Genomic DNA, 54,512 nt, shown 5'->3' on the forward strand with positions numbered 1-54,512 from the left:
GGTACCACTACGACGGCGGCTTCGCCGAGTACACCGTCGTGCCCGCCAAGGTGCTCGCCGTCGGCGGCCTCAACCGGATCCCGGACGGGGTCGGGTTCGCCGAGGCGTCCGTGGCCGAGCCGCTCGCCTGCGTGCTCAACGGCCAGGAGCTCGCGCGGGTCGGGGACGGCGACGACGTCGTGGTGATCGGCGCCGGCCCGATCGGCTGCCTGCACGTCCGGCTGGCGCGCTCGCGCGGCGCGGCGCGCGTGTTCCTCGCCGACATCAACGCCGAGCGCCTGGAGATGTCGGCCGAGCGGGTGCGCCCCGACGCCGCGCTCACCGGCACCGACCTGGTCGACCAGGTGCTGAAGCTGACCGACGGGCGCGGCGCCGACGTCGTCGTGACCGCCGCGGCCTCCGGCGCGGCCCAGGAGCAGGCGCTCGGGATGGCCGCCCGGCAGGGCCGGATCAGCTTCTTCGGCGGGCTGCCGAAGGACGACCCGGTCATCGCCTGCGACTCCAACCTGGTGCACTACCGGGAGCTGACCATCGTGGGCGCCAACGGGTCCAGCCCCGCGCACAACGCCCGCGCCCTGCGGCTGATCGCGAGCGGCGCGGTGCCGGTCGCCGATCTGATCACCCATCGGCTGCCGCTCGCGAGCGTCCTCGACGGCATCGAGACCGTCGCGCGCGGCGCCGCGATCAAGGTCACCATCGAGCCCTGACAGGAGCCGACATGCCCCAGCGAACCGTGACGATCGCCTCCCGCACCGGCCTGCACGCCCGGCCCGCGAACCTGTTCGTGCAGGCCGCCGCCGCGCAGGACGTCCCGGTCCGGATCCGGGCCGGCGGCCGCTCCGCGCCCGCCGACAGCATCCTCGCCGTCCTCGCGCTCGGCGCGGGCCACGGCGCCGAGGTCACGCTGGAGGCCGACGACGGGCCCGGCGCCGACGCGGCGCTGGACGCGCTCGCCGCCCTCCTCGCCCGCGACCTCGACGCGGAGGAGCCGGCCGGCGCCTGAGCCGGAGCCGTTCCCGGCGCGGGGACGGCGCCCGGCGTCCGGGCGGGCTCAGACCCGGACGACCTCGGGGCCGGCCGCGGCCAGTTCCGCGGCCAGCCCCGGGTCCAGGCCGGTGTCGGTGATCAGCACGCTGATGTCGCTCAGGTCGGCGAACCGGGCGAGGTAGTCGTTGCCGATCTTGGTGTGGTCGGTGAGCACCACGCTGCGCCGGGACGCCCGGATCATCGCCGACTTGATCGCGGCCTCGGCGGGGTCGGGCGTCGTCAGCCCCGCCTCCACCGAGCAGCCGTTGGTGGCCATGAACGCCACGTCGACGCGCAGCCGGTCAAGCGGGCGCATCGCCCAGTCGTCGACCGTCGCCAGCGTCCGGCCCCGCACCCGGCCGCCGAGCATGATCACGCTGAGGTTCGACCGGGTGGCCAGCACCGTGGCCAGCGGCGGCGAGTTGACGATGACGGTCAGCTCCCGGTCGCTCGGCAGCACCTGGACGAGCCGCCCGGTCGTGCTGCCCGCGTCGATGACGACGGACCCGTCGGCGGGCAGCTCGGCGAGGGCGGCCTTGGCGATGCGCTCCTTCTCCGCGGTCATCACCGCGTCGCGGGCCGCGAGCGCCGGCTCGAAGCCGAGCCGCTCGACGGGGATCGCGCCGCCGTGCACGCGGCGCAGCGTCCCCGAGCGCTCCAGGGCCGTCAGGTCGCGGCGGATCGTCTCCATCGTGACGCCGAAGTCCTCGGCGAGGGTCATGACGTCCACCCGCCCGGCCTCGCGCGTGCGGCGGAGGATCTCCTGCTGCCGTTCCTCGGCGTACATGTCGGGTTACCACCGAATCCACGTTGTTTTCTCTGTGAATAGCCCCGGATTTGTGACCGCGTCAAGCCGAGGCGGCACCCGCGGGGCGTTCAGCGATCCGCTCGGAGGCCGCTCACGGTGGTGCGGACGAGGCGTTGGACCGCCGCCTCGTCGCGGAGGGCCCCGGCGGCGGCCAGGGCGTGCAGGCAGTAGCCGGCGAGTTCATCGGCGGGCACGTCCCGGCGGACGGCTCCGTCCGCCGCCGCGTCGGCGATCAGTTCCCGGACGAACGCGTGCAGCCGCCGGTGGGCGGCGGCGACGTGCTCGCCGCGATGCAGTTCGGCGGCCGGCTCGGTGTCGTGGTGCGCGCGATGGGACACCGCCGCCGCGTATCCCGCGAGCACGGCCTCCAGCCGCGGCGCGGCCCCTTCGGTGCGGTCCCGGATCTCGTTCAGCCGCTCCAGATGGGCGTCGATCTGGCGCTCATGCCACGCGCGCAGGATCGCGTCGACGTCCGCGAAGTACTTGTAGAGCGTGGCGCGCCCGATGCCGGAGTCCTTGGCGATCTGCGACATCGTCACGCCGGCCGGCCCGCGCGCGGCGACGAGCGCGGCGGCGGCGTCGAGGACGGCCTCGCGCACCGCGTCGCGGTGCGCCGCGACCGTCTCGCTCCAGAGCTTCGGCATGCCGCGATCATACAGCGCGTCCCTACAGAGACATCTGTCTTGACATAGACACTATGTATCGCAAAAACTGGGGCCGGCCGCGCCGCGACCGACGCGGCGCGCCGTCGACAGGGAGCCGCTCATGTCCGATCTGCCTTCGCACCCCGACACCGACCAGCAGGGCGAGCCCGCGATCGGCGGTGGTTCGCGGCGCGGCAGGCTCGTCGCAATCGCCGCCGCCGTCACCGTGGTCGTCCTGGTCGTCGTCCTGCACCTGACCGGCGTGATCAGCATGGGCGGGCACTGATGATCGAGGCCCGCGGGCTGGTCAAGCGCTACGGGAGCGTCACGGCGGTGGACGGCCTGTCGTTCACCGCCCCGCCCGGCTCCGTGACCGGGTTCCTCGGTCCGAACGGGTCGGGCAAGTCCACGACGATGCGGATGGTCCTCGGCCTCGACGCGCCCACCGCGGGGACCGTCACGGTCAACGGCCGCCCCTACACCGGGTACCGGCGCCCGCTCCGGGAGGTCGGGGCCCTCCTGGACGCCGGAGCCGTGGCCGGTGGGCGGTCGGCCCGCGACCACCTGATGTGGCTCGCGCTGAGCAACGGCATCCCGCGCACGCGCGTGGACGAGGTGCTCGAACAGGTCGGCCTCGCGTCGGCGGCCCGGCGGCGCGCCGGCGGGTTCTCGCTCGGCATGGCGCAGCGGCTCGGCATCGCCGCCGCGCTGCTGGGCGACCCGCCGGTCCTGATGTTCGACGAGCCCGTGAACGGCCTCGACCCCGGCGGCGTCGCCTGGGTGCGGACGCTGCTGCGGTCGCTGGCCGGGGAGGGCCGCACCGTGTTCCTGTCCAGCCACCTGATGAGCGAGACGGCGCTGACCGCCGACCGGCTCGTCATCATCGGCCGGGGCCGGCTCCTCGCCGAGACCACCGTCGCCGACCTGCTCGCCGAGGGCGGCGGCGACCGCGTCCGGGTGCGCGCCACCGACCCGGACGAGCTCGCGAGGCTGCTCGCCGGGCGCGGAGCCGCCGTCGCCCGCGACCCCGACGGCGCGCTCCGCGTCACCGGCGCCACCGCCGAGGAGATCGGCGACCTCGCCCGCGGCGGCGGCCTCGGCCTGCTGGAGCTGTCACCGCAGGCGGTGTCGCTGGAGGAGCGCTACATGGAGCTGACCCGCGACGCCGGCGACCACACCTCCGCTCCCCTCCCCGAACCGGCCGCGAGCTGAAGGGCCCGCCGTGACGACCATCACCGCCCCGCCTCGGGGCGACCTCCTCGACGCGGTGCGCGCGGAGTGGTGCAAGCTGCGCACCGTCCGCTCGACGCCGTGGGTCCTGCTGACCGCGTTCGCGTCCAACGTCGGGTTCGCCGTGCTCGCCGCGGCCGTCCTCGCGCCCCGGCTGGGCGCCCATGAGCGCACCCGCGTCGACGCCGTCCAGCTGGCCCTGGCCGGGCTGCACCTGTCGCAGATCGCGTTCGGGGTGCTCGGCGCCCTGGTCATCACCGGCGAGCACGGCAGCGGCATGATCCGCACGACGTTCGCCGCCGTCCCGCGCCGCCGCACCGTCCTCACCGCGAAGGCACTCGTGCTCGCGGGCGTCACGCTGATCGCGTCCACCGCGTCCACGTTCGCCGCCTACCTGGCCTTCCAGGCGGCGCTGCCCGCGCACACACTGACCGGGACGGCGCTGTCGGATCCCGGTGTCGCCCGCGCCGTGGCCGGCGGCGGCCTCTACCTCACCGCGCTCGCCCTGCTCGGTCTCGGCCTCGGCGCCGCCCTGCGGTCCTCCGCCGGTGCCGTCGCGTCCCTGTTCGGCCTGCTGTTCGTCCCGCCGCTGCTGCTCGACCTGCTCCCGCGGTCCTGGAAGGACGCGGTCGGCCCCTACATCCCGATGCAATCGGGCGATCAGATCTACATCGCCTCCCACCGCGAGGCCGTGGCCCTCGGCCCCTGGACCGGGTTCGGCGTCTTCTGCGCCTACGCGGCCGTCGCCCTCGCGGCCGGTTGCGTCCTCACCCGCCGCCGCGACGCCTGAGCCGGAAGGACACCGTCATGTACGCATCGAAGGCCGACGTTCCGACCGACCGCGCGGCCCGGTACCTCACTCAACTCTGCAAGCACAGCGACCACGTGAACGGCCTCGCCGATGGCCACGCGGACCGGAGCGGCCACGGCGGCAACGGAGCAGCGGTCCACCTCCAGCACGTCGAATGGTCCGATACCGAGGGCGTCATTCGGTTCGCCGAAGGACGCTGCGCGCTGCACGCCACGAACACGCGTCTCCTTCTGGACGCGGAGGCCGACAGCCCCGAGCGGCTCCAGCGGATCCAGGCCGCCATCACCGCCCGCCTCGAACGCATCGGCCAGCGCGACCGGCTGACCGTCGTCTGGAGCCCGGTCGAGCCCGGATCAGCGCCCCGCGCCGGCGGTGCCTCCCCCTGAGGGACCCGCCGAGGTGGCGCCGCGGTCGCGGGCCTGGCGTTCCGTCAGGTCCGGGCGTCGGCGGGCACGAGGCGCTGGGCGCTCCCCCGGCGCCCGGCCGGGGCGGGGACGGTGCACTTGGCGAGCCGGTGGCTCCGCACGGCCTCCTCGACGGGCGGTGCCTCCCGCCGCGCCGCGGGCGAATCGCCGGAGGAGCTCACGACATCGGCGGCCAGGAGCTCTTCCAGAGCCCGCACGTTCCCCTCCTGGGCGGCCTCCCGGAAGGCCGACAGCAGGCGCCGGTGCTCACCGGCTCCGATCGACCCGCGCCGCGGCGCGGCCAGCTGCCGGCGGGCGCGGCTCACCAGCTGGCGGACGTTGGCCGGGCTGAGCCGGATGAGCTCGGCGATCCGCGCGTAGGGATAGTCGAAGGCCTCGCGGAGGATGTAGGCGGCCCGCTGGGCGGGCGTCAGCGTCTCGAGCAGGAGCAGCAGGGCCCGCTCGACGGCCTCGGCCCGCTCGGCGCCGGCGGCGGGGTCGGCGCCGGGGTCGACGGGCTCGGGCGTCCGGGGCCCGATGCCGGTCTCGTGGCGGACGCGGGCGGACCGCGCGGCGTTGATGGACAGCCGCGTCGTGATCAGCGCCAGGAACGCCCCGGGGTTGGCGATGACCGCGTGCTCGGCGTCCTGCCAGCGCAGCCAGGTCTCCTGCACGATGTCCTCGGCCTCCGCCGAGCCGCCGAGCATCCGGTAGGCGATGCCGAAGAGGCGCGAACGCGCGTCGCCGAAGACGGCGGCGGCCTGGTCGAGGGAGGTCGGCCGGTCTCGTTCGTCAAGCTGGATGTTCATGGGAACCTTCGATGAGAAGTTGCCTTCACGACATGGCGGCCGCGAGATTCGCCGTGGCCCCTCCGTCCGTTCGGCGGGCGGGAACGCCGCGCCGACCTCCCTCACTGTCGTCGGGGGCGCGCCCGGGTCGCATCAGTGAGGGACCCTGGCCGGGGTCCCTAGGGAGGCCCGGGCCTCCCTAGGGACCCGATGGGACGGCCGCCGCTCCACGGGGGGCGGCCGGCATCCGGACCGGCGGATTCAGCGGGAGCGGCCGGCGTCCAGGCGCTCCCACTCGGCGTCCCAGAGCCGGTCGCGCCGCCGGTCGGCGCGGCGGCGGACCACCAGGTAGGCCACCAGGACCGGTACACCGGCCGTGGTCGCGGCGCCGAGGCCGGCGCCGACGGCCTCACCGACCGTCCGCGCGTGCCGGCGCGGCTCCACGTCCGACACCCCGGCGGCGCCGGCCCACAGCTTGAGGTGCTCGCCCGCGACGGCCCGGTACCAGGTGTCGTACGAGCCGGTCCGCACCCGCCCGCCCGGTTCCCGCCACGTCACGGTGACCCGGTGGCCGGACGCCAGGTCGTCCACTTTCAGCACCGTGGCGTCGACCCGGTGCCGCGTCACGGCCTCGTACCGCTCCGCGCGGACCCCCGCGTCGTACGCGTTCCGGGCGATCTGCCAGCACACGGGCAGGCCGGCGCCCACGAACAGCAGCAGGAGGAGCAGGCCGGCCGGCCGCTGCCGCCGGTCCACGTCGCGGCGCCGTTCGTTGCCGTCGAAGCCGATGCGCCGCCGCAGCCGGCCGAGGCCCGCCCGTGCTCCGGTCGGTCTCATGACCTCCTCCTCAGCGTCCGCCACCACGTCGTTCGGCGGGACGGGCTCAGCTCGCCGAGTGACGGGGCGACGCCACGCGCGGTGCCGGGGACCGCCGCTCGACCCTGGCCAGCATCAGCAGGCTGGAGATCTGGCTCCACCCGACCAGGTCCATCAGCTTGGCCAGGTGCGGGGCGACCGAGCGCAGCACGAGCCGCCGGTCCTGGAGCCCGAGTTCGCAGGCCGTCGCGGCCAGCGCCCGGAGCCCGCCGACGTCGATGAAGTCCAGCCGCTCCACGTCCACCCACACGTCGCCGGAGCTGTGCGCGACCACCCTGGCCAGCGCGTCGCCGAACGCGGGGAGCGTGCTCACGTCGATCTCCCCGTCGACGACCAGGTGCGGCGGCTCGAAGGTGCCGTCCAGGCGCAGCAGCGCGCTGCTCACCCGCACGCCCTCGACGGTCCGTTCGGTCATGTCGTCTCCTCGTGCGCCGCGCGGACCGTCATTCCACGAGCTTGCCGTCGGACGAGACGTGCCGCATGAGCGCGGCGATCTCAGCGGGGATCGGCGGGATCTCCTCGCGCTCGACCTTGCCGGGACCCGACCAGACCAGGTTGACCCGCAGGGACTCGTCGAGTTCCGGGTAGTCGGAGCGGTTGTGGCAGCCGCGGGTCTCGCGCCGTTCGAGGGCCGCGTCGAGGGTGGCCCGGGCGGCCAGGACGGTGGACTTCAGGTCGAAGGCGTGCGCGAGGTCCTGGTAGCCGGCGTTGTCGGGGTGGACGCCGAGGGCGCCGATCCGCGCCTCGACGGCGTCCAGTCCGGCCAGCCCGGCGCGGAGGCCGCCCTCGTCGCGGACGACGCCGCAGTGCTCGGTCATGACGTCGCGGGCCGCGCGCTGCAGGACCCGGACGTTCTCCGGCCCGTCGCAGGCCAGCAGTTCCTCGACCTCCTGGCGGGCCGCGGCGAGCGCGTCCGCGTCCCGGCGCTGCGCCCCCAGGCCCGCGGAGTAGGCGGCGGCCTCCCGGCCCACGATCCGTCCGTAGACCAGCAGCTCGATGAGGGAGTTGCCGCCCAGCCGGTTCGCCCCGTGCAGGCCGCTGGCGGCCTCGCCGATCGCGTACAGCCCGTCGACGTCCGTGCCGTGGTCCTCGGGCCGCACCCACACGCCGCCCATGGAGTAGTGCGCGGTCGGGGCGATCTCGATCGGTTCCTCGGTGATGTCGAGCATCTGCAGGTCGAGGAGGGTCTGGTGGACGCGCGGCAGCCTCGTCATGATCGTCTCGCGGGGCAGGTGCGACACGTCCAGCCAGACCCCGCCGTTCGGGGTGCCGCGCCCCTGCTTGATCTCGGTGTAGGCGGCCAGCGCGACCCGGTCGCGGGTGGACAGCTCCATCCGGTCGGGGTCGTAGCGGGCCATGAACCGCTCGCCGAGCGCGTTCAGCAGCCGGCCGCCCTCCCCCCGCGCCGCCTCCGAGACGAGCGTCCCGGCCGCGTCCTCGGGCGACAGGAGCCCGGACGGGTGGAACTGCACCAGCTCCGGATCGCGGATCCGGGCGCCGGCGAGCACGGCCAAGCGGAACGAGTCGCCGGTGTTCTCGTCCCGGCGCGAGGAGGTCCGCCGCCAGATCCGGGTGTGCCCGCCGGTCGCCAGGATCACCGCGTCGGCGTGGACGACGTAGCGGGTCCCGTCGTTCAGGTCGAACCCGTAGGCGCCGTGGACCGCGTTGTCGCGCACCAGCAGCCGGGTGATGTAGAGGGTGTCCAGGATCGGCACGTTCAGTTCGGTCACCCGGCGTACCAGCGCGCGCTGGATCTCCAGGCCGGTGTAGTCGCCGCTGAACGCGGTGCGGCGCCAGGTATGGGCGCCGAAGAACCGCTGCGAGATCCGCCCGTCGGCCTCCCGCGCGAAGGGCATCCCGTAGCGGACCAGGTCGTCGATGCCGCGGGCCGCGCCTTCGGTCACGATCCGCACCGTGCGCGGATCGGCCAGCAGGTAGCTCTCCTGGAGGGTGTCGGCGGCGTGCTGCCGCCAGGAGTCCTGGGGGTCCATCGTCGCCAGGGCCGCGTTGACGCCTCCCGCCGCGAGCGCGGTGTGGGCGTCGGCCCTGGGGCGCTTGCCCACCGCGAGCACGCCCACCCCCCGCTCGGCGAGCTCGATCGCCGCCCGCAGCCCCGCTCCCCCGGTGCCGATCACCAGGACCGGCGCCGCCAGCCGCCGCTCACAACCGTCCATTAACGCGCTCCTTGCCAGAATGAGATGCGATTCGCGGGACCGGGAAAGAATGACGATTTCACGCCCGTTGCGGATCGAACACCACCACGGTCATGTCCGACTCCCTTGCTCGCGGAATCCCCTGAGAAATGGCCGCTGCCCCCTTTTTTCAGGAGCGTCGATCATCGCCCGGTCGACAGCTAAGACAGGCCGAAGCCGCAGCTTGTGACACTTCGGCCGGATCTCCGGGATCACAGCCGGAAAATGGGCGGGATGTGTCACATCCCGCCCCGGTGCGCTGTCTCAGTGGAAGCGGCGGCCGTCGCCCCCGACGAGGGGCGGCGGGGTCACTCGGCGGCCGGGGCCGTCCTCGCCGCCCACCGGTCGGCCCACGTCTCGAGCCGCATGAGCTCGGCGCAGAGGGTCCGGCCGTCCGGGGTCAGCGTGTAGCCCCGGTCCGCGCGCCGGACAATGGCGGCCTGGTCCAGCTCCGCCAGCCGCTGGGCGAGCACGCTGGAGGAGACGCCGTCGCACCGCTGCTGGAGCTCGCGGAAGGTGGCGGCCGGCTCCTGGGCGAGCTCCCAGATGATACGGAGCGTCCAGCGGCGGCCGAGGAGGTCGAACAGCGCCATGATCGGCCGCCCGGTCGCCGACCCCCGAACGGGCCGGCCCGGCAGCGGCGCGGACGGCGAGGCCGCCGGCCGGTCCGGCTCGTCCGCCATGTCCGCGCTCCCTTCGGGCGCCCGGATGCCCCGGGCCGCATGCTTCTTTTTCCGAAGCAGCGGTGTTAGCGTGGCCGCATGCCTCGATTTTCAAAGCACACGGTAGCGCCGCGCGTCGCCCCCGTCGAGCCGCCTTACGACGCGGAGACGGCCGCGGCGCTGGAGGCGCTGGGGCCGCCGATCGCCCTGTTCAGGGTCTTCGCCCGCCGGCCGGACCGGGCGCACGGCGTCCACGGATGGGGGCGGTACTACCTGTCCCGCCGGGCGGCCCTGAGCCTGCGGCACCGCGAACTGGTGATCGACCGGACCACGCGGCGGTGCGGAGCCGAGTACGAGTGGGGCGTCCACGTCGCGGTCTTCGCCGGCAAGGCCGGGCTCGACGCCGAGCAGATCCGCTCCATCGTCGCCGGCGGCCCGGACGACGATTGCTGGACCGACCCCGCCGACCGGGCCGTGCTCCGCGCGGTGGACGCCCTGTGCTCGGCGAACGACCTGTCCGACGACGAATGGCGGGAGCTGACCGGCGCGGTCGGTGAGGAGGGGGCGGTGGACCTGCTCCTGCTCTGCGGCTGGTACCACGCGATCTCCTTCGCCGCGCGCGTCCTGAGGCTCCGGCCCGAACCCGGCACCCCGGCTTTCGGCGACTACCGGTCGTGAAGGGCGTGCGCACGGCCGCCGGACGGAGGTCCCCCCTCCCCGGCCGCCCGGCTCAGCCTTCGCCCACCGTCTCCTCCAGATAGGCCATGGCCTTCGCGGGCTCCTCGGCGAAGAAGACCAGCTCGGACAGGGGACGCGGCAGGAACCCCTCGTCCTCCATGCGCTTGAACTGCTCCTTCAGCCCGTCGTAGAAGCCGGCGGTGTTCAGGAGCACCAGCGGCATCGCCGTCTGGCCGTGCTTCTTCAGCTCCAGGATCTCGGTGGCCTCGTCGAGGGTCCCGGTCCCGCCGACCATGATCACCACGGCGTCCGCCTTCTCCAGGAGCAGCCTCTTGCGCTCGCCCAGGTTCTCCGCGATCACCATGTCGTCCACGCCGGGCCGGACCTTGTCCGCCAGGAACCGCACCGAGACGCCCATGAGCCGGCCGCCCGACTCGTGCACGCCGTCGGCCACGACCCGCATGAGGCCCGTGTTGGAGCCGCCCCACACCAGGGTGTGCCCGGCCTTGCCGATGAGCTCGGCGAACTCGCGCGCAGGCCGGGTGTAGGTCGCGGACAGATCGGCCGCAGAGAGGAAAACACAGATCTTCATACGGTCACCGTACGCGCGGCGGCCCGGGCCTTCTCCGTACACGCGGCGGGGCGGCCGGCGCCCTCACCTGGGGCGGAGACGGACGGGCATATGCCGGACGCCGGAATGCTTGTTGCTCCGCGTGTATTCGATCGGGCCGGTCGGTTCCGCCGAGTCCGTCCGGTCGAGAAGGGTGTCGAACACGACGTGCATCTCCACGCGGGCCAGCGCGGCGCCCAGGCAGAAATGGCCGCCGCGGCCGAATGCCAGGTGGGGATTCGGGCTGCGCGCGATGTCGAAGCGGTACGCGTCGGGAAAGACCTCGCCGTCGCGGTTCGCCGACGCCCACCACAGGGTGACCTTGTCTCCCGCGCGGATCGGCTGTCCGCCCAGGGTGACGTTCCGGGTGGCGGTACGGCGGTTGTAGGGCGTCGGTGAGGACCACCTCAGCATCTCCTCGACCGCGCCCGGGAGCAGGCTCCTGTCGTCCCGGATCCGCTCCCACGCCTCCGGGTTCTCCATCAGGGCGTGCATGCCTGTGGCGATGGCGTTCCGCGTGGTCTCGCTGCCCGCCGCGATCAGCAGGTTGAAGAGCATCTGCTGTTCGAGATCCGACAGGGGCTGTCCGTCGATGCGGGCGTGCGCGGCGAGAGAGAGCAGGTCGTCTGCCGGCTCGGCCCGTTTGCGCTCCAGCAAGGCAGACCCGTAGGCGAACATCTCCGCCGCGGCCCGCTGGGTGCGCTCGGTGCTCTCCCCCAGGGCCCGGTCTTCGTGGTCGAGCGTGGCATCGGCCCACAGCAGCAACTGGTGCCGGTCCTCCTGCGGGACGCCGAGAAGCTGCGCCACGGCCTGCAACGGCAGTTCGGCCGCCACGTCCGTCAGGAAGTCGCACTCGCCCTTCGCCAGCGCGGCGTCCACGATCCGCTCGGCACGCCGCCGCAGGTCCGCCTCGATCGCCCGCAGCGCGCGCGGGGCCAGGCTCGGTGCCAGCAGGCGCCGGAACCGCTGGTGCCGGGGGTCGTCCATCATGTTCAGCAGGACGCCTGCGGCGAACCCGCCGGGAAGGTCCTCGATGAGCGTGCCCCCGCCCTCGCGTCCCGGCCCGCCCTCCGAGGAGAACGTCCCGCCGTCGGACGCGGCGGCCACGATGTCGGCGTAGCGGCTGATCACCCAGAAGCCCTCGCCACCGGGGGTGTTCGCGGTCGCGGGGTGGAACCAGACCGGCGCGTCGCGCCGGAGCGCGTCGAAGACCTCGTACGGGAACCCGTGCGCGAACCGATCCAGGTCGGTCAGATCAAGGCCGTCCATCGTCCAAGGCTGGCACCGCCACCGGGCGGAAACAACCGCTTGGTTGTCCGCTATCCGACGAGGTGGGTCTCGTAGACGACCGCGTCCGGGAGCCGCCCTCCCACGGTGACGAAGACGCCCTTGTTCAGCCAGTCCAGGTCGGGGGCGGCCGTCTCGATCGAGGTGGAGGCGCGGAAGACGTACTCGCTCGGGTCGACGTCCTCCCCGCGGCCCAGCCGGGCGAGGACCTCCGCGCTGCCGTGGCGCACCGAACGCGACCGGACGGAGAGCAGGTCGCCGCGGTCGGTCCGCAGGGTGTAGCGGATGTCGCCCAGCGCGGTGCCGTCCGGCAGGACGGTCTGCCAGTCGGCGCCGGCCCCGGGCACGAGGACGCCCCGCAGGCCGGGACCGGTGAAGGTGCCGCCGGTCAGAGGCACGATGCGGCGGCGTCCCGCGGCGACCTCCCCCAGGTCCAGCGGCGGGGCGAGGGCTGCCTCCAGCCGGTACACCAGCGTCAGCCGGGGATCGGGCAGGCGGCCGCCGCCGGCCGCGGCCGGGTCGTTGGGGTGGGCGCCGAGCGGCGTGACGGTGACGCGCATCCAGTCGTACAGCGGCAGGCCGCGGAGCAGGGCGTCGAGCCGGGGACGGTCGTCGGCGCGGTACAACCCGAGGATCAGGCGTTCACCCGATTCGCTCTGCGTCGACCAGATCCTGGTGATGTGGCCCTGCGCCGCCAGGTCGGCCGCCGCGGCCGCCTCCGCGTCCTGCCGCCGATTCACCTCGTCCTCGGGCGTCCCGTCGGGGACGGTGACCCGGAACTCGACGAGGAACTCCATGACGATCTCCTCCCATCGGGGAACGCGCCGGTCACGCGCCCGAGGCGAACTGCTGGCCGCCGTCGACGTCGAAGGTCGCGCCGGTCACCGCGGTGTTGGCCATCAGGTGCACCGCGAGCGCCGCGACGTCGTCCGGCTGGACGACGCGCCCGATCGGCAGCGAGCCGCGCAGCTGCTCGCGCCGCTGCTCCAGCTGGTCACCCAGCAGCCGCGCCGACAGCGCCGTGTCCACGAAACCGGCCGCGATCAGGTTGGCCCGGACCGGCGCCAGCTCCAGCGCCAGCACGGCGACGAGCGCGGGCAGCGCCACCGTCAGCGGCGACGACACCACCAGCCCCAGGCCGGGACGCCGCGCACCGGTCCCGCCCATGAACACCAGCGACCCTCCGGCCGGCATCCGCCCCGCCGCCGCCCGCGCGATCCGGATCGGCAGCCACAGATGCTCCTCGACCTGCCGCTGCGCCTGCGCGAAGTCCACGTCGGCCAGGCGCGTGTAGTAGTTGCTCCCGGCCGTCACCATCACATGGTCGATCCGTCCCGGCACGCCTTCGAAGAACCGCTGGAGGCGTTCGGGGTCCGTCGCGTCGAACGCCTCGGTGCTCGCCGCGCCGACGTCCGCCGCCGCCTCCCGCAGCCGCCCGGGATCGCGCCCCACCAGCACGACATCGGCGCCCTCGGCGCGTGCCAGGCGAGCCGTCTCCCGCCCGATGCCCGAGCTTCCGCCGATCACCACGACCGTCCGCCCCTGCAACCGGGCGTCGCCCTCACGAGGAGCACCGGGTTCCGTCATACCGCTTTCCCCTGGTCACGAGATGTCTCCGTCCATCGGCCCCCTTCCCGCGACACTCCCGATGCCTCCGCCGGAACCTTGATCCTGGAACGCGCAGCGCCCACCCTTGACCGCCCCTTGCCCTCACCCCCGACACCCGGATCAGCCGACGAGGCGACGCGGCTTCGTCAGGGCGGGCTCCGGTTTCAGGGGGTGTGGAGGTTCCAGTCGAGTTCCCAGCGTCGCAGGGTTCCGTCCGTGCTCGCGGAGAGCGCGAAGCGGGCGTCGGCGCTGATGGCGACGGCGTTCACCGCCCCGGTGTGGCCTTCGAGGACGCGCAGGCAGCGTCCGCCGCCGAGGTCCCAGATCCGCACGGCGGCGTCGGATCCGCCGGAGACGGCGAACCGGCCGTCCGGGGTGAACCGGACGCGCTTGGACCGGACCTTCGGCACCGAGTCGACGCCCCGGGGGTTGTCGGGCTCGTCGCCGAAGACCCGCAGGCACTCACCGGTCGCGGTGTCCCACAGGCGGATCGTGCGGTCGGTGTACCCGCCGGCGGAGAGGACGCGGCGGCCGTCCGGGCTCACGCAGGCCGACATCACCCAGTTGGTGTGGCCGTGCAGAACGCGCAGGCACTCGCCGGTCTCGGGGTTCCACAGCCGCACCGTCCCGTCCGCTCCGGCGGACGCGATCAGTTCCGGTGCGGTGTGGAGCGCGGTGATCCTCCCGGTGTGGCCCGGCAGTTCCCGCTCGCACGCGCCGGTGTCGAGGTTCCAGATCCGGATCACCGCGTCCGCGCCGGCCACGACGGCGCGCCGCGCGTCCTGGTCGAACCCGGCGGCGCCGGCGCCCAGCGGGCCCAGGCGCTCGATCGTCTCGACGCGCTCGCCAGTCGGCAGCGCCCATGCGGAGACGGTTCCGTCGCGGCTCACGGCCGCGGCCCGCGCGCCGTCGCGGCTCACGGCGACGGCGTTGACGGCGCTCGGGTGCTTCGCGAACGTTCGCAGGCGGGTCCCGTTCTCCACGTCCCAGAGCCGGACGGTGCCGTCCTGCCCTCCGGCCACGGCGGTCCGGCCGTCCGGGTGCGGGTCCACCGAGACGGGCGCGGCGCCGGACTCGAAGACCCCGGCCGGCCATGCGGAGCGGAGCCCGGTCCTTGTCGCGGAGCGGCCCAGGGCCCGCCACGCTTCGAGCAGCCGCGGGTCCCGCTCGTGTCCGGGGACGGACCTGGCCTCGGCGAGCAGGGACAGGGCCGTCCGCGGGTCCGCCTCGCGGGCCCGGTCCATCAGGTCCGCCACCGCGGCGTCGAGCCCGCTCAGCTCGGCGTGCTCCCGCGGCCTGCTCAGCTGGAAGGGCGCGGTGTACCGCGGGGGCACCGTCCACCAGCGCAGGCCGGACCGCCAGGCCGACAGCAGCACTCCCGTGTCCGGGACGAGATGAGCCGCCCGCACCGGGCCGTCGCCCCGGTAGGTGCGCAGGCACTGCCCTCCGTCGAGCGTCCAGAGCCGGACGGTGTCGTCCGCGCCCACGGAGATCAGGAATCCGTCGGACATCGACAGCGAGCGGACGATCCGGGCGTGCCCGGGCAGGGTGCGGACGTCCCCCGTGCGGAGGTCCCAGAGGCGGACCCTCCCGCCCGCGGCGAGCGCCGCGCGGCTCCCGTCGGCGCTGAGGCAGACCTCGTCGACGGCCTTGAAGCCGTCGCGGACGCGGGCGTCCAGGACGCGGACGCAGCGGCCCGTCGCGACGTCCCAGAGCCGCGCCGTGCCGTCCGCGCGGCCGGCGGTGAGGACGAGCCGCCCTTCGGCGTCGAGCGCCGTGACCGCCCTGCCCTGGTGCCCGTCGATCGCGAGCCGGAGCCCGCCGCCGGGGAAGTCCCATACGAGGACGGTCCCGTCGTAGGCGGCCGACGCGGCGGTCCGCCCGTCGGCGGAGAGGCACACCGACGACGACCACAGGGCCCGGTTCCAGCCGTCCGGTGCGCCGATCGCCCGCAGGCGGCGTCCCCCGGCCAGGTCCCAGAAGTGCACGGCGTCCGGACCGGCCGTGATCGCGGAGCGGCCGTCGCCGCTGATGCCGAGGGTGAACTCGACGCCGGGAGCCGTCAGCTCCGTCAGGCAGCGGCCGTCGCCGACGTCCCACACGCGCAGCACGCCGTCGCAGGCGACGACCGCGCGCCGCCCGTCGCCGGTGAACCGGACGCCCATCGTCGGGGGCTGCCTCGGGATCCGCATGCCGTCGAACGTCTCGACGCGCTCCTGGTAGGAGTACCAGGGGATGCGGCGCGTGCCGTTCGACGGCCGGGACCGGGCGGCCCCGTCGCGGCCGAGCATCGCGTCCGCCCGGTCGTGGTCGCCGCGTTCGCGGTGCACCTGCGCCAGCAGGCGGTGGGCGCCGTCCGGGTCGGCGCCACCGGAGACCGTCGAGTCGAGGGCCGAGACGAGGTCCTCGTCGGTGCACTCTCCGCGCCGCCAGCGGAGCAGGCCGGCGTTGTAGGTGGCGTTCAGGTGCTGCGGGTCGGCGGCCAGCGCCGCGGCGAACGCCTCGCCGGCTTCGGCCGGGCGCCCGAGGTCGAGCAGGGACACGCCGCGGTTGCTGAGCTCGTCGGCCCGCAGGTCGGCGACGACCGGGGCGGGACGCGGGCGGGGCGCCCCGGCCGCCCGCCGGTGGATCTCCGCGAGTTCGGCGGCGACCTCGGTCAGGGACGCGGGCCGTTCGGCCGGGTCCGGCTTCAGGCACCCGTCCAGCAGATCGGCCAGCTCCGGCGGCAGTCCGGGGATCCCCGGCGCGGGATCCGCGCGACACGCGGCGAGCGCGGCGCCCGCCGCCGTCCCCGACCTCCAGGCGAGCCCGCCGGTGAACATCTCCAGCACGGACACGGCGAAGCTGTAGATGTCGGTGCGCCGCCCCACGGGCAGCCCCGCCGCCTGCTCCGGCGAGGCATAGGCGGGGGTCAAGCCGCTGGTGGACACCATGATGCTCGCCTCCGGAGGGGTGTCCGAGGCCGTCGGGGCGGCCGCCACCGGTCCGGCCACGGCCCGCGCCTTCGCCAGCCCGAAGTCGGTCACCTTCGCGACGGCCCCGTCCGGGGTGCCGTCCATCAGCACGTTGGCGGGCTTGACGTCCTGGTGCACGACCCCGCGGTCATGGGCGTGCGCCAGTCCCCACGCGAACTGCACCGCCACGTCCAGGATCCGGGCGAGCGCCTCGTCCCGGCCGCCGCCGTACAGGCGGCGGTCATCGATCCAATCGCGCAGGCTGCCGCCGGGCACGTACTCGGCGAACACGCGGGGGACGCCGTCCAGGACGCGCACGTAATGGCAGCCGCACACGTTCGGGTGAAGGCCCAGCGACACCCAGATCTCCGCCTCGGCGACGAACCAGTCCCGCTGCGCCTCCCTCGCGAACAGCTCCGCGCGCGGGCACTTCACCGCCAGGTCGGTGGCCCACTCCAGGTGCCGGACCCGGTACACGACGCCCATCGCGCCGCCCTCGTGCACCTGGAGGACCTCGTAGCGCCCGTCGACGACCTGGCCGACCCGCCACGCGTCGCCCGCCGCCAGTCCCCGGTCCCCCGGTCGCATCGGGCCCACGGCCGGCGCGCCGGCCGGTCAGCGGGCGGAGCCGGGGCCCGGGGCCGCACGGCCGGGCACGAACTCGGGCAGCGCCGCGAAGCCGGGGTCGACCGTCGCCGTGGCCGTCGCCCAGCGCACCCACGCCCGCACCCGCGACAGCGGATGGTCGGGGAACTGCGCGTCCCATGCCGGGTCGTCGCCGCGGTGGAACGGCAGCGCGCCCTTCACCTCGGGGGCGTAGGGATGCGGGAGCAGCCAGCCGTCCAGCCCGACGCCGAGCGTCGCCATGATCGTCGCCTCGCGCATCCCGGTGACGCCCCTCTCCGCGGCGGAGCAGCCGAACATCACGTAGCGGTCGGCCTTGGCCAGGAAGATGTTCGCCATGAACACCTGACCGCTGGGCGCGTTCGGGATCGGCGCCTTCACCACCTGGCAGACGCCGCGGACACCGCCGAGGACCACCGGCTCGGCCTCGATGAGGCAGCCCATCTGCGCGTATCCGGCGGCCAGGTTGCGGCGCATGGCGGGGACGTCCTCCAGCCAGGCCGGCTCCCCCAGCTGCGAGTTCGTGACGTTCTGGGTGATCCAGTCGCCGGTTCCCGGATGCACCCAGGTCGTCTCGTCGACGCGCTGCAGGCCGGTCGTGTTGAAGGTGACGACCACGGCTCAGATCTCCTTGTTCGGCCGAACCGGCGCCGCCTCGCCGGAATGATCACACCCTACTGACCGGGCGCCGCCTCGCGGGATCTTTCGGTCGACGGCGGAGGAGATCCGCAGCCGCGACACTCCATGACGAACGCGCTCATGCCGGTTATGCATGTATAAGTGCCTCGTGACTGATTCGATCGAACTGGTGATCTTCGACTGCGACGGCGTGCTGGTCGACAGCGAGCCCATCGCGGTGCGCACCCACTCGGCGGTGCTGACCGCGCTGGGCTGGCCGCTGAGCGAGGCGGAGGTGACCGAGCGGTTCGTGGGCCGGTCGACCGCGTCGATCAACGAGCTGATCGAGGCGCGGCTCGGGCCGGAGCTGACCGCCGAGGCGGGCCGCCGGTTCGAGCGGCTGCACGGGGAGGCGGTGGACGCGGAGCTGGCGCCGGTCGACGGCATCGCCGAGGCGCTGGCGGCCATCACCCTGCCGACCTGCGTGGCGTCCAGCGGCAGCCACGAGAAGATGCGCCACACGCTCGGCCGGACGGGCCTGCACGCCCGCTTCGAGGGCCGGATCTTCAGCGCGACGCAGGTCGCGCAGGGCAAGCCCGCCCCCGACCTGTTCCTGTTCGCCGCCCGGGAGATGGGCGTCGACCCCGCCCGCTGCGTCGTGGTGGAGGACAGCCGCTACGGCGTGCAGGCGGCCCGCGCCGCCGGCATGCGCGTCCTCGGGTACGCGGGCGGCCTGACCCCGGCGGAATGGCTCGAAGGGCCGGGCACGGTCGTCTTCGACGACATGCGCGACCTTCCCCGGCTGCTCGGCCTGGCGGACGGCACCGCCGGCTACGCCGAGGCGGCGGACGCGCTGGCGGAGCAGTACGAGAGCGTGGCGTTCGCCGACGTCCACGAGGAGGCGCTGCCGTTCCTGCCGGCCCCGCCCGCGCGCGTCCTCGACATCGGCGCCGGGACGGGCCGCGACGCCGCCGCGCTCGCCGGCCTCGGGCACCGGGTGGTCGCGGCCGAACCCGTCGCCGAGATGCGGGCGCACGGGCGGCGCCTGCACGCCGGCCGGCCGATCGAGTGGGTGGACGACCGGCTGCCCGACCTGCCCGCGCTGCGCGAGCGCGGCGAGGAGTTCGACCTGGTGCTCCTCAGCGCCGTCTGGATGCACCTGGACGCCTCGGAACGCGCGCACGGCGTCAAGCGCCTCGCCGAGCTGCTCGCGCCGGACGCCACGGTCGTGCTGGTGGTCCGGCACGGCCCCGTCCCGCCGGGGCGCCGGATGTTCGACGTTCCGGCGGAGGAGACGATCGCGCTGGCCGAGAGCGTCGGCCTGCGCCTCGTCCACCGGGCGGATCGCCCCGACCTGCACGGCCGCCCCGGCGTCCGGATGACCACCTTCGTCCTGCGCCGCTGAGGGACCGCCGCCCGCCGCTTTGCAGGGAGTTTCCTGACAAGGGCCTTCCGGCCCTTCCGGAGGCTCGGCCGGGTTCCTAACCTGCTGGCAGGGAGAACGGCTGGAGGACGCCATGGGAACCGGCGGTATCGGGGAGCGGCTGAATCGCCTGCGGCGCTGCTGCGGATTCGACCGGAACGAGCTCCGGCGCGATGTGGACCGCGCCCAGTGGCTGATCGGGCTGGTCCTCCTGGCCGGATGCGCGGTGGTCGCCGCCCTGGTGTCGGTCCGCGTCGGCCAGGACGTCTACGGCGCCGGCGTCCGGACCGAGCATCGGGAGGCCGCGACGCTCCGGAGGGTCGAGGCCACCGTCACGGCGGCCGAGGAGCAGGTGTCGGGGCGCCAGGTGACGGTCACCTGGACCGACGCGACCGGGGCGCGGCGCACGGCCGGCTACCTGACCTGGCGGGCCGCCGCCGTGGGCTCGCGCCTGCACGTCTGGGCCGGTCCCCAAGGGGTCAGGGACGACCCGCCCCGGACGCACGCGCGGACCATCAGCGACACCGCCGCCTACGAGCTCGGTGCGCTGTCGGCGGTGGGGCTGACGTTCGGCGGCCTGTACACGCTGGTCCGGCGCCGCTGCGACCGGCTCCGGGACGAGCGCTGGGACGCCGCCTTGGCCGGGCTCGACCGGCACAGCATCGGCCCCTGACCGGCACGGCATCGGCCCCTAGCGGCACGCCATCGGCCGCCGGCCGGACGGGCGGCCCTGGACGTCGAGGGGCCGCCGGTCAGGAGTCCCGCAGCGGGACGCGCCAGACGAGGACGGTGCCGCCGGCCGGCCCGGGCCGGGTACCGAACGAGCCGCCCTGCTTCTCGGCGCGCTCGTGCATGTTGCGCAGGCCGCTGCGGCGGCCGTCCTCGGGAATGCCGACCCCGTCGTCCTCCACCCGCAGGGTCAGCTCGTCGCCGACGTCCACGGCCACGGCGACCTGCCCCGCGCGGGCGTGCCGCGCGACGTTCGACAGTGCCTCCTGCAGCACCGCGAGCAGGTGCTCGCCGGTCTCGTCGTCGACCTCCGTGTCGAGCAGGCCGTCCACCCGCACCGACGGCGCGAACCCGAGGTGCTCGGCGGCGGCGTCGACCACGGCGTGCACGCGGCCGCGCAGCGACTCCTCGTTGCCGGTCGCCTGCAGCGCGAAGATCGACGAGCGGATCTGCCGGATCGTGTCGTCGAGGTCGTCGACGGCGCGCTGGATCCGGGCCCCCACCTCCGGCCGCTGCGTGATCTTGATCGCGGCCATCAGCGTCATCGCGGTGGCGAACAGCCGCTGGATGACGGTGTCGTGCAGGTCCTTGGCGATGCGGTCGCGGTCCTCCAGCAGCGCGAGCCGTTCGGCGTCCCGGCGCCGGTCCGCCAGCTCCAGCGCCACCGCCGCCTGCCCGGCGAACGCCTCCAGCAGCCGCTGCGTCCCCTCGGAGAACACCGGCCCGCCCGGCGGGTTGACCACCGCGAGGACGCCCCGGGCCGACGAGCCCACGCCCAGCGGCACCACCAGCACCGGCCCGACCGGGACCTCGGCCGGCGCGCCCGCCTGCCGCGCCGCCTCCGCGCCGTCGGGCAGCCGCACGGCGACGCCCTCCCGGAACACCGTCCCGGCCACCGGGTGGTCCAGCGGCACGCGCAGCCCGCGCAGGCGGTCGGCGCCGGTGCCGTCGGCGGCCTCCACCATGAACGCGCGGCCGTCGTCCTCGGCCAGCGCCACGTTCGCCAGCCCGGCGTCGGCGATCTGGCGGGCGCGCTCGGCGACCAGCGAGGTGACCTCGTGGGGGTCGATGCCGGACAGCAGCGTCGTGGAGATCTCGGCCGACGCCTCCAGCCACCGCTCGCGGCGCCGCCCCTCCTCGTACAGCCGGGCGTTCTCGATCGCGACGCCGGCGGCCGTGGCCAGCGCGGTCACCACGATCTCGTCCTCTTCCTCGAACTCCCCGCCGCCGGCCTTCTCGGTCAGGTAGAGGTTGCCGAACACCTCGTCGCGGACCCGGATGGGCACGCCGAGGAACGTCCGCATCGGCGGATGGTTCGCCGGGAACCCGTACGACTCGGGGTGGTCGCTCAGGTCCGGCAGCCGCAGCGGGCGCGGCTCCTTGATCAGCAGCCCGAGGATGCCCTTGCCGTCCGGCCAGTGCCCGATCCGGGCGATCTCCTCGTCGCCGACGCCCACGGTGACGAACTGGACGAGCCGCTCCCCCTCCTCGCCGATCACTCCCAGCGCACCGTAGCGCGCGTCGACCAGCGTGGTCGCGGCGTGGATGATCCGCTGGAGCACCGTCTCCAGGTCCAGCTCGCCGCCGATGGAGACGACGGCCTCCAGCAGGGCGTGCACCCGGTCACGGGTCGACCGCGCCGCCTCCAGCCGCGTCTGAAGTTCCGCCAAGAGATCGTCCAGCTGCAACTGCGGCAGGAGCAGCCGGGCACGGTCCTCGCCCGGCCGGAAATCGTCGCCCACGCCCCCAGTATCCCCGACCCCGCAACGGCGGGACCCGGTGGCGCCCGGCGGCGGGGCCGCACGCCCTCCGGCACCGAGCGGGTGCGGGCGGTCGGGGTCGGGGTCGGGCGCGCGGGGGTCAGGCGGCGGACGGGACGATGGCGACCGCGCAGGGGGCGTGCTGGAGCATCGCCGAGCTGGTCGCGCCGAGGAGCAGCGGGCCGAGACCGCCGGCGCCGCGGTCCCCGACCACCAGCAGATCGGCGTCCTCCGCCGCCTCCAGCAGGGCCTCGCGGGGGCGGTCCATGACCACCGAGGCCCGGAGGTCGACCTTCGGGTAGCGGTGCCGCCAGGGCGCGACGGCCCTCTCCAGCGTCACGGCCCTGACCTGGGCGAGCCGCTCCTTGTCGGCGAACAGGGCCAGCTCCGCCTCGTCGACCGCCCACGGCTCCCAGACCCCGAACACGACCCGCAGGCCCCATTCGCGCGACGCGGCCTCCTCCATGGCGAAGCCCAGCGCGGCGTCACCGCCCGCGGACCCGTCCACGCCGGCGACGACGAGGCCGTGGGCACGGCCGTAGTGGCGGACCGCCACCACGGGACGGCGCGCCCGCGCCGGCAGCTGCACCGCGGTCGACCCGACCGGCAGCTGGTGCCGCTCCCGGGAGCCGATCACGATCAGTTCCGCGTCCCCGGCCTCGTGCAGCAGCGCGTCCGCCACCGGCCCGGCCCTCAGCCGCCCGCCGACGGCGCCCGGGGCGCCGAGCTCGGCCGCCCGCGCCTCCCCGCGCTCGAGGAGCTTCTCCCCCGCCCGCTTGATGATCGCTTCGACGTCGTCGTCCACGTGGTCCGCGGCGTACGGCCAGTGCCAGCAATGGCACAGCACCAGGTCCAGCCCGCGCAGGCGCGCCTCGTCGACCGCCCACCGCAGGGCGGCCTCGGTGCCCTCGGTGGCGTCGTAGCCCAGCAGGACGTGCGGTCGTTGAGCCCTGTCCAGTCCGTCCATTCCCCACACATCTCCCCCCTGAGGCGGCTGTAACGGACGGAGCACCCGGACCCGGAGATCATGTCCCGGACGGGCCATGATGGGGTGGGAGCGGCCCCCGCCGCCCAGGGAAAGGCATCCCCATGCGCGTCATCTCCGAGCAGCACCTCGCCCGCGTCCTGGCCGGGCTGCCGGGGCGTCCGAGGATCGTGGCGGGCGGCAACTTCGCCGCGCCGCGGCGCGCTCTGGAGATCGCGGACGCGGCGATGGGCGAGTACCGGCTGTTCATGCTCAACGCGCAGGGCGACCTTCCCGACCGCGAGGGGGTCGACCTCGAGACGCCGTTCGTCGGGGCCGGGATGCGCGGCCGGGCGAACCTGCGGTACTTCCCGTCGCGGCTGTCGCTGGTCCCGAACCTGCTCAAGGAGTCGCTGCCGCCGGAGGTGGTGATCGTGCAGACCTCGACGCCGTCCGCCGGGACCGTCTCCCTGGGCATCGAGGTCAACATCCTCCCGGCGGCCATCGAGGCCGCGCGGGCCCGCGGCGGCCTGGTCATCGCCCAGCTCAACCCGCGGATGCCCTACACCTTCGGCGACGCCGTCCTGGCGGAGGACGAGATCGACTACGCGATCGAGGCCGACGAGCCGCTCGCGACGCCGGTGCCGCGGCCGCCCGGCGAGGCCGCCCACCTGATCGGCGAGCGGGTCGCGCGGCTCGTCCCCGAGCACGCCACGCTGCAGCTCGGCATCGGCGCGGTCCCGGACGCGGTGCTCGCGTCCCTCCTGGACCGCCGGGGCCTCGGCGTCTGGTCGGAGATGTTCAGCGACGGCGTGCTGGCGCTGGAGAAGGCCGGCGCGCTCGACACCGGGACCCCGATCACCGCCTCGTTCGCCTTCGGCGGCCGGGAGCTCTACGACTGGGCCGACCGCAACGACCGGATCCGGATGCTGCGCACCGAGAAGACCAACGACCCGAGCCTCATCGCCCGCAGGCCGCGCATGGTCGCGGTGAACTCCGCGCTCCAGGTGGACCTGTTCGCCCAGGCCAACGCCAGCCGCGTGCGCGGGGCGATCTACTCCGGCTTCGGCGGGCAGACCGACTTCGTCGTCGGGGCGCTGCACTCCCCCAGCGGGCGCGCCGTCATCGCCCTGCCGTCCTGGCATCCCCGCGCGGACGTCTCCACGGTCATCGCGCGGCTGGCCGGGCCGGTGACCTCGTTCCAGCACAGCTACATCGTCAGCGAGCAGGGCACGGCCACCGTCTGGGGCAACGACGCCGCGTCGCAGGCCGAGCAGATCATCGACAACGTCGCGCACCCGTCCGCCCGGGACGGGCTGCGCGAGCAGGGCCGCGAACTCGGCGTCCTGCGCCCCTGACACCCCTGACGGCCCGGTCGGCCCGGTCGGCCCGGAAACTCCAGGGCGGTCAGGCGAGGGTGAGGAAGAGCTTCTCCAGCTGAGCCCGGTCCACCGCGGCCTGGGCCGGGTCGTCGCCCTGGGCGAGGCACTGCTCCAGGCCCGTGGCGATGATCTTGAATCCGGCCCGGTTCAGCGCCCGGGAGACGGCGGCGAGCTGCGTGATCACGTCCTTGCAGTCGCGCTCGTTCTCGATCATCTGGATCACGCCGCCGAGCTGCCCCTGGGCGCGCTTCAACCGCACGATGACGTCGGCCAGTGAATCCCGTTCGAGCTCCATGCGTCCCCCTCCTGGTTACCCCCCAGGGTATCCGCCCCGACCGCCTCCGGCACCGGGAAAGCCGCCTCCACCTGCGGTCCCACTGTGACCTTCGATACCCCAGGGGGTATTTGCCAGGGGCGCCGGCCAGGGGCTAACCTGGGCCGAAAGATACCCCCTGGGGTATCCCGCATCGGAGGAGGGCCACGTTGATCGAGATCGTCTCCATTGACACGCCGACCCTGGGCGACCGCGGCTACCTGGTCACGGACGGGCGGGTCGCGTTCGTCGTGGACCCGCAGCGCGACATCGACCGGGTCCTGGACCTGGCGGGCGAGCGGGGCGTCACCGTCACGGACGTCTTCGAGACCCACATCCACAACGACTACGTGACCGGCGGGCTCGCGCTCGCGCGGGCGACCGGGGCCGCCTACCACGTCAACGCCGAGGACCCCGTCGCGTTCGACCGCCACCCGGTGGGGGACGGCGACGTCGTCGAGATCGGCGAGGACATGCGCGTCCGCGCGATCGCGACGCCCGGCCACACCTTCACCCACCTGTCGTACGTGCTGGAGGCGCCCGGACGCGCCCCCGCCGTCTTCACCGGCGGGTCACTGCTGTACGGCTCGACCGGCAGGCCCGACCTGCTCGGGCCGGAGCACACCGACGCGCTCGTCCACGCCCAGTACGGGTCCGCCCACCGGCTGGCGGACGAGCTCCCCGAGGACGCGGAGATCTTCCCGACGCACGGGTTCGGCAGCTTCTGCTCCTCCACGCAGTCGCAGGCCACCGCGTCCACCATCGGGCGGGAGAAGGGCGCGAACCCGGTGCTGACCCTGGAGGAGCGCGAGTACGTCGAGACGCTGCTCGCCGGGCTCGACGCCTACCCGGCCTATTACGCCCACATGGACCCGGCGAACACCGCCGGCCCGGACGCCCCGGACCTGTCCGAGCCGCACCGCGCGGACGCCGCGGAGATCCGCGACCGGATCGACGCCGGCGAATGGGTGGTGGACCTGCGCAGCCGCACGGCCTTCGCGGCCGGGCACGCGGCGGGCGCGCTCAACTTCGGGCTCGACGGCGCCTTCGCCACCTACCTCGGCTGGCTGATCCCCTGGGGGACGCCGGTGACCCTGCTGGGCGCGACGGCCGAGGACGTCGCGACCGCGCAGCGGGAGCTGGTCCGCATCGGCATCGACCGGCCCGCCGCGGCCGCCACGGGCGGCCCGGAGGACTGGTCGTCCGGCGACCCGAGCACGCTGCCGACGGCGACGTTCGCCGATCTGGCGTCCGTCCGCCACCACCGCCCGGTCGTGGTCCTGGACGTCCGCCGCGACCAGGAGTGGTCCGGGTCCCGGATCGACGGCGCGGTGCACGTCCCGCTGCACGACCTGCTCCGGCGCCTGGACGACGTCCCGACGGGCGAGGTCTGGGTGCACTGCCAGAGCGGCTACCGGGCGTCCATCGCCGCGTCGATCCTGGCCGCCGCCGGCCGCCGGGTCGTGGCGATCGACGACGAGTACCGCACCGACTCCCTCACCGGCCTTCCGATCGTCGCGGCCGCCTGACACCGAGGAGAACCTCCGATGCCCCTGTCCCCTGCCCGGCTCGACGCCGCGACGCTCCGCGAGCGCCTGGCCCAGCCCGATCCGCCGCGGCTGCTGGACGTGCGCACGCCCGCCGAGTTCGCGTCCGTGCACATCCCCGGCTCGTACAACGTCCCGCTCGACCTGCTGCGCGAGCACCGGGACGAGCTCGGCCGCCGGCTCGGCGAGACCGTGCTGGTCTGCCGCAGCGGCGCCCGCGCGGCGCAGGCCGAACGCGCCCTGGCCGAGGCCGGGCTGACCGGCGTGCACGTCCTCGACGGCGGCATCACCGCCTGGGAGGCGTCGGGCGCCCCGGTGAACCGCGGCCGCGCCGCCTGGGACCTCGAACGCCAGGTGCGCCTCGTCGCCGGGTCGCTCGTCCTCGTCGGGGTCGTCGGCGGCCTCGCCGTGCCCGCCCTGCGCTGGCTGGCCGCCGCGATCGGCGCGGGGCTGACCGTCGCCGCGCTGACCGACACCTGCGCGATGGGGATGCTGCTGGCGCGCCTGCCGTTCAACCGGGGGCCCGCGTGCGGCACCGACGCCATCGAGCGCCTCGTCCGGGACGGGGGTCCCGGATGACCCTCGCTCTCACTCTCGCCGCCGCGGTCGCCGTCGGCCTCACCCTGGGCCTGCTGGGAGGCGGCGGGTCGATCCTGACCGTCCCGGTCCTGGTGTATCTGGCGGGCGCCGCCCCGGAGCGTGCCATCGCCATGTCCCTGTTCGTCGTCGGCGTGACCAGCGCGGTCAGCGTGCTCCCGCACGCGCGCGCGGGACGGGTGCGATGGCGCACCGGCCTGCTGTTCGGCGCCGCGGGCATGGCGGGCGCCTACCTGGGCGGACGGCTCGCGGCGTTCCTCCCCGCGGGCGTGCTGCTGGCGGGCTTCGGCGTGATGATGGCGATGACCGCGTTCGCGATGCTGTGCGGGGGCTCGCGCGCCCGTCCCGGGGCCGCCCCGGGCCACGCCCCGCCTCCCCGGCCGGCGGCCCGGACCCTGCTGAACGGCGCCGTGGTCGGGCTGGTCACCGGCCTGATCGGCGCGGGCGGCGGGTTCCTGATCGTGCCCGCGCTCGTCCTGCTGGGCGGGCTGGCCCTGCCCGCCGCCGTCGGCACCTCGCTGCTGGTCATCTCGGCCAACTCGTTCGCGGGCCTGGCCGGGCACCTGCAGAGCGTCCAGCTCGACTGGCGCCTCACCCTCGCGGTGACCGGCGTCGCGGTGGCCGGCAGCCTCGCCGGCTCGCGGCTCACCGGGCGCGTCGAGCCGGACCGGCTCCGCCGCGTCTTCGGCTGGTTCGTCGTGGCGATGGCCGTGTTCGTGATCACCGAGCAGATCCCGGACGGGGCGCGCCACGCGCTGCTCGGCACGCCGCCCGGCTGGGGTGCCTTCGCCGGGACCCTGCTGGCCCTGGCCGCCGGAGCCTCGCTGCTCTGCCGGACGATACGCCCCGCCGGTCCCGATCACGCCTCGCGCTGATCCGCCGGGGCCTCCGCACCGGCCGGAACGCCGATGAGGTCGCGCGCCTCCGGCCGACGGGTCAGCCTCCCGGGCCGAACAGTTCGGTAAGCAGTTCGGCGCCCTCATCGGGGGCGCGTACCTCCAGGTGCAGCACCGGGCCGTCGAGATGCAGCCGGAAGTCGAAGAACGGGCAGCACCGCTGCTCGGCGGCGGCGAGCGCCATGATGCCGGTGGCGCGGTCGGCGGGCACGGTGAGCCGTACGCCGTCCTCGATCCGGCGGCCAGCGCCGTCACCGACCAGCCGCCGCCACTGCTCGGTCCGCTCGCCGAGAGCGTCCCCCTTCAGCGAGCAGGCGACCGGAGCGGTCCGCCACCGTTCGCTCCCGCCTCCAGCAGAAGCGTCATGGACGAGCGGTGACGCCGGGGAGACCGGCGAGCCCGCGGACGGGAACCCGCACTCGTCGTCACAGGGGCCCGCCCGGTCCGGCAGCCCGTCCAGCCGCTCCAGCGCCCGGTGCAGGACGCCGATGAACGCCGCCAGCTCGGCGGCGCGCGCACGGGCCTCGGACGCGTGCCGCGCGATGCGCGGGCGGAGATCGGCCTTCACCTCCGCGCACGCCCCGGACTCCCACACCGGGAGCAGCTCCGACACCTCCTCCAGCCGCAGGCCGAGGTCCTTGGCGGCGCCGATGAACGCCAGGCGCTCCACCGCCTCCTCGCCGTAGAGCCGGTACCCGGCCGCGGACCGATCGGCCCGCAGCAGGCCGGCGGTCTCGTAGAACCGCAGGGTGGTGGCCGGGACGCCGGAGCGCTCGGCGAGCTGGGAGATCCGCATCGTCCGCACACCCGGACGGTAGACCTTCGACCCGGCTCGAAGGTCAAGGGCGCATGCCGCGGCGCGATCCGTACCGCGCGGGGCGTAGGCCGGGTGTCGCCGCCGGGCCGATGCCCGGCGGACGTCCGGCCTGGATCCTGGCGGTCATCGCCACCGGACACCCGCCGCGCTCGGGCGGCCCCGGTCCGTCCCGAAGGAGCCGATCATGACCGTGCGTCCGACCCGCGATCGAGGGCAGGAGCCCCGGCACGACCCCGGCGGTACGGCCGAGAAGCCGGCCGCCGTGACCGGCGAGCGGCCTGGGCGGCGGACGGCGCGGGCGTGGCGGCTCTCCCGGCGGTGGCGGCGCGCCACGCTGGTCGTCCACCTGCTGTCGGCCGGCGCGTGGTTCGGCATCGACGTGATCGTCGCGGTGCTGGTGCTGACCGGCTGGTTCGCCTCCGACGTGGAGGTGCGGAGCCTGGCGTACCGGGCGCTGGCGGAGTTCGCGGCGGTGCCGATGCTGCTGTCCGGGCTGCTCTGCCTCGTGACGGGCCTGCTGCTCGGCCTGGGCGGCAAGTGGGGGCTGGTGCGCTACTGGTGGGTGGCGGTCAAGCTCACGCTCAACCTGCTTCTCTGCGTCCTCATTCTCGTCGTGCTCCAGCCGGGCATGGACGCGGTCGCGGACTACGGGGAACGGCTCCTGGTCGGGACGCCGTCCAGCGACAAGGTGAAAACGCTCTTCTTCCCGCCGGCGGTGTCGCTCTCCACGCTCGCGTTCGCCACGGTCCTCGCCGTGTACAAGCCGTGGGGGCGGCTCCGCCGGGAACGCGGCTCCTCGTGAGGGGGGCGCCGGCGCGGCGCCCTTGCTACGCTAACGTACTAGTTCGTCCATAAAGAGGGGGCGTATCGCGCCATGCGCAGGTCAATCGCGACCGTATCGCTCAGCGGCTCGCTGGCGGACAAGCTCACCGCGATCGGCGGCGCCGGCTTCGACGGCGTGGAGATCTTCGAGAACGACCTGCTCGTCAGCGACCTGAGCCCCGAGGACGTCCGGGACCGGGCGGCGGACCTCGGCCTGGCCGTCGAGCTGTACCAGCCGTTCCGCGACTTCGAGGCGGTGCCTCCGGACCTGCTCGCCGGGGGCTTGCGCCGCGCGGAGCACAAGTTCGCGGTGATGGAGCGGCTCGGCGCGCGGCAGATGCTGGTGTGCTCGAACGTCTCCCCGGCCGCGATCGACGACGACGTCCTCGCCGCCGAGCAGCTGCGGCTACTCGCGGAGCGCGCGGCGGAGCACGGGATCAGGATCGCCTACGAGGCGCTCGCGTGGGGACGGCACGTCAGCGACTACGCGCACGCCTGGCGCATCGTCCGCATGGCCGACCACCCCGCCCTCGGACTGTGCCTGGACAGCTTCCACATCTCGGCCCGGGACGTCGACCCGTACGCCATCCGCGCCATCCCCGGCGACAAGATCTTCTTCCTGCAGCTCGCCGACGCTCCCTCGCTCCCGATGGACGTCCTCTATTGGAGCCGCCACTACCGGTGCTTCCCGGGCCAGGGCGACATGGACGTGGCGGGTCTCGTCGCGCACGTCCTGCGGACGGGCTACGACGGGCCCCTGTCGCTGGAGGTGTTCAACGACATCTTCCGGCAGGCGGCGTCCATGCGGACGGCGCAGGACGCCATGCGCTCCCTCATCGCGCTGGAGGAGCAGGTCGGCCTGCGCGCCGGCGGCCCGGTGGCGGGGCTGACGTCGCCGCCCCGTCCGGTCGTGCCGAGCGGCTTCGCGTTCGCCGAGCTCGCGGCCCCGTCCGCCGGGCCGCTCGGGGACCTGCTGGAGGCCCTCGGGTTCGTCCGCACCGGCGTGCACTCCGGCAAGCCGGTCGAGCTCTGGGAGCAGGGCGCCGCCCGCGTGCTGGTGAACAGCGGGAGCGCGGAGAGCCCGGACGGCCCGGCGCTCGGCGCGATCGGCCTGGAGTCGCCGGACCCGGCCGCGTCGGTCAAGCGCGCCGAGGCGCTGCTCTCCCCCGTCCTGCCACGGATGCGGGGACCCCACGACGCCCCGCTGGACGCCGTCGCCGCACCGGACGGGACCGAGGTGTTCTTCTGCCGGACGGCGCGTCCCGACCATCCGAGCTGGACCGACGACTTCTCCGCCGGCCGGCGGAGCCCCGCCGCGGCCACCGGCGGGATCACCCACATCGACCACGTGGCGCTCACCCAGCCGTGGCACCACTTCGACGAGGCGTCGCTGTTCTACCGGAGCGTCCTGGGCCTCCGCCCCCACGAGAGCCTCGAACTGCCGGACCCGTACGGGCTGATGCGCAGCCGGGCGGTGTCCACCGAGGACGGCGCGGTGCGGGTCGCGCTCAACGTCGCGCACGTCGGCGCGCACGACGGGTCGCACGACCTGGCGTGGCAGCACATCGCGTTCGCCAGCGGCGACATCGTGGCGACCGCGCGCCGGTTCCGCGCGTCGGGCGGCCCGATGCTCGCGATACCGGAGAACTACTACGACGACCTCGAGGCCCGCCACGACCTCGGCGCGGAAAGGCACCGGCTGCTCCGCGAGCTGGGCCTGCTGTACGACCGGGACGAGCACGGCGAGTTCCTGCACTTCTACACCGAGACGACCGGCCGCGTTTTCTTCGAGATCGTCCAGCGGATCGGCGGCTACCGGGGCTACGGCGCCGTCAACGCGCCCGTCCGGCTCGCCGCGCAGCACGCCCGGCCGCGCCGCCGCGCGGGCTAGCCCCCGGCGGGCACCGCCCCGGGACCACTCGTGGTCAGCGAGCGGAGCGGGCGCCCGCAGCACCATAAGATGTGTCCTCGTCCGCACCCCTCTCCTGGAGTCACATGCCGTCGCACTCCGTCACATCCGCCTCGGGAGAGCGCCAGCGCGACGCCGACCGCACCCGCGCGGAGATCCTGGAGGTCGCGCAGCGGGAGTTCGCGCGGCACGGGTACGCCGGCGCCCGGGTGGACGACATGGCGGCGCTCATGCGCACCACCAAGCGGATGATCTACTACTACTTCGGCGGCAAGGAGAAGCTGTACGTCGCGGTGCTGGAGAAGGCGTACGGCGAGGTGCGCAAGCTGGAGTCGACGATCGACGTCCAGCACCTGGCGCCGGTGGAGGCGATCCGCACGCTGGCCGAGCTGACGTTCGACCACCACGAGGCGCATCCGGACTTCATCAAGCTCGTCAGCATCGAGAACATCCACCAGGCCGAGCACCTGCGCAAGTCGGAGGCGCTGCCGAACCTCAGCGGCCCGGTGGCGGAGCTGATCTCGCAGATCCTCGACGCCGGCCGCGCCTCCGGCGACTTCGTCGCCGAGGCGGACGCCATCGACGTGCACATGATGATCAGCTCGTTCTGCTTCTTCCGGATCGCGAACCAGCACACGTTCGGCGCGCTGTTCGGGCGGGACATGACGGCGCCCGAGCACCGGGAGCGGCACCGCGAGATGATCGGCGAGATGGTCGTGGCCTACCTGACCGGCGCGGGACGCGGCCGACCCGCGCGCGGCGGGCGCTCGCAGAACGGCCCCGGCCGCGGCGGCTCCTAGCGGCGGGCGTTCGCCGGCCGCCGGTAGACGAAGTCCGGCGCGGGGTCTCCGGCGGGCTCGGCGCCGGCCTCCCGCCCGGCGAGGACGGCGCGGTCGCGGACGAGGTGGTGGTCGGGCGACAGGGCGCAGGCCGGGTCCGTGCGGGAGGCGTCGCCGGTCAGGGCGAACGCCTGGCACCGGCATCCGCCGAAGTCGGTCTCGCGGCGCGGGCACTCGCCGCACGGACCGCTCATCCACGCGGTGCCGCGGTAGGCGTTGAAGGCGTCGGACCGCCGCCAGATCCACGACAGCGGGCGGTCGCGGACGTTCGGCGGGCGCAGGCCGGTCATCGCGTAGGCGGCGGGGCACGGCAGCGCCGTCCCGTCGGGCGCCACCGTGATGGAACGGGCACCCCAGCCGCCCATGCACGGTTTCGGCACGCCCTCGTGGTAGTCGGGAAGGACCCACACCAGTTCCGGTCGCCGGGACTTCGCCCGGTGGCCGGCCACTGCCCGTTTCGCGCGGTCGAGCTGTTCCGCGGTGGGGAGCAGGACGTCCCTGTTGCGGAGGGCCCAGCCGTAGAACTGCGCGTTGGCCAGTTCGACGCGGTCGGCTCCCCAGCGCTCGCCCATCTCGATGATCTGCGGCAGGCGGTCGAGGTTGTGCCGGTGCAGGACGACGTTGAGCCCGAAGGGGAGCCCGGCCGCCCGGATGACGCCCGCGGCGCGCTCCTTCGCCGCGTAGGAGGCGCGCCCGGCGATGAGGTCGGAGTTCGCCGGGTCCGCGTCCTGGACCGACAGCTGCACGCTGTCGATGCCGGCATCGACCAGCGCGTCCAGCCGCGCGGCGGTGAGGCCGAGGCCGCTGGTGACGAGCTGGGTGTAGACGCCGGCGCGGTGCGCCGCCGCCACGATCCGTTCGAGGTCGGGGCGCAGCAGCGGCTCGCCTCCGGAGATGTGCGCCTGGACGACGCCGAGGTCGGCGGCCTCCGCGAGGACCCGCGCCCACTCGTCCGCCGCCAGTTCGGCGCGCCGCCGGACGAGTTCGAGCGGGTTGGAGCAGTAGGGGCAGTGCAGCGGGCACGCGTGGGTCAGTTCGGCGAGCAGCGCCCACGGCGCGGCGGGCTCGGTCATCGCAGCCACCCTTCCGCGCGGACCCTCTCGATGAACTCGGGCACGTCCCGGTCGAGCGGGGCGTCCGGGTGGTCGGCGGCGAGCGCGGCGATGATGCCGGCGACGGTGCGGTGCCCGTCGCAGAGCCGCAGGATGCGGCCGGCCTCCGGGCTGAGCAGGACGGCCCGCTCGGGCATCAGCAGCAGCTCGGCGCGGCGGACGCGGTCGTAGCGGAGCAGGACGGAGCGGGCGAGCGCGGGCCGCGTCCCGCTCGTGGCCGCCGTCGTCATCGAAGCGTGTTCAGCCTGCATCCGCGCTCCCCGTGGCCGTGGCGTGCTCGACGGCGTCCAGCAGCGACCAGAGCACGTCGCATTTGAAGGCGAACGCGGCCAGCACGCGTTCCTGGTCGGCGCGCGTCTCGGCCCACCGGTGCACCAGCGCGAGGGCCTCGTCGGCGTCCCGGCGGCCCTGCGCCACGCGGACCTGGAAGTAGCGCAGCCCTTCCGGCTCGATCCAGGGGTAGTGCCGCTCCCAGGCCCCGATCCTCGTGACCATCAGGTCCGGCGCGAAGAGCTCGGTGAGCGACGATGCGACCGCTTCGAGGGGCGTGGCGAGGCGGCAGAAGTTCACGTAGCCCTCGACCGCGAACCGCACGCCGGGCAGGACGCCCTCGCCGGAGAGCAGCAGCACCCGGTCCAGGCCGGCGGCCTCGCCGAGGTGCAGCCACCGCTCGATGCCGCCCGCGTCCCCCGGACCGCCGGCGTCGCCGTCGCGGCCGTCGCGGCCGTCGTGGTCGTGGATGCGCCGGATCCAGGCGCGGCGCAGCTCCCGGCTGTCGAGCTTGGCGAGGATGAGCGCGTCCTTGATCGGGATGTGCCGCTGGTAGTGGAAGCGGTTCAGCACCCAGCAGCGCAGCTCCTCCGGCGTCAGCAGCCCGTCGTGCATCCGCAGGTTGAACGGGTGCCGGTGGTGGTAGCGCTCGGCGGCGATCCGGCGGAGCCGGTGCTCCACCTCCCCGGGCGTCCAGGGCAGCGGGCGGGCGGGACGGCGCGGGGCGTCCGTCGTCGTGCTCACAGGTCGATCACCTGGCCTTCCGATGCGACCTCGATCCCCATTCCGGCGAGGGCGCGGTGGCCGTCGTGACCGGGGTCGACGAGGGGGTTGGTGTTGTTGAGATGCGTGTAGAGGCGCCGCGCCGCGGGCAGCGCCGCGAGCCGCTCGGCCGTGCCGTCCGGGCCGGTGATCGGCAGGTGGCCCATCTCGGTGGCGGTCCGCTCGGTGAACCCGGAGCGGCGCGGCTCGGCGTCGTCCCAGAACGTCCCGTCGACGATGACGCAGTCCGCGGCGGACAGGGCCCGGCCGAGCGCGGGCGGCCACCCGGCGAGCGCCGGCGCGTAGACGAGGCTGGTGCCGGCGCGCCGGTCGGTGACGTGCAGCGCCACGGACCAGGCCCCGTCCGGCAGGTCGAGGCCGGCCGCGTAGCGGGGGCGCTTGCCCGAGACCCGGACGGCCGCGATCTCCAGGCTCCCGGTGCCGTCGAGCGGGACGGCCCCGTCCTCGGGGAGCTCCGTCCAGGTCAGCGTGGTGTACGGGGCGAGGACGCGGTCCAGCCGGAGGCCGCCCGCCAGCGCGTCGCGGACGGTGGCGGTCGCGACGACGCGCAGGCCCGCCGCCTCCCGCAGCCGCGGCAGCCCGAGCGTGTGGTCGAGTTCGGCGTCGGTCAGCACCGCGCCCGCGACCGGGGTGCGGCGCCGCTCCGGGCCGGGACGCAGGTCCGCGGTCGCCTCGATCTGCTCCGCGATGTCCGGCGTCGCGTTGACCACGTACCAGCGTCCCGGGGACGCCTCGATCGCGATCGAGGCGTGCCGGCGGCGCCACGACGGGTGCGCGCGGGCGGCGGCGCACCCGTGGCACACGCAGTTCCACTGGGGGACGCCGCCGCCCGCGGCGGTGCCGAGAACGCGCACCCTCATCGGCCGGCGATCAGATCTCGACGCCGAAGTAGGCCGTGACCTCCAGGGAGGTCTCCACGATCCGGTAGTCGGGCGTGGACCAGGAGTCCGCCCGCCGGGCGGCGGCGCCCTGCGCCTGGGCGTCGTGGACGTCGGCGTTCGCGGTCTCGGCGTCGGGGATGTGCTGGGTCATCTCTGGTACTTCCCTTCCGTGGGGGGATCTGTGCGGCCCGGGCCCGCCGGCCCGGGGGTCACTGGACGACGATCTTCCCGGTGCTCTGCGGGAAGACCGGGTCGTTGTAGAAGTACTCGCCGCGCTCGGCGAAGGTGTGCTTGTACGACTCGCCGGGCTTCAGCCGCCCCGAGTTGAACACGTGCTCGAAGAACGACGCGGCGCCGTGCGAGTGCTCGTTCCCGGCCGGGTTGACGAAGGTGACCTCGGTGCCCACGGGAACGGTCATGTGCTGCGGGGACATCGCGTTCTGCGCGACGGTGTTCTCCGCGCCGCCGGGCGCGCCGGCGGCGGAGTCCCAGATCCGGCCGAGCGTGACGGTGTTGTTCGCGTCCGCTCCGGCGACGGGCGCGGTGCGGATCTGGTTGCGCTTGGACGGCGGCGTCGGCGCGGGCGCCGGGCCGACCTTGCCGTTCAGCTTGAACGCCCACAGGTGGTCGCCCTTGGGGATGTCGGGGTAGGGCAGCCCGCTGCCGCCGGCGAAGACCGCGATGTACTGCTCGCCGTCGATCTCGTAGCTGACCGGGCTGGTGTGGACGCCGGCGCCGCACTGCCAGCTCCACAGGTCGCGGCCGGTGGTGTCGTCCATCGCGTGGAGCACGCCGTCCGGGCCGCCCTGGAACATGACGCGCCCGGCGGTGGTGAGGATGCCGTTGCCGTGGGCGAGGGACCACTCGCCCTCCTTGCGCCACACGGGCTTGTTGGTGCGCGGGTCCACGGCGACGATGCCGCCGGAGAAGTACTCGCCGAGCGGCCGGGCGGTGTTGACGCGGCCGCCGTTGGTGTTGGAGTAGGAGGAGTTGATGAGCCCGTACCCGACGTAGACGAACCCGGTGTGCGGGCTGAACGACATGTACGACCAGTCCGCGCCGCCGCCGGCCCCGGGGAACAGGATGGTCGCGTCGTCCCAGAACGGCGTGAAGATCTCGCCGGTCGGGTAGTACGGGACGGGCCGGGTGGTGTCGTGGAAGCTCGGCGCCTGGTGGACGAACGGCTCGCCGCCCGGGAACGGCTGCGTCGGCCAGGTCTTCTGCCGCGGCTCCTGCGGGACGGGGCGCTCGGTGATGCCGTGCACGCCCTTGCCGGTCTCGCGGTCCAGGATGTAGAACATCCCGACCTTGCTGCCGTACACGACGACCTTGCGCGTGCGGTGGCCGATCTTCAGGTCGATCAGCACCGGCGCCATGACGTTGTCGAAGTCCCAGATGTCGTGGTGGACGGACTGGAAGTGCCAGCGCCGCTTCCCGGTCTTGGCGTCGATCGCGACCAGGCAGTTGGCGAACAGGTTCGTCCCGCCGCGGGTGGAGCCGTTGGTGCGGGGGTACGGGTTGCCGAACGTCCAGTAGACGAGGCCGAGCTCGGGGTCGATCGCCGGGTGGATCCAGCAGACGGCGCCGCCGGTCTTCCAGGTGTCGCCCTCCCAGGTGTCGTTTCCGAACTCGCCGGGGCCGGGCGGGCCCCAGAACGTCCAGGCGATCTCGCCGGTGCGGGCGTCGAGGGCGTAGGCGCGGCCGCGGGCGCCGGCGGTGCTGCCCTCGGTGCCGACGTAGATGAGGCCGTCGAAGTAGACGATGGCGCCGGCGAGGCCGCCGCGGTTGCCGCCGCACTGCCCTTCCTGCGGATCGCAGTTCGGGTCGCCCTCGCCGGCGACGAGCAGCTCGCGCTGCCACACGACGGCGCCGGTCTTCTGGTCGAGCGCGTAGACGATGTTGGAACCGGACGTGGTGAAGACCAGCCCCTGCCCCAGCCCGACGCCGCGCATGTTCGTCTGCTGCGAGCCGACGTTGGTCTTCCACTTGACCTCGCCGGTGCGGCCGTCGACGGCGAAGACGTTCTGCTGGCCGCTCTGCACGTACAGCACGCCGTCCTGGGCGACGATCGTGCTCTGCTGGGAGCGCCCCGACGTGCTCCCGCCTTCGAGGTTGACGTGCCAGGCGCCGCCGAGGCGCCGGACGTTGCCGCGGTCGATCCGGCCGAGCGTGGAGTGGTTCTGGTTGCCGAGGTTCCCGCAGACCTTGGGGAAGTCGCGGCCGGTGGCGCCGAAGGCGGTCGGCTGCGGCGGGACGGGCAGGGCGAGGCGGGACGAGGCGGCGTCGGCGTTCGCCGCGGGAGCGCGGAGCGGCGTGAAGGCCACGGTGCCGCCGACGACCGCGGCCGCCCCGGTCAGGAAGTTCCGTCGATCCATGCTCTCTCCCATTCCGTGGGTCCACTAGACGGACTCAACGGTCCGATCAACGGACGACACGGTAAGCCGCTTCCGCGGCCCTGGCAATAGCCTGCATCTCGAACGGCTCCCGCACATCGGTAATTTCACCAGTCATGACCGTGGATCTCTGTGCCCGCCCAGAGCGGGCGTCACCGGAGGTATTGCCGACGGCGGATCCGCGTGAGATCGTCCTAGAACCTCTAGACGGTTCGATTGGTCCGCTAGATGGACCAGCGATCGAGAGCGCCGGAAAGGAACCCGCCCCATGAGGAGACCCCCGTCCCCCCTGCTGTCCGCCGCCGCGGCGGCCGTCGGAACCGCCGCCGTGCTGGCCGCCGCGGCGCTCACCGGCGGACCGGCCACGGCAGGCCCGCTCGCCAAGCCGAAGACCGCCGGCGCGCAGGAGCTCGGCGACCCGGTCTACGGCGTCTGCCGCGGCACCGACCCCCGCTGCTACCACGACTGGGGCAACTTCGACCCGGCCAAGGGCTACAAGATCCTCGTCTACAGCCGCACCGCCGGACCCCGGCACGCCAACCTCGGCCCCGCCCTCGGCCCGGGCATGGACCCGCCGCTCAGCGACGCCAACGTGGCCCAGAAGGCCCTGGTGAAGATGGGGCAGGACAACGGGTTCGGCGTCGACTGGACCGAGGACGTGGCGCAGCTCGCCTCGCCGTCGACGCTGTTCCGCTACAACGCCGTCGTCTTCATGAGCACCACCCGCGACGCCCTCGACGACGCGGCCCAGACCTCGCTGCGGCAGTACGTCCGCGGAGGCGGCGGCTTCGTCGGCATCCACAACGCGTTCGGCACCGAGTACAACTGGCCCTGGTACGAGGGGCTCCTCGGCGGCGCCAACTTCTACGACCACGGGCGCGCGCAGCCCGGCACCGTCCAGACCGCCGACCGCAAGGACGCCTCGACCGCCGGGCTGCCGGGCCGGTGGGACTTCAGCGACGAGTGGTACAACCTCGTCCCGTTCCCCAGCGAGGTGCGGTTCCTGGCCACCGTGGACGAGAAGACCCTCGCCCAGGGCGTCACGGGCAACATGAACCATCCCGGGCACGGCTCGTTCCACCCCGTCGCGTGGTGCCAGTACTACGACGGCGGCCGGGCCTTCCTGACCACGCTCGGGCACGACGCCAAGGCGTTCACCGACGACGGCACGGGCTTCGCGGGGGCGAAGCAGTTCCAGAGCCTGGTGCTGAACGGCATCGAGTCCGCGATGGGCATGAAGCCCTTCTGCCGCTGACCCGCGGCGCGCCGCCCCGTCCCCAGGCCGGGCTCGGACCGGACGATCCGGACGAGCCCGGCGACGGTGCACCTAGAGGCCCAGGTAGATGCGGCGGACCCGGACGTCGTCGCGCAGCTCGCGGGAGGTGCCGACCATCGCCACCTCGCCGTTCTCCATCACGACGCAGTCACCGGTCGCCTCGAACGTCAGCTTGGCGTTCTGCTCGACCAGCAGCAGGCTCAGCCCCTCCTCGCGCAGCCGCACGAGCACCGCGAGGATGTCCTCGACGAGCTTGGGCGACAGGCCCATGGACGGCTCGTCCAGCAGGATCAGCCGGGGCCGCGCCATCAGCGCCCGGCCGACGGCCAGCATCTGCTGCTGGCCGCCGGACAGCGCGCCCGCGAGCCGCGACCGCATCTCCCCCAGCACCGGGAACAGCTCGTAGACCTCCGCGAGCGACGCCTTCGTCTCCGCGCCGCGCCACGCGCGCGCGTAGGCGCCGAGCATCAGGTTCTTCTCGACCGTGAGGCCCGGGAAGACGTGCCGGCCTTCGGGGACGTAGCCGATGCCGTGCCGGACGATGTCGCGCGCCTTGACCCGGGTGAGGTCCGTGTCGCCGAACGTGACGCGTCCTCCGCTGCGCGGGACGAGTCCCATCAGCGCCTTGAGCGTGGACGTCTTGCCCGCCCCGTTCGCCCCGATGATCCCGACCGACTGGCCCGGTCCCACCGTGAAGCCGATCGAGTTGACGGCGCAGACCCCGCCGTAGTGGACGGAGAGGTCCTCCACCGTCAGCGTCGCCGGTTCCGGGCCGTCCGTCCCGGCCCCGGCCTTCTCGCCGCCTTTAGCGGCCGTGCCCGCGTTCATGAGCTCACCTCGGTATTCGGGAGGGGCATGCCGGCCATCGCGGAGTCGCCGAGGTACGCCTCGATGACCGCGTGGTCGGCGACGACCTCGGCGGGGGTGCCCTCGGCGATCACCGACCCGCCGGCGAGGACGGTGACCCGCTCGCACAGCGACATCACCAGCCCCATGTTGTGCTCGATGAGCACGACGGTGACGCCGCTGTCCCGGATGGAGCGCACGATCTCCGAGAGCTGGCGCACCTCCTCGCCGTTGAGCCCGGCGGCGGGCTCGTCGAGCAGCAGCAGGCGCGGCGACCCGGCCATCGCGCGGGCGATCTCGATCCGGCGCTGGATGCCGTACGGCAGCGCGCCGGGCGACGCCGCGGCGAACTCGGTCAGCCCGAAGCGGCGGAGCAGGTCGTCGGCCCGCCGGTGCAGGCGGCGCTCCTGCCGCCAGATCCCGACGGGCCACAGCGCGTACCGCCAGATCGCGTACGTCCGGGACCGGTCGAGGGCCACCAGCAGGTTGTCCCGGACGGTCAGCTCCCCGAACAGCCGCAGGTTCTGGAACGTGCGGGCCAGGCCGTGCCGGGAGAGCCGGTACGGGCGGGACCCGGAGACGACCTGCCCGTCCATCAGGACCCGCCCGCCGGACGGCCGGTAGAAGCCGCTGATGACGTTGAACAGCGTGGTCTTCCCCGAGCCGTTCGGCCCGACGATGCCGCGGATCTCGCCGCGCTCGACCGTGAGGGACACGTCCTTCAGCGCCTTCAGCCCGCGGAACTGCTTGGCGATGCCGTCGATCTCCAGCATCGGCCGCGGTTCACCGCCCGCGGTCCTCTCCCCCGGATGGGCGGCGGCCTCGTACGGTTCGAACGGCCGCAGGACGGACCGTTCCGCGGTCCGGCCGAGCCGGCGGTCGAGCAAGGCCTTCAGCCGGGCGGGGACGCCGGCGAGCCCGGTCGGCGCGAAGACCACCATGAGGACCACGACGACGCCGAAGCCGAGCTGGGCGTAGGTGGGGTGGTCCACCAGCTTCTCGCGGATCAGCGTCAGGCCGACCGCGCCGACGACGCAGCCGACGAGGCTCTGCCGGCCGCCGATCACGACCATCGCCAGCAGCAGGAACATGTTGGCGATGTTGAACGTGTCGGGCGCGATGTAGCGGATCAGGCCCGCGTACAGCACGCCGGCGAGGCCGCCGAACACGCTCGACAGCATGAACGCCGTCATCCGCAGCAGCGGGATCTCCGCGCCGACCGCCCCGGCGGCGAGCGGGTCGTCCCGCATCGCCATCAGCCGCCGGCCGAGGCCGGTGCGCACCACGAACAGCCCGAAGGCCAGCGCGGCCGCGAACACGACCACCTCGAGGTAGTAGTACAGGTACTCGCTGGACAGGTCGACGCCGAACATCGGCGGGACGGGGATCGCCGAGATGCCCTCGGCGCCGCCCGCGATCTCGGCGTTGGTGGTCCAGTTGATGAAGCCGAGCGCGAGGCCCAGCGTGACGATCCCGAGGTAGTGCGACTGCATCCGCAGCGCCGGGATGCCGACCAGCAGCCCGATCAGCGCGGACGCCACCAGCGCCAGCGCCGCGGCGGGCCAGAACCCGAGCCCGTTGTGGGTGGTGAGGATCGCGGTCGCGTACGCGCTCACCCCGAAGAAGGCGATCTGCGCCAGGTTGATCTGCCCGGCGATGCCCATCGCGAGCCCCATGCCGATCGCCAGCAGCGCGAACACCAGCGCGATGTCGACGACGTGGATGGCGTAGCCGCCGACCGTGTACGGCAGCAGCCAGGCGATGACGGCGAACGCCACGAGCGTTCCGAGCTTCGGCGTGTACCGGTTCCTGAGGAGGGTGTTCATGCCCGGCTCACCGTCGTCTCGCCGAACAGGCCGGTCGGGCGGATCATGATGGCCACCGTGAAGACGAGGAACACCACGAGTTCGGAGTAGCCCTGGAAGTGGCCGGCGGCGAAGGAGTCCAGCACCCCGATCGCGAAGCCGCCGGCGATGGCGCCGGGGATGTTGCCGCAGCCGCCGAGCATCGCCGCGGCGAAGCCCTTGATGCCGATGGTGCCGCCCATCGTCGGGTTCACGTACAGCAGCGGGCCGACGAGCCCGCCGGCGAGCGCGGCGAGCCCGGCGCCGATCGCGAACGCGATCGCGTTGCTGCGGCCGACGTGGATGCCGACCGCGGTGGCGGCCTCGTGGTCCATCGCGACCGCCTGCATCGCCGCGCCCATCTTCGTCCGCTGCAGGAACGCGACGAGCAGGAACACCGCCACCGCGGCGATGGCCAGCACGACCAGGTCGTAGGTGCGGACGCGGAGCCCGAAGAACTCCAGCGGGGCGCCGCCGACCGGGGTCCGGACGGCCCGCCCGGTCGCGCCCCAGATCAGCACGGCCACGGCCTGGAGCACCATCCCGAAGCCGATCGTGCCGATCAGCATCAGGGTGAAGTCCTTGTTCTCCAGCGGGCGCAGCACCCGCTCGATGAACAGCCCGATGAGGCCGGTGACCGCGATGGCCAGCACCATGGCCAGGGCGAACGGCAGCTTGGTCGACATATAGAACGTGGACGCGGCGTAGGCGCCGATCATGAGCACGTCGGCGTGCGCGAAGTTGACCAGGCCCATGGTGCGGTAGACGAGGGAGAATCCCATCGCCACCAGGGCGTAGATCGCGCCGAGGCTCAGTCCGCCTATCAGTGTCTGAAGGAAGACCTGCATGGTTCTCTTTCTGCGCGGCCGGCGTCGGAGCCGGCGGGGACGAGGGCGGGGGGGGGGGGGGCGCGCGGGGCCGGCCGGGGGGGGGGGGGGTGCTGCCGCGCCCCCCCCCCCCGCCGCCCGAACCTGTCGGCGCGGGCCGGCCCGGCGGTTCAGCCCGTGGCCCGGACCGGCTGGACGTCGTCGTCCGGGCGGTCCCCGTCGAGGCGCGCCACGAGCCGCAGCTCCTCCTCGGCGCTGCTCTCGATGTGCCGCATCGCCACCCGCAGCAGCCACGGGGCCATGACCGAGGTCACGATCGCGATGAGCACCACCACGGTGTACGCCGCGGTGTTGAGCACGCCGAGCCGGAGCCCGACCATCGCGACGATGACCTCGACGACCCCGCGCGCGTTCATCCCCGCGCCGAGGGCGAGCGCCTCCCAGCGGTTCAGCCGGCTCATCCGGGCGCCGAGGTACGCCCCGGCGAACTTGCCGAGGACGGCGATGAGCAGCAGCGCCGCCGCCGACGCCAGGACCACCGGGCGGGCGAGCGCGCCGAGGTCGATCCGCAGGCCGGCCGTCGCGAAGTAGACCGGCGCCAGGAACGCCAGGATGAACGTGCGCAGCGGGGCGATCCGCGGCAGGTCGACGGCCCCGCTGGAGCCGATGACGATGCCCGCGACGAAGGCGCCGAAGACCGACTCCAGGCCCATGGCCTGCGTCGCCGCCGCCCCGAGCAGGATCAGCACCGCCGTCCCGGCGATGACCGGCATGGGGTCGGAGTGCCGGGCGAGCGGCCGCAGCGCCAGCCGGGCCAGCGGCCTGCCCGGCAGCGCCGCGAAGAGCACCACCACCAGCAGCCAGCCGGCGGAGCGGGCGATGTTCCCGGTGGTGACGCCGGACGTCGCCATCGCGGAGACCACCGAGAGCATGAACCAGCCGAAGGCGTCGTCGATCGTGCCGGACGCCAGCGTGAGCTGGCCGACGTTGCGGTGCAGCAGGTTCATGTCCGCCAGCGTCTTGGCGATCACGGGGATGGCGCTGACGCACATCGCCACGCCCACGAACAGCGGGAACACCGCGGTGTCGCCGTGGTCGGCGCGCAGCGCGCCCGGCAGCAGCAGGCCCGCCGCGATGCCGAGGGCGAACGGGATGACCAGCCCGGTCCCGCTGACCCACAGCGCGGTCCGGCGCTGCCGGCGCAGGAACCGGAAGTCCATCTCGGTCCCGGTGACGCCGACGAGCAGGATGACGCCGACCTGCCCGACGGCGTCCAGCATGTGCGTCGGTTCCGGCCGGTGCGGCAGCAGCCAGGCCGACAGGTCCGGCGCGACCCGCTGGAGGACCGACGGGCCGAGGAGCACGCCCGCGCACAGCTCGCCGACGATCGCCGGCATGCCGAGCCGCCTCGCCAGCAGGCCGAGCAGGAGGGCGAGCAGGCCGAGCGTCCCGACCTGGAGGAGAAGGACCAGCAGGGAATGAGGGGGCATCGGGGGGACGGGCGCCGCGAGCACTCGAGCCTCCAGGGTGCGGGAACCGGCGGGGGACGGTCAGGCGTTCCGCTCGGTCTCGTGCACCCGCCCGTCCTAGCCAGAGGGTAAGGCGGTGCCTTGGACCCGCTCTGGTGAGTCGCTGGGGAACCGGTAAAGGCCCACGTTCCCGGGCCACTTTTCGTGGCCCGTGGTGTCAGGTGACGGGCCTGCTCGGCGGGTTGCTGTGGCTGATCGCCGCCACCGCGCTGATGCCCCGCACCCGCCACGAGGTGCGGGCGCGGGACGGGGTCGCGGCGCCGTGAACGTGCGATTCCCGCATGCGGTGCGGGATCGCGCCCGGAAACCGGCGGCGGAGGAGTCCGCCGCCGGTTTTCCATTGGCGCCGTCAGCCGCTCCGGAAACTGCCGGTCGGGGACACGTGCGCGCCGTAACCGGGGGAAATGAAGGTGAACGGCGGCGGGACGGGGACGGCGCAGAACGGGTCCGAGTAGAACAGCAGCCGGGCGGTGCCGTGGTTGGCGACCACGTGCGCGCCGGGCGGGAAGGATTGGCAGTTCGGCGAGGCCGGATATTCCTTCAGCCGGGTGCCGGCCCAGGAGACCTGCGCGCCCTCGGTGACGAAGACGACGATCTTGCCTTCCGGCTGCGCGGCCCGATCCCGCGCCTCGGCGGCGGGGGCGGCCGACGCGGCCAGGATCGCTGCCGTGAGCGCGGTGGCGACGGTGGCGATGCGTGAGGGCAGGGGCATACGGCTCCTTACGAGTCGGCTGGGGGACGCCGCGATGATGCCCGGGCCGCGCCGACGCATAACGATGAGCAAGTGCCTTGTCACCGTTCGTGGTCAATATCGATGAACCATTGGCCTCTGACGTGCGGTTTCCTTGTGATCGACATTTTCGGTCACGGATCGTCATTGACCGGTGACGATGGGTCAATTAGCTTGGCTCGCTGTCGGGAAGGCCGCTTCCCGGCCGCCCGAACCGCCTCCCGCGTGTGCACTGGAAAGGGCTCTGACCTGCAATGTTGCATACTCTCATCGTCGGGATGGGCAGGGCGGGTCAGGGCCTGCACCTGCCCTCGCTGGCCAAGGTGCGCGCCGCCGCGCCCGGGCTGCTGGCCTGGGGGCCGATCGTCGCCTTCGACCCGCTCCGCCCGCCGGCCGACGTCCCCGGCATGGTGCGGGCCGAGTCGCTGGAGGAGGCGGCCCGGTGCCGCCCGCCCGCGCGGACCGTGGCGCACCTGTGCACGCCGCCGCAGGCCCGCGCCGCGCTGCTGGCCCGGCTGGCCCGGCTCGGCTACCGCAAGATCATCGTGGAGAAGCCGCTGGCCGTGGACCTGCCCGGGCTGGCGGAGGTGGCCCGGATCCGGCGCCGCTGGGGGCTGGACGTCACGGTCGCCACGCACTGGATCGACAGCGTCCTCACCCGGCGGCTGCGGACGGCGGTCGCGTCCGGCGAGTTCGGCGCGCTGCGGCGGATCCGCGTCGTCCAGAACAAGCCGCGGTTCACCCGCAGCATCGCGGCCCGCGACCACCCGACCGCGTTCGACGTCGAGCTGCCGCACGCGCTCGCCGTCGTGCTCAGCCTCGCCGGGGGCGCGCGGATCGTCGACGCGTCCTGGGACGACCTGCTCCTCGAACGCACGCGGGTCCCGCGCCTCGGCCGCGCCCGGCTGCGGCTGGAGCATGCCACGGGCGTCCGCAGCGAGATCGACTCGGACCTGACCTCCCCGGTCCGCGAGCGCAGCATCACCCTGCACTTCGACGAGGCCGTCCTCGTCGGCCACTACCCGTGCAGCGACGCCGACCACACCGCCCAGTTGCGCACCGTCCGCCCCGGGGAGGAGGCGACCCGGGCCGTGTTCACCGACGACGCGTTCCCGGCGTTCCTGCGCGGCGCGTACGCCCGCTACGCGCGGCCGGCGACCTCGATGCACCGGACGCTTCCGGTGCAGGTCGACGCGGTCCGGCTGCTCACCGAGGCGAAACGGCTGTGCGCGGCGGCCGGCGGCCGGCGGGAGGGGATCCGCGGTGCCGGGGCGATCCGCTGAGGGCCCGCCGGACGGGATCCGGCTCGCCGGCATCGGCGACGAGGCCGCGCCCGGCCTCGCGGACCAGATCGGCGCCGTGGCCGAGCTCGGCTGGAACCGGCTGGAGCTGCGCACGATCGGCGGCACGCCCGTCGCGCGGCTGGACGAGCGGGCGTTCCGCCGGGCGGCCGACCGGCTGGCGGCGGCGGGGACGGACGTGGCGGCCGTCGCGTCCAAGATCGGCGACTGGTCGCGGCCGGTCACCGGCGACTTCGCGCTCGACCTCGACGAGCTCGACGTCCTCGCCCGCCGCTGCGCCGTCCTGGGCACCCGGCTGGTGCGGATCATGTCGTACCCGTCCGGCGGCCTGGACGACGCGGAATGGGGCCGCCGCGCCCGCGAGCGGCTGCGCGAGCTGGCCCGCCGCGCCGAGGACCACGGGCTCGTCCTGGCGCACGAGAACTGCGCCGGATGGGCGGGCGACCGCGCCGACCGGATGCTGGACCTGGTCACCGGCATCGGCGGCCCCGGGCTGCGGCTGCTGTTCGACATCGGCAACGGCGTCGCGCACGGGTATCCGCCGCTGCCGATGCTGCGCGAGATCCTCCCGTACGTGGTGCACGTCCACGTCAAGGACGCGCTCGTCGGGAAGGACGGCGAGGTCGCCTTCGTGCCGCCCGGGACCGGGCAGGCCGAGGTCGCCGAGTGCCTGCGGTCGCTGCTGCGCGGCGGCTACCGCGGAGTGCTGTCCATCGAGCCGCATCTCGCGCTGCGCCCCCACCTCGGCTCCGGTTCGGGCGACCCGGCCGCCTTCGTCGCCTACGGGCGGGCGCTCGAGAGCCTGATCGCCGGGCTCGGCGCCGCCGGAGGCGGGCGGTGACCGCGGCCGGGCTCCCCGCCCCGCTCGACCCCGGCGACCGCGACCTCCTCCTCCGGCTCCTCCGCCTGCCGACCGCCGGGCCGCTGGAGCCGGACGCGCCGCCGCCGCGGCTGGCCGAGGCCCAGGTCGCCTACCGGCGCCACGCCGCCCGGATCGGGCTGCGGTCCGTCCGGCACGCCCCGGCCGGGCCCGCCGACCTGGACGGCGGGCCGGTCCCGGCGGCGGTCCGCGCGGCCGCGGCCCGTCCCGGGTTCCTCGAATGCCAGCCCAGCCTCGTGCTCCGCCTCGGGCCGGACGACCTCCCCGCCGAGCGCACGGTCATGTTCAACGTGCACCTCGACACCGTCGCGGGCCGGCAGCCGGTCTCGTTCGACGGCGACCGCTTCCACGGGCGCGGCGCGATCGACGCCAAGGGCCCCGCGGTGGCGCTGCTCGCGGGCATCCGCGCCGCGCGCGCGGAACGTTCCGCCCTGGGCCGCGACGTCGGCGTGCTGGTGCAGGCCGTCGCGGGGGAGGAGGGCGGGGCGATGGGCGTGTTCGGCACCCGGCCCCTCGTCCGGCGCGGCTACACCGGACGCCTGAACGTCTTCTGCGAACCGACCGGCGGACGGTTCCTGACCCGCAGCACCGCCGCGATGACCGCGCGCATCGTCGTGGACGGAGACGACGCCGTCGACGACCGGCCGGGCCACGGCCACAACGCCAGCGTCCTGCTGGGCTTCCTGGCCCAGCATCTCGGCACCGCGCTCGGCTCCTCCGTGCCGGACGCGACCGTGTGCGTGGCCGGCCTGCACACCGGCACCCGGCACAACAAGGTCTACGGCGGCGGCTCCCTGCTGCTCAACCTCGCCTACGGCTCCCCGGAGGCCGCGCGCCGCCTGGAACGGCGCCTGCGGGACGCGCTGAGCGAGGGGCTGACGGAGTTCGCGTTCGCGTTCGCGGGCACGCCGCTGTTCGGCCGGACCGCCGCCGACGCCCGCGCCGTCACCCGGCTCGAATGGCTCAAGCGCGGGCTGCCGGTGCTCGACGACCGCGACGCCTGGGGCCACGCGCTGCTGCGCGACCGCGCCGGCGTCGCGCCCTGGCCGCCCGGCGAGCCCGCCTTCACCTGCGACGCGATCTGGATGTCGCAGGTCCCGGGCGCCTGCACCGTCGTGCTCGGCCCCGGGGACCTCGCCGCCAACAACGCCCACGCCGACGGCGAGTTCGCCGGCGCCGGCCAGCTCGCCGACTTCGCCGCCACCGTCTCCCGCGTCCTCACCGCCTTCACCGACGACCTGAATGGATCACCGTGACCACGACCTCGCCGTTCCGGCGCCCCTCGCCCGTCCCCGACCCGCCGGACGATCCCGGCACCGCCCCCCGGACGGCCGCCCCGTCCGTCCGGGCGGCCTACACCGACCTGCTCGACTTCGCCGCGGCCGTCTTCCAGCACCACGGGCTGCCGTCCGCGCGGGCGGACGCGGCGGCGCGCGCGCTGTGCTACGGCGACCTCACCGGCATGACGTCCCACGGCCTGACCAACCTCACCCGCCTCTACCTGCCGCTGTTCGAGGACGGGAGGGTCGACCCCGGCGCCGACCCGCGGCCGGTCGCCGACCGGGGTGCGTCGGTCCTGCTCGACGCGCGGCGCGCGCTGGGCCTGTGGACGGCGGAGGCCGCCATGGACCTCGCCGTCGAGCGCGCCGCCACCTTCGGGATCGGGATGGTGGCGGTGCGCGGGGCGACGCACTTCGGCTGCGCCGGGCACCACGCGCTGCGCGCGGTGCAGCACGCCATGATCGGGCTGGTCGCCGCCAACTGCGGCGGTCAGCGGATCGCGCGGCCGCCCGGCGGCGCGGTGGCGATGCTGGGCACCAACCCGCTGAGCGTCGCCGCGCCCGCCGGCCCGCATCCGCCGTTCGTGCTGGACATGAGCACGACCGCCGCCCCCACGGGCCGGGTCCGGCAGGCCGCCCGCGAGGGGCGGCCGGTCCCCGCCGGGGTGCTGCGCGACGACGACGGCGCTCCCGTCACCGACCCGTCCGCCTTCGACGAGGGGCGGGCGCACCTGATGTGGCTCGGCGGCGAGGCCGGGCAGTACAAGGGGTTCGGGCTCGGCATCGCGGTGGAGGTCCTCGCCGCGGTCGTGTCCGGGGCCGCGCTCGGCGCGCATCCGGACGCGCTCGACGGCGACGGCGGCCCCACCGGCCGCGACGACGGCATCGGATTCTTCGCCGCCGCGATCGCCCCGGACGCGCTCCGCACCGGCGCCGCGCTCGACGCGGGCACGCTGTTCGGCGCCCTGCTCGGCTGCCCGCCCTCCGACCCCTCCGAACCCGTCCGGTATCCCGGCTGGCACGAGCACCGCCGCGCCCAGGAGCGCCTGCGCGACGGCGTCCCGCTGAGCGAGGACCTCTACCGGGAGCTGCGCCGCACCGCCGCGCGCCTCGGCGTCCCCGCCCCCGCGGCGCTGGAGCGGGCATGACCGCGCCGCTGCGGGTCGCCGTCATCGGCCTCGGCGTCATCTCCCGCTTCTACCTCGCGGCGCTGCGCGACTCGCCCTCCATGCGGCTGGCCGCCGTGTGCGACAGCGACCCCGCGAAACCGGACGCCTCGCCCGTACCCGGCTACACCGACCACCTCCGGCTGCTCGACGAGGAGCGTCCGGACGCCGTGGTGGTCACCGTGCCGAACGACGTGCATCTGCGGGTGTGCGCCGACGCGCTGGAACGGGACGTCGCCGTCTGCGTGGAGAAGCCCCTCGCGCTGGACGTCGCGCAGGGGGACGCGTTGCGGCGGCTGGCCGACCGGCGGGGCGTCCCGCTGTTCACCGCCTTCCACCGCCGCTACAACGCGGCGGTCGCGCGGCTGCGGGAGCAGTGCGCCGGCTCCCGGATCACCGAGGTGACCGTTCGCTACCTGGAGCGCATCGAGGAGCACGCCGGCGACGACGGCTGGTATCTCGACCCGGGCCGCTGCGGCGGCGGGTGCGTCGCCGACAACGGCCCCAACGCGTTCGACCTGCTGCGGCTGCTGCTCGGGCCCGCCGACACGGCGCCCGAGGTGGTGTCCGCCCGGATCGAGACGGACGCCCGCGGCACCGACCGCCGCGCCGACGTCCGGCTGCGGAGCCGGACGGCCGCCGCGCGGATCCTGCTCGACTGGTCGTACCCGGGCGAGCGCAAGGACGTCGAGGTGCGCCTCGCCGACGGGCGCACGCTCCACGCCGACATGCTCGACGGCCATCCCGGCTTCAAGGGCTCGCTGTGGCACGAGTACGTGGGCGTGCTGCGGGACTTCGACCGGCGCATCCGGGCGCCCCGGACGCCCGACGGCGGCCTCGCGGCGCTCCGGTTCGTCCGGGCCGCCTACCACCTCGCGGAGACCCGGATCGCCGAGCGCCGCGCGCCCGCCTCCTCCGCGCCCTCAGCGCCCGCGGCGCCCGCTCCGCCGCAGGCCGGGACGGGTCCCGGGAACGGTGCGCGGACGGGAGGCGGCGGATGAACCCGTTCGAGGACGGCCCGAAGAGCGCGGTCGCCGCGACGCTCGTCAAGATCCTGGCGCACCGCCGGACGGACCGGGGCATGCGGCTGGAGCCGTTCGCCAGCCGCTGCGTCCGCGCCGGAGAGGTGCACGAGCTGGTGGCCACCGACCACGCCGAGACCGCGGCGGGCGCGCGCATCGACCGCGTCGCGTTCCTCGGGTTCGCCGAGATCGGCGCGGGCGGCGTGCTCGACCGCGGCGACGAGCTGTGGATCGCCGGGCGGCGCATCGGCGTCCTGCTCGGCTTCGACGGCTGCCACCTGCCCAACCACTACAACGTGCTGGTCCGCGCCGAGCCGCCGCGCAGCGGGACCGAGCTCGGCCTGGCGCCGGGCGAACGGCTGGCGTTCCGCCAGGGCGCCCCGCCGGACTGAGAAAAGGCCGAAAAGCGCCGGCGCCCGAAATGGCGGGTCCGGCCATTCGGCATGCCCGCAAGGCGATCCATTCCCGTGACGCGACATTCGTCGGAGAGATATCAATCCCTTACCCGCGGCGCATGTTCCGGCGGTGACGGGCTCGGGCAGAGTTAACGACGCGAAGCGGAATCCGGGCCACCACCACGGATACGCGGAGTTCGCTCGTCCACCCGGTTCACCGAATGGTGCAGGAGGAGAACGAAAATGGTCATGGCCACCACCCAGTCCAATCGCCTCGAAGAGCGGTTCCGGCTGTGGGACCGCAACGGCAACGGCGTCATCGACCGGTCCGACTTCGAGCGCGAGGCCGACGACATCATCGCCCGGCTCGGCGCCCAGGGCACCCCCCAGGCCGACAAGCTGCGGGAGACCTACCTCGGCATGTTCGACAAGCTGTCGGAGGCGGCCGGCTCCGCGCGGATGACCCGCGGGGAGTTCCTGAGCGCCGCGGAACAGGAGATCATCAGCAAGGGCGACGCGGGGTTCTCCGCCGTGGTGCGGCCGACCATCGAGGCCATCGTCGGCATCCTGGACCGCGACGGCGACGGTGAGGTGTCGCCGCCGGAGATGCACGGCTGGTTCGCCGCCATCGGCCTGGACGGACAGGTCGCCGACCAGGCCTTCCGCCAGCTCGACACCGACAACAGCGGACGGCTGACGGTGGACGAGCTGGTCGACGCGGTCCGCGACTACCACCTCGGCCGCAACGACATCCCGCTGCTCGGCCGCTGACCCGGACCTCCAGGAAAGAGCGCCGTCCGGGAGGATCCGCCGCCATTCGGCCCGCGGGGCCGGACCGCGGGCCGGGAAACCTCCCGGGCGGCCCCCCCGCCCTCTCATCTCCGGGTAGGAAATCGTGCAGACAACACCGTCGGAAGCCCCTTCCCCCGTTCCGTCGGCCGCCATTCCCTTCTTCGATCAGGCCGCGAGTTTCCAGCAGCACTGGGAGGGGATCAGAAAGCATCTCGACGACGTTCTGGACAACGGCAAGTTCTCGCACGCCGCGAAGGTCGCCGAACTGGAGGGCCGGCTCGCGGCGTGGACCGGGGCGGGCCATGTCGTGGCCGTCAACTCCGGCACCGACGCGCTGATCCTGCTGCTGCGCGCCGCGGGGCTGGAGCGGGGCGACGAGGTGATCGTCCCCGCCTACTCGTTCATCGCCACGGCCAGTGCCGTGGTCCTCGCCGGCGGCGTCCCGGTCTTCGCCGACATCGAGGAGCACGGCCACGGCCTCGACCCGCGCGCGGCGGACGCCGCGGTCACCGCCCGCACCCGGATGATCATGCCGGTGCACCTGTTCGACCGCATGGCGGACCTGCGCGGGCTCGGCGCGGTGGCGCGGCGCCACGGCCTGAGGATCGTGGAGGACAGCGCCGAGGCGATCGGCATGCGGGCGGACGGCGTCCACGCCGGGCTGCACGGCGCCGGCGGGGTGCTGTCGTTCTTCCCCGCCAAGACGCTCGGCGGCATCGGCGACGGCGGCGCGGTGCTCACCACCGAGGAGTCCGTCGCCGAGACCGCCCGGATGCTCTGCCACCACGGGCGCGGCGGCCGCACGATCGACAACTTCCCCGGCATCTCCAACGCCACGGTCGTCCCGGGACGCAACAGCAAGATGGACGACGTCCAGGCGGCCGTCCTCCAGGCCAAGCTCACCACCCTCGACGCCGACATCGCGCGCCGCGCGGAGCTCGCCGCACGCTACGACGAGCGGCTGAGCGGGGTGCCCGGCGTCCGCCGCGTCCCCGGCTCGATCCCGCCGCCCCCCGGGAGCGACCGCGTCTCGTACGTCCAGCTCCTGCACGTCGAGGACCGCGACGCCCTCGCCGCGCACCTGGCCGGCCGGGGGATCGGGACGGAGGTCTACTACCCGGTCCCGCTGCACCTCCAGCCGTGCTTCGCGCATCTCGGCCACCGGCCCGGCGACTTCCCGCGCGCCGAGGCGGCGTGCGCGGGCGCGCTCGCCGTCCCCCTCTATCCCGACCTGTCCGACGAGCAGGTGGACCGCGTCTGCGACGAGATCGAGCGCTTCTACGAAGGGACGCCGCGATGACCGCCCCGCCCGTCGCGACGATCCCGTTCTTCTCACCGGACCTGTTCGAGGAGGACCGCGAGGCGCTTCTCCACATCGTCCACGCCGTCGGGACCGGCCGGGACCAGAAGTTCATCCTCGGCGAGCGGACCGCGCGGCTCGAACGCGCGCTCGCCGCCCGGATCGGCGCCGGCGGCGTCGTCGCCTGCTCCAGCGGCACGTCCGCGCTGACCCTGGTGCTGGCCGCGATGGACGTCGGCCCCGGCGACGAGGTCGTCGTCCCGGCGTTCGGGTGCGCGCCGCTGGCCGCCACCGTCATCGACGCCGGCGCCCGGCCCGTGTTCGCCGACATCGACCCGGTCCGGCTCACCGTCGACCCCGCCGCCGCCGAGGCGCTGATCACGCCGCGCACCCGGGTGCTGCTGGCCGCCCACATGTTCTCGGTGATGGCGGACATGCCCGCGTTCCGGGCGCTGGCCGACCGGCGCGGGGTCCGCCTGATCGAGGACTCGGCGCTCGCCCAGGGCGGGCGGCTGCGGGGCCGCCCGGCGGGCCGCTGGGGCGACGCGGGGCTCTACTCCTTCGTGCAGGTCAAGACGTTCGGCATGCCGGGGGAGGGCGGCGTGGTGATCACCGACGACGCCGGCCTCGCCGCCGACGTGCGGATGCTCCGCAACCACGGCCAGGACGGCGTCCACCGCTTCGTCCACCACCGGATCGGCCACAACAGCCGCTTCGACGAGGTGATGGCCGCGTTCCAGCTGTACCGGCTGGCCGGCCTCGACGACCGGCTCGCCCGCCGCGCGGAGATCTGCGCCTACTACTCGCGCCGGTTCGCGCCGCTCGCGGAACGCGGCCTGACCGCGCCGCCGGAGGGCGGGGACGGCCGGTTCCCCTACGTGTACACCGTCCTCACCGATGACAGGGACGCGCTGGACGCCCATCTGGCGGCGCACGGCGTCACCGCGCACGTCTACTACCCGCGCCCGCTGCCGGCCCAGCCCGCGTTCGCGCCCTACGCGCGGCCCGGCGGGTCGTGGCCGAACGCCGAGTCCGCGGCGCGGCGCACCATCTCGCTGCCGCTGTATCCGAACCTGACCGACGCGCAGGTGGAGTACATCGCCGACACCGTCTGCGCGTTCACCGACGTCCGCAGGGGGACCAGATGAACACGGGGGCCAGATGAGCCAGCAGACCGCTCTCCAGAGGTCCGGCGTCACCGGGCGCGGCGACCTCGCCGCGTACGCGCGCCTGGCCAAGCTGGACATCTACGACTACTACCTCGGTCTCCTGGTCGTGTGGGCGCTGCTGGCGTCCACCGTCCGCTGGAAGCCGCAGACGTTCGGGCTGCTCGCACTGGTCCTCGTGGCGGAGGTGGTCGTGGTGGCCGCCATGGTGGGGTTCGACGACGTCACCGGGTACCGCGACGGCAGTGACGCGGCCAACTACGGGTCCGACGCCGCGCGCCGCCGCCTGGCCCGAAAGCCCCTCGTCGCCGGGACGCTCACCGAGGCGCAGGCGCTGCGGTTCTCATGGGCGGCCACCGCGCTCGGGTCGGCGCTGTGGGTCGCGGTGGTCGCCGCCGCCCCACACCGTCCGCTGTGGGCGGTCGCGCTGGCGGCGGTGTGCGTGGCGGCGTCCGTGCAGTACTCGTGGGGGCTGAAGATCAGCTACCGCGGGTTCCAGGAGCTGTTCCTCATCGGCCTCGGCGTCGGCTGGACGCTGGTGCCGTACGCGCTGCTGACCGGCGGGGCGAGCGGCTTCGCCGTCGTGCAGGCGGTGCTGTTCGGGTCCGGTCCGATGCTGTTCGGGCTGTACTCCAACACCAACGACGCCGACGGCGACCGCGCCGCCGGGCGCATCACCGTCGCCACGCTCGTCTCCGCGCCGGCGCACCGGGTGTTCGTCGCCGCGATGACCGGAGCGCAGGTCGCGCTCATCGCCGGATCGGCGGTGGCGGGCGCCGCGCCGTGGTGGTTCCCCGTCGCCCTGCTCCCGCTCGTCGGGATGCGGCTGGCTCACCTGGTGATCGGCTTCCGTGGCGACATCCTGCGCGCGCGCCGGATCGCCATCCATGCCCACCGCGTC

At 74.2% G+C, this 54,512-nt stretch carries 55 protein-coding genes (2 of these 55 running past the window's edge); 27 read left to right on the forward strand and 28 right to left on the reverse strand.

Annotated features, from left to right (window positions below):
• Together ABT299_RS01205 and ABT299_RS01210 are read left to right on the forward strand one after the other, a co-directional pair.
• Positions 1–707, forward strand: partial view of a zinc-dependent dehydrogenase gene (locus tag ABT299_RS01205; RefSeq protein WP_500249358.1) — the 3' portion only. It extends 328 nt beyond the left edge of the window; 707 of the gene's 1,035 nt are visible here — the last part of the coding sequence; its start codon lies off the left edge, out of view; its stop codon occupies positions 705–707.
• Positions 708–718: 11 nt separating this feature from the next.
• Positions 719–1,003 carry an HPr family phosphocarrier protein gene (locus tag ABT299_RS01210; RefSeq protein WP_190851623.1) on the forward strand — a complete coding sequence of 95 codons (285 nt, stop codon included), beginning with the start codon at positions 719–721 and terminating at the stop codon, positions 1,001–1,003.
• Between the two features lie 48 nt (positions 1,004–1,051).
• On the opposite strand, the gene ABT299_RS01215 is transcribed toward ABT299_RS01210, so the two are convergent.
• Together ABT299_RS01215 and ABT299_RS01220 are read right to left on the reverse strand one after the other, a co-directional pair.
• On the reverse strand, positions 1,052–1,813 hold the full coding sequence (locus tag ABT299_RS01215) for a DeoR/GlpR family DNA-binding transcription regulator (RefSeq protein WP_387020010.1): 762 nt from the start codon (positions 1,811–1,813) through the stop codon (positions 1,052–1,054).
• Between the two features lie 89 nt (positions 1,814–1,902).
• The gene (locus tag ABT299_RS01220) at positions 1,903–2,478 is read right to left on the reverse strand and encodes a TetR/AcrR family transcriptional regulator (protein WP_500249359.1); all 576 of its coding nucleotides are present in this window, start codon (positions 2,476–2,478) and stop codon (positions 1,903–1,905) included.
• A gap of 121 nt (positions 2,479–2,599) precedes the next feature.
• Between ABT299_RS01220 and ABT299_RS01225 the strand changes: the two genes are divergently transcribed.
• From ABT299_RS01225 to ABT299_RS01240, 4 genes are read left to right on the forward strand one after another with little or no spacing between them, the layout of a single operon-like run.
• Positions 2,600–2,764, forward strand: a complete 165-nt coding sequence (locus ABT299_RS01225; RefSeq protein ID WP_387020005.1) for a hypothetical protein — start codon at positions 2,600–2,602, stop codon at positions 2,762–2,764.
• The gene (locus ABT299_RS01230) at positions 2,764–3,690 is read left to right on the forward strand and encodes an ABC transporter ATP-binding protein (protein ID WP_500249360.1); all 927 of its coding nucleotides are present in this window, start codon (positions 2,764–2,766) and stop codon (positions 3,688–3,690) included. The genes ABT299_RS01225 and ABT299_RS01230 overlap by 1 nt, the downstream gene beginning before the upstream one ends.
• 10 nt (positions 3,691–3,700) lie before the next feature.
• Positions 3,701–4,498, forward strand: a complete 798-nt coding sequence (locus tag ABT299_RS01235) for an ABC transporter permease subunit (RefSeq protein WP_500249361.1) — start codon at positions 3,701–3,703, stop codon at positions 4,496–4,498.
• Between the two features lie 17 nt (positions 4,499–4,515).
• Entirely contained in the window at positions 4,516–4,905 is a 390-nt protein-coding gene (locus ABT299_RS01240) for a DUF2218 domain-containing protein (protein ID WP_500249362.1), read from the forward strand.
• A 44-nt stretch (positions 4,906–4,949) separates the two neighbouring features.
• Here ABT299_RS01240 and ABT299_RS01245 read toward each other — a convergent pair whose 3' ends face one another.
• The 5 genes from ABT299_RS01245 to ABT299_RS01265 all read right to left on the reverse strand — a co-directional run bounded on the left by ABT299_RS01245 (position 4,950) and on the right by ABT299_RS01265 (position 9,462).
• On the reverse strand, positions 4,950–5,732 hold the full coding sequence (locus ABT299_RS01245; protein WP_500249363.1) for a sigma-70 family RNA polymerase sigma factor: 783 nt from the start codon (positions 5,730–5,732) through the stop codon (positions 4,950–4,952).
• Between the two features lie 240 nt (positions 5,733–5,972).
• Positions 5,973–6,548 (reverse strand): Rv1733c family protein, encoded by a 576-nt coding sequence (locus tag ABT299_RS01250; protein WP_500249364.1) that lies wholly within the window; start codon positions 6,546–6,548, stop codon positions 5,973–5,975.
• A 46-nt stretch (positions 6,549–6,594) separates the two neighbouring features.
• Positions 6,595–7,002: an STAS domain-containing protein gene (locus ABT299_RS01255; protein ID WP_190851593.1), complete on the reverse strand. Its 408-nt coding sequence runs from the start codon at positions 7,000–7,002 to the stop codon at positions 6,595–6,597.
• 28 nt (positions 7,003–7,030) lie between these two features.
• Entirely contained in the window at positions 7,031–8,761 is a 1,731-nt protein-coding gene (locus ABT299_RS01260; RefSeq protein ID WP_500249365.1) for an L-aspartate oxidase, read from the reverse strand.
• A 326-nt stretch (positions 8,762–9,087) separates the two neighbouring features.
• Entirely contained in the window at positions 9,088–9,462 is a 375-nt protein-coding gene (locus tag ABT299_RS01265; RefSeq protein ID WP_500249366.1) for a winged helix-turn-helix transcriptional regulator, read from the reverse strand.
• A gap of 78 nt (positions 9,463–9,540) precedes the next feature.
• On the opposite strand from ABT299_RS01265, the gene ABT299_RS01270 reads away from it, so the two are divergent.
• Positions 9,541–10,119, forward strand: a complete 579-nt coding sequence (locus ABT299_RS01270) for a carboxymuconolactone decarboxylase family protein (protein ID WP_500249367.1) — start codon at positions 9,541–9,543, stop codon at positions 10,117–10,119.
• 52 nt (positions 10,120–10,171) lie between these two features.
• Here ABT299_RS01270 and ABT299_RS01275 read toward each other — a convergent pair whose 3' ends face one another.
• From ABT299_RS01275 to ABT299_RS01300, 6 genes are all read right to left on the reverse strand, one after another.
• Complete coding sequence (locus tag ABT299_RS01275) at positions 10,172–10,711, reverse strand: LOG family protein (RefSeq protein ID WP_387019976.1); 540 nt, start codon at positions 10,709–10,711, stop codon at positions 10,172–10,174.
• Between the two features lie 63 nt (positions 10,712–10,774).
• On the reverse strand, positions 10,775–11,998 hold the full coding sequence (locus ABT299_RS01280; protein WP_500249368.1) for a cytochrome P450: 1,224 nt from the start codon (positions 11,996–11,998) through the stop codon (positions 10,775–10,777).
• A gap of 50 nt (positions 11,999–12,048) precedes the next feature.
• Complete coding sequence (locus tag ABT299_RS01285; RefSeq protein WP_500249369.1) at positions 12,049–12,813, reverse strand: muconolactone Delta-isomerase family protein; 765 nt, start codon at positions 12,811–12,813, stop codon at positions 12,049–12,051.
• 31 nt (positions 12,814–12,844) lie between these two features.
• Entirely contained in the window at positions 12,845–13,603 is a 759-nt protein-coding gene (locus ABT299_RS01290) for an SDR family oxidoreductase (protein ID WP_190851571.1), read from the reverse strand.
• Positions 13,604–13,788: 185 nt separating this feature from the next.
• Complete coding sequence (locus ABT299_RS01295; protein ID WP_500249370.1) at positions 13,789–17,166, reverse strand: WD40 repeat domain-containing serine/threonine protein kinase; 3,378 nt, start codon at positions 17,164–17,166, stop codon at positions 13,789–13,791.
• A gap of 27 nt (positions 17,167–17,193) precedes the next feature.
• Positions 17,194–17,820 (reverse strand): hypothetical protein, encoded by a 627-nt coding sequence (locus ABT299_RS01300; protein ID WP_190851565.1) that lies wholly within the window; start codon positions 17,818–17,820, stop codon positions 17,194–17,196.
• A 169-nt stretch (positions 17,821–17,989) separates the two neighbouring features.
• Between ABT299_RS01300 and ABT299_RS01305 the strand changes: the two genes are divergently transcribed.
• Together ABT299_RS01305 and ABT299_RS01310 are read left to right on the forward strand one after the other, a co-directional pair.
• Complete coding sequence (locus ABT299_RS01305) at positions 17,990–19,225, forward strand: HAD-IA family hydrolase (RefSeq protein WP_500249371.1); 1,236 nt, start codon at positions 17,990–17,992, stop codon at positions 19,223–19,225.
• Positions 19,226–19,337: 112 nt separating this feature from the next.
• Positions 19,338–19,916, forward strand: coding sequence for an Rv1733c family protein (locus ABT299_RS01310; RefSeq protein ID WP_387019960.1), 579 nt, complete (start codon positions 19,338–19,340; stop codon positions 19,914–19,916).
• Positions 19,917–19,995: 79 nt separating this feature from the next.
• Here ABT299_RS01310 and ABT299_RS01315 read toward each other — a convergent pair whose 3' ends face one another.
• Complete coding sequence (locus tag ABT299_RS01315) at positions 19,996–21,714, reverse strand: sensor histidine kinase (protein ID WP_500249372.1); 1,719 nt, start codon at positions 21,712–21,714, stop codon at positions 19,996–19,998.
• A gap of 118 nt (positions 21,715–21,832) precedes the next feature.
• Positions 21,833–22,699 carry a universal stress protein gene (locus tag ABT299_RS01320; protein ID WP_190851555.1) on the reverse strand — a complete coding sequence of 289 codons (867 nt, stop codon included), beginning with the start codon at positions 22,697–22,699 and terminating at the stop codon, positions 21,833–21,835.
• A gap of 122 nt (positions 22,700–22,821) precedes the next feature.
• Here ABT299_RS01320 and ABT299_RS01325 point away from each other — a divergent pair, with 122 nt between their 5' ends.
• Complete coding sequence (locus tag ABT299_RS01325; protein ID WP_500249373.1) at positions 22,822–24,054, forward strand: acetyl-CoA hydrolase/transferase family protein; 1,233 nt, start codon at positions 22,822–22,824, stop codon at positions 24,052–24,054.
• A gap of 49 nt (positions 24,055–24,103) precedes the next feature.
• Here the strand turns inward: ABT299_RS01325 and ABT299_RS01330 are convergent, their stop codons facing one another.
• On the reverse strand, positions 24,104–24,373 hold the full coding sequence (locus ABT299_RS01330) for a metal-sensitive transcriptional regulator (protein ID WP_190851549.1): 270 nt from the start codon (positions 24,371–24,373) through the stop codon (positions 24,104–24,106).
• 188 nt (positions 24,374–24,561) lie between these two features.
• Between ABT299_RS01330 and ABT299_RS01335 the strand changes: the two genes are divergently transcribed.
• From ABT299_RS01335 to ABT299_RS01345, 3 genes are read left to right on the forward strand one after another with little or no spacing between them, the layout of a single operon-like run.
• On the forward strand, positions 24,562–25,920 hold the full coding sequence (locus ABT299_RS01335; protein ID WP_387019953.1) for an MBL fold metallo-hydrolase: 1,359 nt from the start codon (positions 24,562–24,564) through the stop codon (positions 25,918–25,920).
• Positions 25,921–25,938: 18 nt separating this feature from the next.
• A complete protein-coding gene (locus ABT299_RS01340) occupies positions 25,939–26,517 on the forward strand; it encodes a rhodanese-like domain-containing protein (protein ID WP_190851543.1) in 579 nt (192 codons plus the stop codon).
• The gene (locus ABT299_RS01345) at positions 26,514–27,410 is read left to right on the forward strand and encodes a sulfite exporter TauE/SafE family protein (RefSeq protein ID WP_500249374.1); all 897 of its coding nucleotides are present in this window, start codon (positions 26,514–26,516) and stop codon (positions 27,408–27,410) included. Before ABT299_RS01340 ends, ABT299_RS01345 begins: the two co-directional genes overlap by 4 nt.
• Before the next feature lie 61 nt (positions 27,411–27,471).
• Here ABT299_RS01345 and ABT299_RS01350 read toward each other — a convergent pair whose 3' ends face one another.
• Positions 27,472–28,227: a MerR family transcriptional regulator gene (locus tag ABT299_RS01350; RefSeq protein WP_500249413.1), complete on the reverse strand. Its 756-nt coding sequence runs from the start codon at positions 28,225–28,227 to the stop codon at positions 27,472–27,474.
• A 205-nt stretch (positions 28,228–28,432) separates the two neighbouring features.
• Here ABT299_RS01350 and ABT299_RS01355 point away from each other — a divergent pair, with 205 nt between their 5' ends.
• From ABT299_RS01355 to ABT299_RS01365, 3 genes are all read left to right on the forward strand, one after another.
• Positions 28,433–29,050 carry a hypothetical protein gene (locus ABT299_RS01355; protein ID WP_500249375.1) on the forward strand — a complete coding sequence of 206 codons (618 nt, stop codon included), beginning with the start codon at positions 28,433–28,435 and terminating at the stop codon, positions 29,048–29,050.
• A 72-nt stretch (positions 29,051–29,122) separates the two neighbouring features.
• Positions 29,123–30,961, forward strand: coding sequence for a bifunctional sugar phosphate isomerase/epimerase/4-hydroxyphenylpyruvate dioxygenase family protein (locus ABT299_RS01360; RefSeq protein WP_500249376.1), 1,839 nt, complete (start codon positions 29,123–29,125; stop codon positions 30,959–30,961).
• Between the two features lie 104 nt (positions 30,962–31,065).
• Positions 31,066–31,779, forward strand: coding sequence for a TetR/AcrR family transcriptional regulator (locus ABT299_RS01365; protein ID WP_190851535.1), 714 nt, complete (start codon positions 31,066–31,068; stop codon positions 31,777–31,779).
• Here ABT299_RS01365 and pqqE read toward each other — a convergent pair.
• From pqqE to ABT299_RS01395, 6 genes are read right to left on the reverse strand one after another with little or no spacing between them, the layout of a single operon-like run.
• Complete coding sequence (gene pqqE / locus ABT299_RS01370; protein ID WP_500249377.1) at positions 31,776–32,891, reverse strand: pyrroloquinoline quinone biosynthesis protein PqqE; 1,116 nt, start codon at positions 32,889–32,891, stop codon at positions 31,776–31,778. The genes ABT299_RS01365 and pqqE overlap by 4 nt on opposite strands.
• A complete protein-coding gene (pqqD, locus tag ABT299_RS01375; RefSeq protein ID WP_500249378.1) occupies positions 32,888–33,181 on the reverse strand; it encodes a pyrroloquinoline quinone biosynthesis peptide chaperone PqqD in 294 nt (97 codons plus the stop codon). The genes pqqE and pqqD overlap by 4 nt, the downstream gene beginning before the upstream one ends.
• Positions 33,171–33,944, reverse strand: coding sequence for a pyrroloquinoline-quinone synthase PqqC (pqqC, locus tag ABT299_RS01380; protein WP_500249379.1), 774 nt, complete (start codon positions 33,942–33,944; stop codon positions 33,171–33,173). Before pqqC ends, pqqD begins: the two co-directional genes overlap by 11 nt.
• A complete protein-coding gene (gene pqqB, locus ABT299_RS01385) occupies positions 33,941–34,843 on the reverse strand; it encodes a pyrroloquinoline quinone biosynthesis protein PqqB (RefSeq protein WP_500249380.1) in 903 nt (300 codons plus the stop codon). Before pqqB ends, pqqC begins: the two co-directional genes overlap by 4 nt.
• Positions 34,844–34,853: 10 nt before the next feature.
• Complete coding sequence (gene pqqA / locus ABT299_RS01390) at positions 34,854–35,015, reverse strand: pyrroloquinoline quinone precursor peptide PqqA (RefSeq protein ID WP_190851526.1); 162 nt, start codon at positions 35,013–35,015, stop codon at positions 34,854–34,856.
• 58 nt (positions 35,016–35,073) lie between these two features.
• A complete protein-coding gene (locus ABT299_RS01395) occupies positions 35,074–37,239 on the reverse strand; it encodes an outer membrane protein assembly factor BamB family protein (protein WP_500249381.1) in 2,166 nt (721 codons plus the stop codon).
• Positions 37,240–37,525: 286 nt separating this feature from the next.
• On the opposite strand from ABT299_RS01395, the gene ABT299_RS01400 reads away from it, so the two are divergent.
• Complete coding sequence (locus ABT299_RS01400; protein WP_387019926.1) at positions 37,526–38,512, forward strand: ThuA domain-containing protein; 987 nt, start codon at positions 37,526–37,528, stop codon at positions 38,510–38,512.
• Between the two features lie 72 nt (positions 38,513–38,584).
• On the opposite strand, the gene ABT299_RS01405 is transcribed toward ABT299_RS01400, so the two are convergent.
• The 5 genes from ABT299_RS01405 to ABT299_RS01425 form a co-directional block, all read right to left on the reverse strand.
• Entirely contained in the window at positions 38,585–39,361 is a 777-nt protein-coding gene (locus ABT299_RS01405) for an ABC transporter ATP-binding protein (RefSeq protein ID WP_190851518.1), read from the reverse strand.
• A complete protein-coding gene (locus ABT299_RS01410) occupies positions 39,358–41,205 on the reverse strand; it encodes a branched-chain amino acid ABC transporter ATP-binding protein/permease (RefSeq protein ID WP_500249382.1) in 1,848 nt (615 codons plus the stop codon). Before ABT299_RS01410 ends, ABT299_RS01405 begins: the two co-directional genes overlap by 4 nt.
• A complete protein-coding gene (locus tag ABT299_RS01415; protein ID WP_151539931.1) occupies positions 41,202–42,071 on the reverse strand; it encodes a branched-chain amino acid ABC transporter permease in 870 nt (289 codons plus the stop codon). Before ABT299_RS01415 ends, ABT299_RS01410 begins: the two co-directional genes overlap by 4 nt.
• A gap of 149 nt (positions 42,072–42,220) precedes the next feature.
• On the reverse strand, positions 42,221–43,540 hold the full coding sequence (locus ABT299_RS01420; RefSeq protein WP_500249383.1) for a cation:proton antiporter: 1,320 nt from the start codon (positions 43,538–43,540) through the stop codon (positions 42,221–42,223).
• Between the two features lie 388 nt (positions 43,541–43,928).
• Entirely contained in the window at positions 43,929–44,291 is a 363-nt protein-coding gene (locus ABT299_RS01425; RefSeq protein ID WP_500249384.1) for a hypothetical protein, read from the reverse strand.
• 296 nt (positions 44,292–44,587) lie between these two features.
• On the opposite strand from ABT299_RS01425, the gene ABT299_RS01430 reads away from it, so the two are divergent.
• From ABT299_RS01430 to ABT299_RS01475, 10 genes are all read left to right on the forward strand, one after another.
• The gene (locus ABT299_RS01430; RefSeq protein WP_500249385.1) at positions 44,588–45,592 is read left to right on the forward strand and encodes a Gfo/Idh/MocA family oxidoreductase; all 1,005 of its coding nucleotides are present in this window, start codon (positions 44,588–44,590) and stop codon (positions 45,590–45,592) included.
• Positions 45,573–46,451 (forward strand): sugar phosphate isomerase/epimerase family protein, encoded by an 879-nt coding sequence (locus tag ABT299_RS01435; protein ID WP_500249386.1) that lies wholly within the window; start codon positions 45,573–45,575, stop codon positions 46,449–46,451. The genes ABT299_RS01430 and ABT299_RS01435 overlap by 20 nt, the downstream gene beginning before the upstream one ends.
• Positions 46,448–47,746 carry a M20/M25/M40 family metallo-hydrolase gene (locus ABT299_RS01440; protein ID WP_500249387.1) on the forward strand — a complete coding sequence of 433 codons (1,299 nt, stop codon included), beginning with the start codon at positions 46,448–46,450 and terminating at the stop codon, positions 47,744–47,746. Before ABT299_RS01435 ends, ABT299_RS01440 begins: the two co-directional genes overlap by 4 nt.
• Positions 47,743–48,918, forward strand: a complete 1,176-nt coding sequence (locus ABT299_RS01445) for an Ldh family oxidoreductase (RefSeq protein WP_500249388.1) — start codon at positions 47,743–47,745, stop codon at positions 48,916–48,918. The genes ABT299_RS01440 and ABT299_RS01445 overlap by 4 nt, the downstream gene beginning before the upstream one ends.
• Positions 48,915–49,937: a Gfo/Idh/MocA family protein gene (locus tag ABT299_RS01450; RefSeq protein ID WP_500249389.1), complete on the forward strand. Its 1,023-nt coding sequence runs from the start codon at positions 48,915–48,917 to the stop codon at positions 49,935–49,937. The genes ABT299_RS01445 and ABT299_RS01450 overlap by 4 nt, the downstream gene beginning before the upstream one ends.
• Positions 49,934–50,350 (forward strand): DUF6917 domain-containing protein, encoded by a 417-nt coding sequence (locus ABT299_RS01455; RefSeq protein WP_190858093.1) that lies wholly within the window; start codon positions 49,934–49,936, stop codon positions 50,348–50,350. The genes ABT299_RS01450 and ABT299_RS01455 overlap by 4 nt, the downstream gene beginning before the upstream one ends.
• Before the next feature lie 246 nt (positions 50,351–50,596).
• The gene (locus ABT299_RS01460; protein ID WP_500249390.1) at positions 50,597–51,124 is read left to right on the forward strand and encodes an EF-hand domain-containing protein; all 528 of its coding nucleotides are present in this window, start codon (positions 50,597–50,599) and stop codon (positions 51,122–51,124) included.
• Between the two features lie 124 nt (positions 51,125–51,248).
• On the forward strand, positions 51,249–52,445 hold the full coding sequence (locus tag ABT299_RS01465; RefSeq protein WP_500249391.1) for a DegT/DnrJ/EryC1/StrS family aminotransferase: 1,197 nt from the start codon (positions 51,249–51,251) through the stop codon (positions 52,443–52,445).
• Positions 52,442–53,593: a DegT/DnrJ/EryC1/StrS family aminotransferase gene (locus tag ABT299_RS01470; protein WP_500249392.1), complete on the forward strand. Its 1,152-nt coding sequence runs from the start codon at positions 52,442–52,444 to the stop codon at positions 53,591–53,593. Before ABT299_RS01465 ends, ABT299_RS01470 begins: the two co-directional genes overlap by 4 nt.
• 13 nt (positions 53,594–53,606) lie before the next feature.
• A protein-coding gene (locus ABT299_RS01475) for a UbiA family prenyltransferase (protein WP_500249393.1) crosses the window boundary here: on the forward strand, positions 53,607–54,512 show its 5' portion. 51 nt of this gene lie beyond the right edge of the window; 906 of the gene's 957 nt are visible here — the first part of the coding sequence; its start codon is at positions 53,607–53,609; the stop codon falls past the right edge of the window.

Origin of the sequence: Spirillospora sp. NPDC000708 (assembly GCF_040299565.1) — a bacterium.
GTDB lineage: Bacteria > Actinomycetota > Actinomycetes > Streptosporangiales > Streptosporangiaceae > Spirillospora.

Excerpts from the sequence above, each read along its gene's own strand:
- ABT299_RS01210 (WP_190851623.1), top strand. The coding sequence starts at position 719 with ATGCCCCAGCGAACCGTGACGATCGCCTCCCGCACCGGCCTGCACGCC.
- ABT299_RS01215 (WP_387020010.1), bottom strand. The coding sequence starts at position 1,813 with ATGTACGCCGAGGAACGGCAGCAGGAGATCCTCCGCCGCACGCGCGAG.
- ABT299_RS01220 (WP_500249359.1), bottom strand. The coding sequence starts at position 2,478 with ATGCCGAAGCTCTGGAGCGAGACGGTCGCGGCGCACCGCGACGCGGTG.
- ABT299_RS01225 (WP_387020005.1), top strand. The coding sequence starts at position 2,600 with ATGTCCGATCTGCCTTCGCACCCCGACACCGACCAGCAGGGCGAGCCC.
- ABT299_RS01230 (WP_500249360.1), top strand. The coding sequence starts at position 2,764 with ATGATCGAGGCCCGCGGGCTGGTCAAGCGCTACGGGAGCGTCACGGCG.
- ABT299_RS01240 (WP_500249362.1), top strand. The coding sequence starts at position 4,516 with ATGTACGCATCGAAGGCCGACGTTCCGACCGACCGCGCGGCCCGGTAC.
- ABT299_RS01245 (WP_500249363.1), bottom strand. The coding sequence starts at position 5,732 with ATGAACATCCAGCTTGACGAACGAGACCGGCCGACCTCCCTCGACCAG.
- ABT299_RS01250 (WP_500249364.1), bottom strand. The coding sequence starts at position 6,548 with ATGAGACCGACCGGAGCACGGGCGGGCCTCGGCCGGCTGCGGCGGCGC.
- ABT299_RS01255 (WP_190851593.1), bottom strand. The coding sequence starts at position 7,002 with ATGACCGAACGGACCGTCGAGGGCGTGCGGGTGAGCAGCGCGCTGCTG.
- ABT299_RS01260 (WP_500249365.1), bottom strand. The coding sequence starts at position 8,761 with ATGGACGGTTGTGAGCGGCGGCTGGCGGCGCCGGTCCTGGTGATCGGC.
- ABT299_RS01265 (WP_500249366.1), bottom strand. The coding sequence starts at position 9,462 with ATGGCGGACGAGCCGGACCGGCCGGCGGCCTCGCCGTCCGCGCCGCTG.
- ABT299_RS01270 (WP_500249367.1), top strand. The coding sequence starts at position 9,541 with ATGCCTCGATTTTCAAAGCACACGGTAGCGCCGCGCGTCGCCCCCGTC.
- ABT299_RS01275 (WP_387019976.1), bottom strand. The coding sequence starts at position 10,711 with ATGAAGATCTGTGTTTTCCTCTCTGCGGCCGATCTGTCCGCGACCTAC.
- ABT299_RS01280 (WP_500249368.1), bottom strand. The coding sequence starts at position 11,998 with ATGGACGGCCTTGATCTGACCGACCTGGATCGGTTCGCGCACGGGTTC.
- ABT299_RS01285 (WP_500249369.1), bottom strand. The coding sequence starts at position 12,813 with ATGGAGTTCCTCGTCGAGTTCCGGGTCACCGTCCCCGACGGGACGCCC.
- ABT299_RS01290 (WP_190851571.1), bottom strand. The coding sequence starts at position 13,603 with ATGACGGAACCCGGTGCTCCTCGTGAGGGCGACGCCCGGTTGCAGGGG.
- ABT299_RS01295 (WP_500249370.1), bottom strand. The coding sequence starts at position 17,166 with ATGCGACCGGGGGACCGGGGACTGGCGGCGGGCGACGCGTGGCGGGTC.
- ABT299_RS01310 (WP_387019960.1), top strand. The coding sequence starts at position 19,338 with ATGGGAACCGGCGGTATCGGGGAGCGGCTGAATCGCCTGCGGCGCTGC.
- ABT299_RS01320 (WP_190851555.1), bottom strand. The coding sequence starts at position 22,699 with ATGGACGGACTGGACAGGGCTCAACGACCGCACGTCCTGCTGGGCTAC.
- ABT299_RS01325 (WP_500249373.1), top strand. The coding sequence starts at position 22,822 with ATGCGCGTCATCTCCGAGCAGCACCTCGCCCGCGTCCTGGCCGGGCTG.
- ABT299_RS01330 (WP_190851549.1), bottom strand. The coding sequence starts at position 24,373 with ATGGAGCTCGAACGGGATTCACTGGCCGACGTCATCGTGCGGTTGAAG.
- ABT299_RS01340 (WP_190851543.1), top strand. The coding sequence starts at position 25,939 with ATGCCCCTGTCCCCTGCCCGGCTCGACGCCGCGACGCTCCGCGAGCGC.
- ABT299_RS01345 (WP_500249374.1), top strand. The coding sequence starts at position 26,514 with ATGACCCTCGCTCTCACTCTCGCCGCCGCGGTCGCCGTCGGCCTCACC.
- ABT299_RS01350 (WP_500249413.1), bottom strand. The coding sequence starts at position 28,227 with ATGCGGATCTCCCAGCTCGCCGAGCGCTCCGGCGTCCCGGCCACCACC.
- ABT299_RS01355 (WP_500249375.1), top strand. The coding sequence starts at position 28,433 with ATGACCGTGCGTCCGACCCGCGATCGAGGGCAGGAGCCCCGGCACGAC.
- ABT299_RS01360 (WP_500249376.1), top strand. The coding sequence starts at position 29,123 with ATGCGCAGGTCAATCGCGACCGTATCGCTCAGCGGCTCGCTGGCGGAC.
- ABT299_RS01365 (WP_190851535.1), top strand. The coding sequence starts at position 31,066 with ATGCCGTCGCACTCCGTCACATCCGCCTCGGGAGAGCGCCAGCGCGAC.
- pqqE (WP_500249377.1), bottom strand. The coding sequence starts at position 32,891 with ATGACCGAGCCCGCCGCGCCGTGGGCGCTGCTCGCCGAACTGACCCAC.
- pqqD (WP_500249378.1), bottom strand. The coding sequence starts at position 33,181 with ATGCAGGCTGAACACGCTTCGATGACGACGGCGGCCACGAGCGGGACG.
- pqqB (WP_500249380.1), bottom strand. The coding sequence starts at position 34,843 with ATGAGGGTGCGCGTTCTCGGCACCGCCGCGGGCGGCGGCGTCCCCCAG.
- pqqA (WP_190851526.1), bottom strand. The coding sequence starts at position 35,015 with ATGACCCAGCACATCCCCGACGCCGAGACCGCGAACGCCGACGTCCAC.
- ABT299_RS01395 (WP_500249381.1), bottom strand. The coding sequence starts at position 37,239 with ATGGATCGACGGAACTTCCTGACCGGGGCGGCCGCGGTCGTCGGCGGC.
- ABT299_RS01400 (WP_387019926.1), top strand. The coding sequence starts at position 37,526 with ATGAGGAGACCCCCGTCCCCCCTGCTGTCCGCCGCCGCGGCGGCCGTC.
- ABT299_RS01405 (WP_190851518.1), bottom strand. The coding sequence starts at position 39,361 with ATGAACGCGGGCACGGCCGCTAAAGGCGGCGAGAAGGCCGGGGCCGGG.
- ABT299_RS01410 (WP_500249382.1), bottom strand. The coding sequence starts at position 41,205 with ATGAACACCCTCCTCAGGAACCGGTACACGCCGAAGCTCGGAACGCTC.
- ABT299_RS01415 (WP_151539931.1), bottom strand. The coding sequence starts at position 42,071 with ATGCAGGTCTTCCTTCAGACACTGATAGGCGGACTGAGCCTCGGCGCG.
- ABT299_RS01420 (WP_500249383.1), bottom strand. The coding sequence starts at position 43,540 with ATGCCCCCTCATTCCCTGCTGGTCCTTCTCCTCCAGGTCGGGACGCTC.
- ABT299_RS01425 (WP_500249384.1), bottom strand. The coding sequence starts at position 44,291 with ATGCCCCTGCCCTCACGCATCGCCACCGTCGCCACCGCGCTCACGGCA.
- ABT299_RS01430 (WP_500249385.1), top strand. The coding sequence starts at position 44,588 with ATGGGCAGGGCGGGTCAGGGCCTGCACCTGCCCTCGCTGGCCAAGGTG.
- ABT299_RS01450 (WP_500249389.1), top strand. The coding sequence starts at position 48,915 with ATGACCGCGCCGCTGCGGGTCGCCGTCATCGGCCTCGGCGTCATCTCC.
- ABT299_RS01455 (WP_190858093.1), top strand. The coding sequence starts at position 49,934 with ATGAACCCGTTCGAGGACGGCCCGAAGAGCGCGGTCGCCGCGACGCTC.
- ABT299_RS01460 (WP_500249390.1), top strand. The coding sequence starts at position 50,597 with ATGGTCATGGCCACCACCCAGTCCAATCGCCTCGAAGAGCGGTTCCGG.
- ABT299_RS01470 (WP_500249392.1), top strand. The coding sequence starts at position 52,442 with ATGACCGCCCCGCCCGTCGCGACGATCCCGTTCTTCTCACCGGACCTG.